The sequence below is a fragment of the Pseudomonas sp. HMSC067G02 genome (assembly GCF_001813485.1).
GTDB classification, from domain to species: domain Bacteria; phylum Pseudomonadota; class Gammaproteobacteria; order Pseudomonadales; family Pseudomonadaceae; genus Pseudomonas; species Pseudomonas aeruginosa.
On sequence record NZ_KV812657.1, the window covers coordinates 1 to 53,792 of the forward strand.

General features: G+C 66.5%; 60 protein-coding genes and 2 pseudogenes (1 of these 62 running past the window's edge). 30 read left to right on the forward strand and 32 right to left on the reverse strand.

Annotated features, from left to right (window positions below):
* The 11 genes and pseudogenes from HMPREF2914_RS32345 to edd form a co-directional block, all read right to left on the reverse strand.
* Positions 1-169, reverse strand: a pseudogene (locus HMPREF2914_RS32345) (porin); the annotation flags it as partial.
* Between the two features lie 43 nt (positions 170-212).
* Complete coding sequence (locus HMPREF2914_RS10445; RefSeq protein ID WP_019485242.1) at positions 213-1,373, reverse strand: ABC transporter ATP-binding protein; 1,161 nt, start codon at positions 1,371-1,373, stop codon at positions 213-215.
* A gap of 32 nt (positions 1,374-1,405) precedes the next feature.
* Positions 1,406-2,251, reverse strand: coding sequence for a carbohydrate ABC transporter permease (locus tag HMPREF2914_RS10450; RefSeq protein WP_003111072.1), 846 nt, complete (start codon positions 2,249-2,251; stop codon positions 1,406-1,408).
* On the reverse strand, positions 2,244-3,176 hold the full coding sequence (locus HMPREF2914_RS10455) for a carbohydrate ABC transporter permease (protein ID WP_003091471.1): 933 nt from the start codon (positions 3,174-3,176) through the stop codon (positions 2,244-2,246). The genes HMPREF2914_RS10450 and HMPREF2914_RS10455 overlap by 8 nt, the downstream gene beginning before the upstream one ends.
* 100 nt (positions 3,177-3,276) lie before the next feature.
* Positions 3,277-4,539, reverse strand: a complete 1,263-nt coding sequence (locus tag HMPREF2914_RS10460) for an ABC transporter substrate-binding protein (protein WP_003091472.1) — start codon at positions 4,537-4,539, stop codon at positions 3,277-3,279.
* Between the two features lie 186 nt (positions 4,540-4,725).
* Positions 4,726-4,821: a DUF559 domain-containing protein gene (locus HMPREF2914_RS33150; RefSeq protein WP_347815602.1), complete on the reverse strand. Its 96-nt coding sequence runs from the start codon at positions 4,819-4,821 to the stop codon at positions 4,726-4,728.
* Positions 4,822-4,892: 71 nt separating this feature from the next.
* A pseudogene (locus HMPREF2914_RS33155) lies at positions 4,893-5,006 on the reverse strand (DUF559 domain-containing protein); the annotation flags it as partial.
* Between the two features lie 57 nt (positions 5,007-5,063).
* Positions 5,064-6,485: a two-component system sensor histidine kinase GtrS gene (gtrS, locus tag HMPREF2914_RS10465; RefSeq protein ID WP_003130488.1), complete on the reverse strand. Its 1,422-nt coding sequence runs from the start codon at positions 6,483-6,485 to the stop codon at positions 5,064-5,066.
* Positions 6,486-6,508: 23 nt separating this feature from the next.
* The gene (gene gltR / locus HMPREF2914_RS10470; RefSeq protein WP_003091475.1) at positions 6,509-7,237 is read right to left on the reverse strand and encodes a two-component system response regulator GltR; all 729 of its coding nucleotides are present in this window, start codon (positions 7,235-7,237) and stop codon (positions 6,509-6,511) included.
* Between the two features lie 34 nt (positions 7,238-7,271).
* Positions 7,272-8,267 carry a glucokinase gene (locus HMPREF2914_RS10475; protein ID WP_003114838.1) on the reverse strand — a complete coding sequence of 332 codons (996 nt, stop codon included), beginning with the start codon at positions 8,265-8,267 and terminating at the stop codon, positions 7,272-7,274.
* A 102-nt stretch (positions 8,268-8,369) separates the two neighbouring features.
* The gene (gene edd / locus HMPREF2914_RS10480; RefSeq protein WP_003091478.1) at positions 8,370-10,196 is read right to left on the reverse strand and encodes a phosphogluconate dehydratase; all 1,827 of its coding nucleotides are present in this window, start codon (positions 10,194-10,196) and stop codon (positions 8,370-8,372) included.
* 129 nt (positions 10,197-10,325) lie between these two features.
* Here edd and gap point away from each other — a divergent pair, with 129 nt between their 5' ends.
* Entirely contained in the window at positions 10,326-11,330 is a 1,005-nt protein-coding gene (gene gap, locus HMPREF2914_RS10485; RefSeq protein ID WP_003111068.1) for a type I glyceraldehyde-3-phosphate dehydrogenase, read from the forward strand.
* Between the two features lie 6 nt (positions 11,331-11,336).
* Here the strand turns inward: gap and HMPREF2914_RS10490 are convergent, their stop codons facing one another.
* The 6 genes from HMPREF2914_RS10490 to HMPREF2914_RS10515 form a co-directional block, all read right to left on the reverse strand.
* Positions 11,337-11,519, reverse strand: coding sequence for a DUF1289 domain-containing protein (locus HMPREF2914_RS10490; protein WP_003091481.1), 183 nt, complete (start codon positions 11,517-11,519; stop codon positions 11,337-11,339).
* A 114-nt stretch (positions 11,520-11,633) separates the two neighbouring features.
* A complete protein-coding gene (locus HMPREF2914_RS10495; RefSeq protein WP_003114836.1) occupies positions 11,634-12,164 on the reverse strand; it encodes a hypothetical protein in 531 nt (176 codons plus the stop codon).
* Between the two features lie 80 nt (positions 12,165-12,244).
* Positions 12,245-13,243 carry an SMC-Scp complex subunit ScpB gene (gene scpB / locus HMPREF2914_RS10500; protein ID WP_023091534.1) on the reverse strand — a complete coding sequence of 333 codons (999 nt, stop codon included), beginning with the start codon at positions 13,241-13,243 and terminating at the stop codon, positions 12,245-12,247.
* Between the two features lie 144 nt (positions 13,244-13,387).
* Positions 13,388-14,140 carry a segregation and condensation protein A gene (locus HMPREF2914_RS10505; RefSeq protein WP_003124353.1) on the reverse strand — a complete coding sequence of 251 codons (753 nt, stop codon included), beginning with the start codon at positions 14,138-14,140 and terminating at the stop codon, positions 13,388-13,390.
* A 172-nt stretch (positions 14,141-14,312) separates the two neighbouring features.
* Positions 14,313-14,942 (reverse strand): L-threonylcarbamoyladenylate synthase, encoded by a 630-nt coding sequence (locus HMPREF2914_RS10510; protein WP_003091486.1) that lies wholly within the window; start codon positions 14,940-14,942, stop codon positions 14,313-14,315.
* Entirely contained in the window at positions 14,939-15,826 is an 888-nt protein-coding gene (locus HMPREF2914_RS10515) for a PHP domain-containing protein (protein WP_023091533.1), read from the reverse strand. The genes HMPREF2914_RS10510 and HMPREF2914_RS10515 overlap by 4 nt, the downstream gene beginning before the upstream one ends.
* A 215-nt stretch (positions 15,827-16,041) precedes the next feature.
* Here HMPREF2914_RS10515 and HMPREF2914_RS10520 point away from each other — a divergent pair, with 215 nt between their 5' ends.
* From HMPREF2914_RS10520 to HMPREF2914_RS10550, 7 genes are all read left to right on the forward strand, one after another.
* Positions 16,042-16,629, forward strand: a complete 588-nt coding sequence (locus HMPREF2914_RS10520; protein ID WP_003091488.1) for a septation protein A — start codon at positions 16,042-16,044, stop codon at positions 16,627-16,629.
* A 1-nt stretch (position 16,630) separates the two neighbouring features.
* The gene (locus HMPREF2914_RS10525) at positions 16,631-16,930 is read left to right on the forward strand and encodes a YciI family protein (RefSeq protein ID WP_003091489.1); all 300 of its coding nucleotides are present in this window, start codon (positions 16,631-16,633) and stop codon (positions 16,928-16,930) included.
* A gap of 175 nt (positions 16,931-17,105) precedes the next feature.
* On the forward strand, positions 17,106-17,474 hold the full coding sequence (locus HMPREF2914_RS10530) for a hypothetical protein (RefSeq protein WP_003111064.1): 369 nt from the start codon (positions 17,106-17,108) through the stop codon (positions 17,472-17,474).
* A 10-nt stretch (positions 17,475-17,484) separates the two neighbouring features.
* A complete protein-coding gene (locus HMPREF2914_RS10535; RefSeq protein ID WP_003091491.1) occupies positions 17,485-18,162 on the forward strand; it encodes a response regulator transcription factor in 678 nt (225 codons plus the stop codon).
* Between the two features lie 128 nt (positions 18,163-18,290).
* Positions 18,291-18,731, forward strand: a complete 441-nt coding sequence (locus HMPREF2914_RS10540; protein ID WP_003091492.1) for a Spy/CpxP family protein refolding chaperone — start codon at positions 18,291-18,293, stop codon at positions 18,729-18,731.
* A gap of 114 nt (positions 18,732-18,845) precedes the next feature.
* Positions 18,846-20,183 (forward strand): sensor histidine kinase, encoded by a 1,338-nt coding sequence (locus HMPREF2914_RS10545; RefSeq protein ID WP_023091532.1) that lies wholly within the window; start codon positions 18,846-18,848, stop codon positions 20,181-20,183.
* Positions 20,184-20,226: 43 nt separating this feature from the next.
* Entirely contained in the window at positions 20,227-20,703 is a 477-nt protein-coding gene (locus tag HMPREF2914_RS10550; RefSeq protein ID WP_003130479.1) for a hypothetical protein, read from the forward strand.
* Here the strand turns inward: HMPREF2914_RS10550 and HMPREF2914_RS10555 are convergent.
* Entirely contained in the window at positions 20,684-21,244 is a 561-nt protein-coding gene (locus tag HMPREF2914_RS10555; RefSeq protein ID WP_003130478.1) for an NAD(P)H nitroreductase, read from the reverse strand. The two genes, HMPREF2914_RS10550 and HMPREF2914_RS10555, sit on opposite strands and share 20 nt — an antisense overlap.
* A gap of 64 nt (positions 21,245-21,308) precedes the next feature.
* The gene (locus HMPREF2914_RS10560) at positions 21,309-21,680 is read right to left on the reverse strand and encodes a YkgJ family cysteine cluster protein (RefSeq protein ID WP_003130476.1); all 372 of its coding nucleotides are present in this window, start codon (positions 21,678-21,680) and stop codon (positions 21,309-21,311) included.
* A 157-nt stretch (positions 21,681-21,837) separates the two neighbouring features.
* Here HMPREF2914_RS10560 and HMPREF2914_RS10565 point away from each other — a divergent pair, with 157 nt between their 5' ends.
* The 5 genes from HMPREF2914_RS10565 to HMPREF2914_RS10585 all read left to right on the forward strand — a co-directional run bounded on the left by HMPREF2914_RS10565 (position 21,838) and on the right by HMPREF2914_RS10585 (position 26,876).
* The gene (locus HMPREF2914_RS10565) at positions 21,838-23,292 is read left to right on the forward strand and encodes a TrkH family potassium uptake protein (RefSeq protein WP_003091497.1); all 1,455 of its coding nucleotides are present in this window, start codon (positions 21,838-21,840) and stop codon (positions 23,290-23,292) included.
* A gap of 66 nt (positions 23,293-23,358) precedes the next feature.
* Positions 23,359-24,504 carry an MlaE family ABC transporter permease gene (locus HMPREF2914_RS10570; protein WP_004363206.1) on the forward strand — a complete coding sequence of 382 codons (1,146 nt, stop codon included), beginning with the start codon at positions 23,359-23,361 and terminating at the stop codon, positions 24,502-24,504.
* A complete protein-coding gene (locus HMPREF2914_RS10575) occupies positions 24,501-25,295 on the forward strand; it encodes an ABC transporter ATP-binding protein (protein WP_003109197.1) in 795 nt (264 codons plus the stop codon). Before HMPREF2914_RS10570 ends, HMPREF2914_RS10575 begins: the two co-directional genes overlap by 4 nt.
* Position 25,296: 1 nt before the next feature.
* Positions 25,297-26,235 (forward strand): MlaD family protein, encoded by a 939-nt coding sequence (locus HMPREF2914_RS10580; RefSeq protein ID WP_003109196.1) that lies wholly within the window; start codon positions 25,297-25,299, stop codon positions 26,233-26,235.
* Positions 26,232-26,876, forward strand: coding sequence for an ABC-type transport auxiliary lipoprotein family protein (locus HMPREF2914_RS10585; RefSeq protein WP_003109195.1), 645 nt, complete (start codon positions 26,232-26,234; stop codon positions 26,874-26,876). Before HMPREF2914_RS10580 ends, HMPREF2914_RS10585 begins: the two co-directional genes overlap by 4 nt.
* Before the next feature lie 22 nt (positions 26,877-26,898).
* On the opposite strand, the gene HMPREF2914_RS10590 is transcribed toward HMPREF2914_RS10585, so the two are convergent.
* Entirely contained in the window at positions 26,899-27,912 is a 1,014-nt protein-coding gene (locus HMPREF2914_RS10590) for an AraC family transcriptional regulator (protein WP_023981138.1), read from the reverse strand.
* 142 nt (positions 27,913-28,054) lie between these two features.
* Between HMPREF2914_RS10590 and HMPREF2914_RS10595 the strand changes: the two genes are divergently transcribed.
* Both HMPREF2914_RS10595 and HMPREF2914_RS10600 read left to right on the forward strand, forming a co-directional pair.
* The gene (locus HMPREF2914_RS10595; protein WP_003091504.1) at positions 28,055-28,372 is read left to right on the forward strand and encodes an Mpo1-like protein; all 318 of its coding nucleotides are present in this window, start codon (positions 28,055-28,057) and stop codon (positions 28,370-28,372) included.
* Positions 28,373-28,590: 218 nt separating this feature from the next.
* Positions 28,591-29,982 carry a protein CyaB gene (locus HMPREF2914_RS10600; RefSeq protein WP_003124349.1) on the forward strand — a complete coding sequence of 464 codons (1,392 nt, stop codon included), beginning with the start codon at positions 28,591-28,593 and terminating at the stop codon, positions 29,980-29,982.
* Here the strand turns inward: HMPREF2914_RS10600 and HMPREF2914_RS10605 are convergent.
* Both HMPREF2914_RS10605 and HMPREF2914_RS10610 read right to left on the reverse strand, forming a co-directional pair.
* Positions 29,972-31,027, reverse strand: a complete 1,056-nt coding sequence (locus HMPREF2914_RS10605) for a glycosyltransferase family 4 protein (protein WP_003109193.1) — start codon at positions 31,025-31,027, stop codon at positions 29,972-29,974. The genes HMPREF2914_RS10600 and HMPREF2914_RS10605 overlap by 11 nt on opposite strands.
* Positions 31,024-31,836 carry a UDP-2,3-diacylglucosamine diphosphatase gene (locus HMPREF2914_RS10610; protein WP_003091510.1) on the reverse strand — a complete coding sequence of 271 codons (813 nt, stop codon included), beginning with the start codon at positions 31,834-31,836 and terminating at the stop codon, positions 31,024-31,026. Before HMPREF2914_RS10610 ends, HMPREF2914_RS10605 begins: the two co-directional genes overlap by 4 nt.
* Positions 31,837-31,982: 146 nt before the next feature.
* Between HMPREF2914_RS10610 and HMPREF2914_RS10615 the strand changes: the two genes are divergently transcribed.
* From HMPREF2914_RS10615 to HMPREF2914_RS10625, 3 genes are all read left to right on the forward strand, one after another.
* Positions 31,983-32,747 carry a helix-turn-helix domain-containing protein gene (locus tag HMPREF2914_RS10615; protein ID WP_003091511.1) on the forward strand — a complete coding sequence of 255 codons (765 nt, stop codon included), beginning with the start codon at positions 31,983-31,985 and terminating at the stop codon, positions 32,745-32,747.
* Positions 32,748-32,811: 64 nt separating this feature from the next.
* Positions 32,812-33,147: a tRNA-binding protein gene (locus tag HMPREF2914_RS10620; protein WP_003109191.1), complete on the forward strand. Its 336-nt coding sequence runs from the start codon at positions 32,812-32,814 to the stop codon at positions 33,145-33,147.
* A 9-nt stretch (positions 33,148-33,156) separates the two neighbouring features.
* Positions 33,157-34,050, forward strand: a complete 894-nt coding sequence (locus HMPREF2914_RS10625) for a DMT family transporter (protein ID WP_003130462.1) — start codon at positions 33,157-33,159, stop codon at positions 34,048-34,050.
* Between the two features lie 76 nt (positions 34,051-34,126).
* On the opposite strand, the gene HMPREF2914_RS10630 is transcribed toward HMPREF2914_RS10625, so the two are convergent.
* Positions 34,127-35,080, reverse strand: a complete 954-nt coding sequence (locus HMPREF2914_RS10630; protein ID WP_009313729.1) for a LysR family transcriptional regulator — start codon at positions 35,078-35,080, stop codon at positions 34,127-34,129.
* A gap of 101 nt (positions 35,081-35,181) precedes the next feature.
* Between HMPREF2914_RS10630 and HMPREF2914_RS10635 the strand changes: the two genes are divergently transcribed.
* The 5 genes from HMPREF2914_RS10635 (at position 35,182) to HMPREF2914_RS10655 (ending at position 38,740) form a co-directional block, all read left to right on the forward strand.
* Positions 35,182-35,736 carry an NAD(P)H-dependent oxidoreductase gene (locus tag HMPREF2914_RS10635; protein WP_003091518.1) on the forward strand — a complete coding sequence of 185 codons (555 nt, stop codon included), beginning with the start codon at positions 35,182-35,184 and terminating at the stop codon, positions 35,734-35,736.
* 75 nt (positions 35,737-35,811) lie between these two features.
* On the forward strand, positions 35,812-36,429 hold the full coding sequence (locus tag HMPREF2914_RS10640; RefSeq protein WP_003091520.1) for a glutathione binding-like protein: 618 nt from the start codon (positions 35,812-35,814) through the stop codon (positions 36,427-36,429).
* A gap of 145 nt (positions 36,430-36,574) precedes the next feature.
* Positions 36,575-37,414, forward strand: coding sequence for an SDR family oxidoreductase (locus HMPREF2914_RS10645; protein WP_023091530.1), 840 nt, complete (start codon positions 36,575-36,577; stop codon positions 37,412-37,414).
* 111 nt (positions 37,415-37,525) lie between these two features.
* A complete protein-coding gene (locus HMPREF2914_RS10650; RefSeq protein WP_023091529.1) occupies positions 37,526-37,912 on the forward strand; it encodes a glycine cleavage system protein H in 387 nt (128 codons plus the stop codon).
* Positions 37,913-37,996: 84 nt separating this feature from the next.
* Positions 37,997-38,740, forward strand: coding sequence for a DsbA family protein (locus tag HMPREF2914_RS10655; RefSeq protein ID WP_023091528.1), 744 nt, complete (start codon positions 37,997-37,999; stop codon positions 38,738-38,740).
* Positions 38,741-38,993: 253 nt separating this feature from the next.
* Here the strand turns inward: HMPREF2914_RS10655 and azoR3 are convergent, their stop codons facing one another.
* Positions 38,994-39,635 (reverse strand): FMN-dependent NADH-azoreductase AzoR3, encoded by a 642-nt coding sequence (gene azoR3, locus HMPREF2914_RS10660; RefSeq protein WP_019371592.1) that lies wholly within the window; start codon positions 39,633-39,635, stop codon positions 38,994-38,996.
* A 146-nt stretch (positions 39,636-39,781) separates the two neighbouring features.
* Positions 39,782-40,099, reverse strand: coding sequence for a hypothetical protein (locus HMPREF2914_RS10665; RefSeq protein ID WP_023087142.1), 318 nt, complete (start codon positions 40,097-40,099; stop codon positions 39,782-39,784).
* Positions 40,100-40,298: 199 nt separating this feature from the next.
* On the opposite strand from HMPREF2914_RS10665, the gene HMPREF2914_RS10670 reads away from it, so the two are divergent.
* From HMPREF2914_RS10670 to HMPREF2914_RS10690, 5 genes are all read left to right on the forward strand, one after another.
* A complete protein-coding gene (locus HMPREF2914_RS10670; protein WP_003091534.1) occupies positions 40,299-41,228 on the forward strand; it encodes a PA3225 family LysR-type transcriptional regulator in 930 nt (309 codons plus the stop codon).
* Positions 41,229-41,234: 6 nt separating this feature from the next.
* Positions 41,235-42,062 (forward strand): alpha/beta fold hydrolase, encoded by an 828-nt coding sequence (locus tag HMPREF2914_RS10675; protein ID WP_003114813.1) that lies wholly within the window; start codon positions 41,235-41,237, stop codon positions 42,060-42,062.
* Entirely contained in the window at positions 42,044-42,607 is a 564-nt protein-coding gene (gene ppiA / locus HMPREF2914_RS10680; RefSeq protein WP_003114812.1) for a peptidylprolyl isomerase PpiA, read from the forward strand. Before HMPREF2914_RS10675 ends, ppiA begins: the two co-directional genes overlap by 19 nt.
* Positions 42,608-42,669: 62 nt before the next feature.
* Positions 42,670-44,502 (forward strand): ABC transporter ATP-binding protein, encoded by a 1,833-nt coding sequence (locus HMPREF2914_RS10685; protein WP_003109184.1) that lies wholly within the window; start codon positions 42,670-42,672, stop codon positions 44,500-44,502.
* Between the two features lie 281 nt (positions 44,503-44,783).
* Positions 44,784-45,050, forward strand: coding sequence for a DUF2790 domain-containing protein (locus HMPREF2914_RS10690; protein WP_003091540.1), 267 nt, complete (start codon positions 44,784-44,786; stop codon positions 45,048-45,050).
* 32 nt (positions 45,051-45,082) lie between these two features.
* On the opposite strand, the gene HMPREF2914_RS10695 is transcribed toward HMPREF2914_RS10690, so the two are convergent.
* The 7 genes from HMPREF2914_RS10695 to HMPREF2914_RS10725 all read right to left on the reverse strand — a co-directional run bounded on the left by HMPREF2914_RS10695 (position 45,083) and on the right by HMPREF2914_RS10725 (position 52,340).
* Positions 45,083-46,207: a GNAT family N-acetyltransferase gene (locus tag HMPREF2914_RS10695; protein ID WP_003114811.1), complete on the reverse strand. Its 1,125-nt coding sequence runs from the start codon at positions 46,205-46,207 to the stop codon at positions 45,083-45,085.
* Between the two features lie 315 nt (positions 46,208-46,522).
* Entirely contained in the window at positions 46,523-46,681 is a 159-nt protein-coding gene (locus HMPREF2914_RS10700; RefSeq protein WP_003109182.1) for a DUF3309 family protein, read from the reverse strand.
* Between the two features lie 108 nt (positions 46,682-46,789).
* Positions 46,790-47,416 (reverse strand): 3'-5' exonuclease, encoded by a 627-nt coding sequence (locus tag HMPREF2914_RS10705; RefSeq protein ID WP_003114810.1) that lies wholly within the window; start codon positions 47,414-47,416, stop codon positions 46,790-46,792.
* The gene (locus HMPREF2914_RS10710; RefSeq protein ID WP_003116398.1) at positions 47,413-49,212 is read right to left on the reverse strand and encodes a CBS domain-containing protein; all 1,800 of its coding nucleotides are present in this window, start codon (positions 49,210-49,212) and stop codon (positions 47,413-47,415) included. Before HMPREF2914_RS10710 ends, HMPREF2914_RS10705 begins: the two co-directional genes overlap by 4 nt.
* Positions 49,213-49,301: 89 nt before the next feature.
* Positions 49,302-50,957: a cation acetate symporter gene (locus HMPREF2914_RS10715; protein WP_003091546.1), complete on the reverse strand. Its 1,656-nt coding sequence runs from the start codon at positions 50,955-50,957 to the stop codon at positions 49,302-49,304.
* A complete protein-coding gene (locus tag HMPREF2914_RS10720; protein ID WP_003091547.1) occupies positions 50,954-51,265 on the reverse strand; it encodes a DUF485 domain-containing protein in 312 nt (103 codons plus the stop codon). The genes HMPREF2914_RS10715 and HMPREF2914_RS10720 overlap by 4 nt, the downstream gene beginning before the upstream one ends.
* Positions 51,266-51,482: 217 nt before the next feature.
* Positions 51,483-52,340: a glycine betaine ABC transporter substrate-binding protein gene (locus HMPREF2914_RS10725; RefSeq protein ID WP_021265067.1), complete on the reverse strand. Its 858-nt coding sequence runs from the start codon at positions 52,338-52,340 to the stop codon at positions 51,483-51,485.
* 293 nt (positions 52,341-52,633) lie between these two features.
* Here HMPREF2914_RS10725 and HMPREF2914_RS10730 point away from each other — a divergent pair, with 293 nt between their 5' ends.
* Together HMPREF2914_RS10730 and HMPREF2914_RS10735 are read left to right on the forward strand one after the other, a co-directional pair.
* Complete coding sequence (locus HMPREF2914_RS10730) at positions 52,634-52,855, forward strand: DUF2061 domain-containing protein (protein ID WP_003091551.1); 222 nt, start codon at positions 52,634-52,636, stop codon at positions 52,853-52,855.
* A gap of 141 nt (positions 52,856-52,996) precedes the next feature.
* Positions 52,997-53,792: the 5' portion of an alpha/beta fold hydrolase family protein gene (locus tag HMPREF2914_RS10735; RefSeq protein ID WP_003114807.1), read on the forward strand. It continues 566 nt past the right edge of the window; the window shows 796 of its 1,362 coding nt (coding positions 1-796); the start codon lies at positions 52,997-52,999; its stop codon lies beyond the right edge, outside the window.

Sequence of the window (53,792 nt, forward strand, 5' to 3'; positions counted from 1 at the left end):
CCTTCTCCAGCAGCTCGGTGCGCTTGCCGCCCCAATCGCCGAGCATCCATTTCGAGTTCGGGGAGAACGCCTCGGCGGCGTGCGCCGCGCTCCCCAAGCCCAGCGCTCCAAGGGCAAACAGGCAGCCAACGGTCCTGGCGGCCGGTCTGGTTTTCTTGTTCTTGTACATTTCCAGCGTCCTCGTGGTTGTGGTCTAGGCAGTACGAAAGGATTCAGGAGTTCTTCTGGCGATTGCCGTTCAAGGCGGTGACCTTCTCCGCCGCCACGCCCGCCGTGCGCACGGCCACGCGCTCGCCGCTCTGCGCGTCGAACAGCAGGACCCGCGCGGGATCGAAGCGCAGGCTCATGCCGCTGCCCGCGGCCGGCGCGACGTCCGGCGCCAGGCGGCAACAGACCTTGACCTGGTTGACGGTGACGAAGACCAGGGTGTCCGGCCCGGTCGGTTCGAGCACCTCGACCTCGGTACGCAGGTCATGGGCAGCGCTGCCATCGCCCAGGGCGATCTGCTCGGGCCGTACGCCGAGGATCAGCTCGCCCCCCTCCTCCAGGCCAGGCTCCAGGCTCAGCGGCAGTTCGATACGGTCCTGGCCGCTATCGAGCAGGCCGGTCCAGCGTCCGTCCCGGCGCTGCAGGCGCAACGGAATGAAATTCATCGGCGGCGAACCGATGAAGCTGGCGACGAACAGGTTGGCCGGGTCGTTGTAGATCTGCTGCGGCGTGCCGAACTGCTGGATGACGCCGTCCTTCATCACCGCCACCTTGTCGCCGAGGGTCATGGCCTCGATCTGGTCGTGGGTGACATACACGGTCGTGGTCTTCAGCCGCTGGTGCATCAGCTTCAGCTCGGTGCGCATTTCCACCCGCAGCTTGGCATCGAGGTTGGACAGCGGCTCGTCGAACAGGTAGACCTTGGGCCGCCGCGCCAGCGCCCGGCCCATGGCCACCCGCTGCTGCTGGCCGCCGGAGAGCTGCGACGGCTTGCGTTCGAGCAGGTGCTCGATCTGCAACAGCCTGGCCACCCGCGCCACCTCCTCGTCGATGGCGGCCTGGGGCATCTTGCGGATCTTCAGGCCGAAGGCGATGTTCTCGCGCACGCTCATGGTCGGATACAGGGCGTAGGACTGGAAGACCATGGCGATGTCGCGGTCCTTGGGGCTCATGCCGCTGATGTCCTGGCCGTCCACCAGGATCGCACCGCCGGTGATGCTCTCCAGTCCGGCGATGCAGTTCATCAGGGTCGACTTGCCGCAGCCCGAGGGCCCGACGAGGATCAGGAATTCGCCGGAGTCGATCTTCAGCCGGATGTCCCTGAGGGTATCGGCCAGGCCGCTGCCGTAGCTCTTGTGCAGGTTGCGCAGTTCGAGGGTTGCCATGTTTCGTTCGTCTCCGGGGTCAGCGACCCGTCTCAGCCTTTCACGGCGCCGGCGGTGAGGCCGCGCACGAAGTACTTGCCGGCCAGTACGTAGACCACCAGCGTGGGCAGCGCGGCGATCATCGCCGCGGCCATGTCGACGTTGTATTCCTTGACCCCGGTGGTGATGTTCACCAGGTTGTTCAGGGCCACGGTGATCGGTTGCGAATCGCCGCTGGCGAACACCACGCCGAACAGGAAGTCGTTCCAGATCTGGGTGAACTGCCAGATCAGGCAGACCATCACGATGGGCGTGGACATCGGCAGCAGGATGCGCAGGAAGATGGTGAAGAAACCGGCGCCGTCCAGGCGCGCGGCCTTGACCAGGGCATCCGGGATCGCCACGAAATAGTTGCGGAAGAACAGCGTGGTGAAGGCCAGGCCGTAGATCACGTGGACCAGCACCAGGCCACTGGTGGTATTGGCCAGGCCGAGCTTGCCGAGGGTGAAGGACATCGGCAGGAGGATCACCTGGAACGGCAGGAAGCAGCCGAACAACAGCGCGCCGAAGAACAGCTGGGAACCGCGGAAGCGCCACATCGACAGCACGTAGCCGTTCAACGCGCCGATGAAGGTGGAGATCAGCACGCCGGGCACGGTGATCAGCACCGAGTTCCAGAAGAACGCGCCGACGCTGTCCCAGGCCTTGAGCCAGCCGATGACGGTGAAGGTGTCGGGCAGCGACAGCAGGTTACCGGTGCGGATGTCGTCCGGCGTCTTGAAGCTGGTCAGCAGCATCACCAGCAGCGGCACCAGGTAAAGCGCGCAGGCGCCCCAGAGGGTCAGGTGCACGGCCAGGCGGCTGACGCTGAAGGTCGGGTTCAGGGACGCGTCACGCATGGCGCTTGCCTCGCAGTTCGGAATACAGGTAAGGCACCACGATCGCCAGCACCGCGCCGAGCATCAGCATCGCGCTCGCCGCGCCGAGCCCCATCTGGCCACGGGTGAAGGTATGCGCATACATGAACATCGCCGGCAGGTCGGAGGAATAACCCGGCCCGCCGGCGGTCATCGCCGCCACCAGGTCGAAGCTCTTGATCGCGATATGGGCGAGGATCATCAGCGCGCTGAAGAACACCGGGCGCAGGCTCGGCAGGACGATGCGCAGGTAGATGGTCGGCAGGCTCGCACCGTCGACCTGGGCGGCGCGCACGATGGCCGGGTCGACCCCGCGCAGGCCGGCGAGGAACAGCGCCATGACGAAGCCGGAGGCCTGCCACACGGCGGCGATCACCAGGCAGTAGACGACCCGCTCCGGGTCCACCAGCCAGTCGAAGCGGAAACCTTCCCAGCCCCAGTCGCGGAGCAGCTTGTCCAGGCCCAGGCCCGGATTGAGCAGCCACTTCCAGGCGGTGCCGGTGACGATCATCGATAACGCCATGGGATACAGGTAGAGGGTGCGGATGAAGCCTTCACGGCGGATGCGCTGGTCCAGCAGCACTGCGAGGAACACTCCGAGCACCAGGCAGATGGCGATGAACGAGCCGCCGAAGAGCAGCAGGTTCTTGCTCGCCACCCACCAGCGGTCGTTGTCCCACAGGCGCTGGTACTGGCTCAGCCCGGCCCACTTGTAGCTGGGCATGAAGCGCGAGTTGGTGAAGGACAGCAGCAGCGTCCAACCGATGTAGCCATACATGCAGAACAGCACCACGACCACGCTTGGCGCCAGCACCAGCTTCGGCAGCCAGCCTTGCAGGCGATCGAGCGGCGAGACGCGACGAGGCGCTACCGGAGCCGTGGGATAGACAGGGGAATTGGTCGCCATGCGTTTTCTCGCGTGCGAAGGAACCCACCCGTGCCGCTCGGCGGCACGGAGCCAGTCGGGAGGATCGAGCGGAGCCCAGGCCGGGCTCCGCGCCAGGGACTTACTGCGCCGCCGCCTCGATGGCGGCCGCCAGTTGCTGGGCGGCCTTCTGCGGGTCCGCGGCGGGGTCGTTGAAGAAGTTGGTCACCACGTCGAAGATCGCCCCCTGCACGTAGCTGGAAGCGGCCATGCTGTGGGCCATGCTCGGCACCAGGTTGCCGTCCTGGGAAGCCTGCTTGAAGTCCTTCATCGACTGCTGGGCGCAACTGTCGAACGGCGCCATGTCGGCGTCCAGGCGAACCGGGATGGAGCCCTTGTTGAGGTTGAAGTCCTTCTGGAAGGACGGATCGAGCACGCTGCGCGCCAGGTCTTCCTGGGCCTTGCGGTTCTCCGCGTTGCTCAGCTTGAACATCACCAGCGAGTCGATGTTGTAGTCGAAGGCCTTCTGCGTGCCGGGGAACGGCAGGCACTGGTAGTCCTTGCCCGGCACCTTGCCGGCGGCGGTGAATTCGCTCTTCGCCCAGTCGCCCATGATCTGCATCCCGGCCTTGCCGTTGATCACCATCGCCGTGGCGGCGCTCCATTCGCGACCGGCGGCGTCGGCATCGACGTAGCCGCGGAGCTTCTTCAGCGCGGCGAACACCTCGACCATCTGCGCTCCGGTGAGGGTCGCCTTGTCCTGTTCGACGAAGGCCTTGCGATAGCCTTCCGGACCCATCTTGCTCAGCACCAGGTTCTCGAACACGGTGCCGTCCTGCCACGGTTGGCTGCCATGGGCCAGCGGCGTGAAACCGGCGGCCTTGAGCTTGTCGGCGGCGACGAACAGTTCGTCGAGGGTGGTCGGCGGGGTGGCGCCGGCCTTCTTGAACACTTCCGGGTTGATGTAGAGCCAGTTGACCCGGTGTACGTTGATCGGCACAGCTACGTAGTCGCCGTCGTACTTCATGATCTGCGCCACCTGCTTCGGCAGCAGGCTGTCCCACTTGCCTTCGGCGGCCACCGCGTTGAGGTCGGCGAGCAGGCCCAGTTCGCCCCACTCCTGGATATCCGGCCCCTTGATCTGCGCCGCGGCCGGCGGATTGCCGGACACCGCGCGGGTCTTCAGCACGGTCATCGCCGCCTCGCCGCCACCGCCGGCCACGGCGAAGTCCTTCCAGGTGTGGCCCTTGGCTTCGACCAGCTTCTTCAGGGTTTCGGCGGCGCGCTTCTCGCCGGCGGAGGTCCACCAGTGCAGCACTTCGACTTCGCCGGCCTGGGCCAGCAGCGGGGAGAGACAGAGGGAGGAAAGACAGATGACGGCAGAGAGGCGACGGATCGCATTCATGAGGAAAACCTTCTTCTTGTTATTCGGAGCAAGTCTGCGCTTGCAATGCTTCGAGTCTATTCAAGCGTTCTGCGTCGCGGGTAACGAAGCGATCCGGGTTTGTCACGGAGTGGTTACATTGGGATTGAGGCAGAGCAGGAAAATCTGGACTTGAACTCGGCAAGGCGGTTTCGCGACAGAAACCTCCTACAACACGAGAATGACCTCCAGCACCACCTCCCTGCGCGCCAGCACGTTGTCGTTCCAGAACCGCAGTACCCTGAACCCCGGCTCTCCAGCCAGGCATCGGCCGGCGAACCCACATGCTGCCCGCCATCCAGTTCGATCACCAGCATCCGCTCATGACAGACGAAATCGACGATGTACGGCCCGAGAACCTTCTGCCGACGAAACTTCAGCCCGAGCAATCGATGCCCGCGCAAACACCGCCATAGCGCCCGCTCCGCCTCTGTCTGCGGCTGCCGCAGAACACGGGAGAACCTCGTGCCTACCTGCCTCGTTCAAGGGCCCGCCAAGCCAGCCCATCACTCCAGCCCCAGGCGCGGCAAGCGCAGGCTGACCCGCAGGCCGCCCTCGCGACGGTTCTGCAAACTGACTTCGCCGCCATGGGTGTGCGCGATGTTGCGCGCGATGCCCAGGCCCAGCCCGTAACCCTGCCCTCGCGGAGACAGGCGGAAGCGCGGCTCGAAGATCTGTTCCAGGCGCTGCTCGGGCACGCCGGGGCCGTCGTCGTCGACGTGCAGCACCACCGCTTCCGGCCCGTCCTCCAGGCTCAGGCGGGCGCGTTCGCCGTATTTCAGCGCATTGTCCAGCAGGTTGCCGATACAGCGCTTGAGCGCCAGGGGCTTGCCCGGATAAGGCTCCGCGGCGCGACCGACGACCTCCACCCGGCCATCGGCCAGGTAGGGCTCGGCGATGTGCTGGAGCAACAGGTTGAGGTCGACCGGCTCGACGTTCTCGTGGATATCGGTGTCCTTCACGCACTGCAGCGCGCCCTTCACCAGCAGTTCCAGCTCGTCCAGGTCGCGCCCGAACTTCTCCTGCAAGCGCTCGTCCTCGAGGAGTTCTACCCGCAGGCGCAGGCGGGTGATCGGCGTGCGCAAGTCATGGGAGATGGCGCTGAACAACTGTCCGCGCTCGTTCAGGTAGCGGTCGATGCGCTCGTGCATGGTGTTGAAGGCGCGCGCCACCTCCACCAGTTCGCTGGCGCCGCGTTCCTCCAGCGCTGCCGACGGACTGCCCAGGGCCAGGTCGCGGGCGGCGCGCGCCAGGCGCTTGAGCGGACGGCTCTGCCAATGCATCAGCAAACCGGTGAAAAGCAGCAGCAACAGGCTGGTGAAAACGATCGAGAGCACCTGCTGCGGTTGCAGTCCCTCGGGTTCCAGGCTGACGTACGGCGCCGGCATCAGGCTGGCGATGTACAGCCACTCGCTGTCGCCGATGCGGATCTGGGTCACCAGCACCGGCGGGTTCACCGGCTCCAGGGTCAGCGCGTAGTGCGCCCAGGAACGCGGCAGCTCGTCGAGCTTCAGCGCGCCGTTGAACAGGCGCAGCTCGTCGGGACTGACGAATTCGACCTGCAGCTCGACCTCCTTGCCCAGGCGTTGATGCAACACGTCCTGGACGATCTCCAGCACCGCCTGCTTGTTCGGCGTGTCCGGCAGGGCACGCATCTCCAGCGGCCGGTCGTTCAGCGAGACGAAGAAGCGCGTACCGCCCATGCTGCGCAACTGGTCGAGCACCAGCGGACGGTAGCCGAGCGGCAGGGAACGGAAGTAGCTGACGCTGGCCGCCATCGAGTAGGCCAGGCTGCGCGAGCTGGTGAGCAGGCCCTCGCGCTGGCTGGAGCGCAGGTGCGACAGCCAGAACAGGCTGGAAAGCCCTTGCGCGACCAGCACCGCGAGCAGGGTCAGGAGCAGCATGCGCCCGAGCAGCGAGCGCGGCACCGGCGACCAGCGCCGCCGTTCGCTCATGGCTGCAGGTGCGGCCGCACCTGCGCCGCCAGCAGGTAGCCACTGCCGCGCACGGTCTGGATCAGCCGCGGCGCCTTGCCGGTGTCGCGCAGGCGCTGGCGCAGGCGGCTGACCGCCATGTCGACGATGCGCTCAAGCGGCAGCACCTCGCGGCCGCGGGTGGCATTGGCGATGGTGTCGCGGTCGAGGATCTGCTGCGGATGGTCGAGGAACAGCTTGAGCAGGGCGAAATCCGCGCCGCTGAGGAAGAACTCCTCGCCGTCCTCGTGGAACAGTCGGTGGCTGACCGTGTCCAGCCGCCAGTCCTCGAAAGCCAGTACGTCGCCACCGCGCACCTGGGTGAACTGCGCGCGGCGCAGCAGGGCCTTGATCCGCGCCAGCAGCTCGCGCGGGCTGAACGGCTTGCCCAGGTAGTCGTCGGCACCCAGTTCCAGGCCGATCACCCGGTCGGCCTCGTCGGAACTGGCGGTGAGCATGATGATCGGCATGCAGGCCAGGCGCTGGTGGGAGCGAATCCAGCGACAGAGGCTGAAGCCGTCCTCGTCCGGCAGCATCACGTCGAGGATCGCCAGGCTCGCCTCCTCCTCGCACAGCGCCTGGCGGAAGTCGGCGCCCCGCGAGACGCTGCGGACCTGGAAGCCGGCGCGGCTCAGGTAGGTCTCCAGCAATTCGCGGATCTCCTGGTCATCGTCCACCAGCAGGATCGATCGTCCGTTCGCGCTCACGAGGCTCCTCCTTATGCGGTTGCTCGACGCCGACTCAGCCCTCGGCGTCCAGGGCCTGCTGCAGGGCGACGCCGGCGCCGAGCAGGCCCGGATGTTCGGCGGTCATGACCCACACCGGTACGTCCTGCAGGTAAGCGCCACTGGTCTTGCCACGGCTGGCGAAGGCCTCGGCGAAACCGCTGGCGATGAAGCGCTCGAGGAAACGCGGGACGATGCCGCCGGTAATGTAGACGCCACCGAGCGCGCCGACGGTGAGCACCGCGTTGCCGGCGACCCGCGCCAGCCACAGGAAGAAGTGCTCCAGCACGGCGTCCGCCTGGGCGTCGCCGGCCATGGCCAGGGCACCGACTTCCGCCGCACTGCTCGCGCGGACGGCGACCCCGTCCAGGGCACAGCTGATTTCATAGAGGGCGAGCAGGCCGTTGCCGGACAGTGCGCGCTCGGCGGAGACGTGTCCGTAGCGCGCCTGCAGGCCCTGCCAGAGCGCGAAGTCGCGCGGCGAAGTGACCGGCAGGTCGACATGCCCGCCCTCGCAGGGCAGCACTTCCCAACGTCCCCCGCCCAGCGGCAGCAGGCTGCCGACGCCAAGGCCGGTGCCGGGACCGATGATCAGCCGGGCGCGATCCGCCTGGGCGCTGCCGGCCCGGACCTGCACCAGCTCGTCCGCGCCCAGCCGCGAGGCGGCCCAGGCCATGGTGCTGAAGTCGTTGACCAGCAGCAGGTGATCCAGCCCCAGCTCCTCGCGGAACGCGGCGCGATTGATCACCCAGTGGTTGTTGGTGAAACGGAAATCGGCCGCCCCAACCGGACCGGCGCAGGCCAGGCAGACCGAGTCGATGTTCGCCACCGATTCGCCGATCCGCGCCAGGTAGTCGCGCACGGCCAGTTCAGGCCGTGGGTAGTCGGCGCAGGCGAGCACCTCGATGGATTCCAGGCGCTGCCCGCGCCAGAGCGCGAAACGCGCATTGGTGCCGCCAATATCGCCGACCAGGCCGAGGCCGCCGGCGCTTCTCTTGTTGTCGTTATTCATCGTCGTTGAACCGCAATGCCCCGCGCCAGGGCGGGACGGTCGGCAGATGTTGCCGGAGAGACAGCCGCCAGCCAAGCGCCGGCGGACATCGACCTATCAGAATCAGCGCCAGCCGTTGAGGCTCTCGGTAAAGCTGCAGGCGCCCTCTTCCGCGCTGCTCATGGCGTTGCGCATGAAGGCGAACAGCTCGCGGCCGCAACCGAGATTGCCGTCCTGCGGCGCCGGCTCCAGGCTGCGCGCCTGCCATTCGGCGTCGTCGACCAGCACCCGCAACTCGCCGTTCACCCCATCCACCCGTACCCGGTCGCCGTCGCGCAGGCGCGCCAGGGGACCGCCGGCGATGGCTTCCGGACTCACATGGATGGCCGCGGGCACCTTGCCCGACGCCCCGGACATGCGCCCGTCGGTGACCAGCGCCACCTTGAAGCCACGATCCTGCAGGACCCCGAGGAACGGCGTGAGCTTGTGCAGCTCCGGCATGCCGTTCGCCCGCGGGCCCTGGAAACGCACCACGGCGACCAGGTCGCGCTCCAGCTCGCCGGCCTTGAAGGCCGCGGCCAGGCTGGCCTGGTCGTGGAAGATCCGTACCGGCGCCTCGACCACCTGGTGTTCCGGCGCCACCGCCGAGACCTTCATCACGCCGCGACCGAGGTTGCCCTCCATCAGGCGCAAGCCGCCTTCGGCGGAGAACGGCTTGTCCAGCGGACGCAGGATGGCTTCGTCGAGACTCCGTTCCGGCCCTTCGCGCCAGACCAGCCGGCCATCCTCGAGGAACGGCTCGCGGGTGTAGCGGCGCAGGCCGGGGCCGGCGACGGTCTGTACGTCCTCGTGAAGCAGCCCGCCGTCGAGCAGCTGGCGGATCAGGAAGGACATGCCGCCGGCCGCCTGGAAGTGGTTGATGTCGGCCTGGCCGTTCGGATAGATGCGCGCCAGGGTCGGCACCACATGGGACAGCTCGGACATGTCCTGCCAGGTCAACTGGATGCCCGCCGCCTGGGCGATCGCCAGCAGGTGCAGGGTGTGGTTGGTCGAGCCGCCGGTGGCGAGCAGCGCCACCACCGAGTTGACGATGGCCTTCTCGTCGACGATCTCCGCCATCGGCACGTAGTTGCCGTTCTCAGGGGTCAGCCGGCTGGCCTGGCGCGCCGCTTCGCGGGTGAGTTCGTCGCGCAGCGGGGTGTTCGGGTTGACGAAGGAGGCACCGGGCAAGTGCAGGCCCATCACCTCCACCAGCAACTGGTTGGTATTGGCGGTGCCATAGAAGGTGCAGGTGCCGGGTGCATGGTAGGAGGCCATTTCCGAGGCCAGCAGCTCTTCGCGAGTGGCCTTGCCCTCGGCGAACAGTTGGCGCACCGCGGCCTTTTCCTTGTTGGAGATGCCGGTCGGCATCGGCCCGGCCGGGACGAACACGGTGGGCAGGTGGCCGAAGCGCAGCGAGCCGATCAGCAGGCCCGGCACGATCTTGTCGCAGACGCCCAGGCACAGCGCCGCATCGAACATGTTGTGAGACAGCGCGATGGCGGTGGACATGGCGATCACGTCGCGGCTGGCCAGCGACAGTTCCATGCCCGGCTCGCCCTGGGTCACCCCGTCGCACATGGCCGGCACGCCGCCGGCGAACTGGCCGACCGAACCGATCTCGTGCAGCGCCTGTTTTATAAGCCCCGGAAAGCGCTCGAACGGCTGGTGCGCCGAGAGCATGTCGTTGTAGGCGGAAACGATGGCCACGTTGGCCTGGTTCATCAGCCGCAGGGTCTGCTTGTCGCTTTCGCCACAGGCCGCGACCCCGTGGGCGAGGTTGCCGCACGGCAGGGTGCCGCGGTGCGGCCCCTTGCTGGCCGCCGCCCTGACCATCTCGAGGTAGCGTTGGCGAGTGGCCGCGCTACGGGCCTGGATGCGGCGGGTGACTTCGAGCACACGAGGGTGCATGGCAGATTCTCCTACAGACTATCAATTGTTGTTTTTACAACATAATCATCGGTTGAAGGATGTTTACTTTTCTTTCTGGACGAAATGTAATGGTTTTTACCACAACAATAGAAAAGAGACGACCTCATTATGACTATCCGCCTGGCCATCAACGGCTTCGGTCGCATCGGCCGAAACGTTCTTCGCGCCCTGTATACCGGCCACTACCGCGAACAGTTGCAGGTAGTGGCGATCAATGACCTCGGCGACGCCGCGGTCAACGCCCACCTGTTCCAGTACGACAGCGTCCATGGACGCTTTCCCGGCGAGGTCGAGCACGATGCCGAAAGCCTGCGGGTGATGGGCGACCGCATCGCCGTCAGCGCCATCCGCAACCCGGCGGAACTGCCCTGGAAGAGCCTCGGCGTGGACATCGTGCTCGAGTGCACGGGGCTCTTCACCAGCCGCGACAAAGCCGCCGCCCACCTGCAGGCCGGCGCCGGCAAGGTGCTGATCTCGGCGCCCGGCAAGGACGTCGACGCCACCGTGGTCTACGGCGTCAACCACGAGGTGCTGCGCGCCTCCCATCGGATCGTCTCGAACGCCTCCTGCACCACCAACTGCCTGGCACCGGTGGCCCAGGTGCTGCATCGCGAGCTGGGCATCGAGCACGGCCTGATGACCACCATCCATGCCTACACCAACGACCAGAACCTCTCCGACGTGTACCACCCGGACCTGTACCGCGCACGTTCGGCGACCCAGTCGATGATCCCCACCAAGACCGGCGCCGCCGAGGCGGTCGGCCAGGTCCTGCCGGAACTCGCCGGCAAGCTTACCGGGCTGGCGGTGCGGGTGCCGGTGATCAACGTGTCGCTGGTCGATCTCACCGTGCAGGTGGCCCGGGATACCAGCGTAGACGAGGTCAACCGCCTGCTGCGCGAAGCCAGCGAGGGCTCTCCGGTGCTCGGTTACAACACCCAGCCGCTGGTGTCGGTGGATTTCAACCACGACCCGCGCTCGTCGATCTTCGACGCCAACCACACCAAGGTAAGCGGCCGGCTGGTCAAGGCGATGGCCTGGTACGACAACGAGTGGGGCTTCTCCAACCGCATGCTGGACAGCGCCCTGGCGCTGGCCGCCGCCCGCGACTGACGCGCCTCAGCGGAACTTGCGCCGACCGCGCGCCTGCAACGCCAGCAGGCGCAGGTCGGCCTCGGCGAGGATCAGTCGCTGCTCGGCCTTGTCCGCGCGCTTCCAGGCACGGATTTCCTGGCGCGTACGCCCGCAGCCACGGCACACGTCGGCATCGAACTCACAGATATTGATGCAAGGACTTTTCAAGCGTTCCCCCTTTTTCGGCGCGGACCGCAACCGGTCCTCGCCCGTCACTTCACGACAGGCGGCGGGCCGGCGTCCAGGAGGAAATGACTATCGGGCCGATCGAGCGGCCCGCGGTCACTCGGCCTCGGCGTCGCGCAGACTTTCGTAGGCAGGCGCGGCATAGATGCCGGCCTCGACGCAGAGCGCCATGACCCGCGGCAGGTCCTGGGTATAGACCAGCACCGCCTGCAACTCGTCGTCCAGCGGCTCGCTGAAATCCACCAGCACGTAGCCGCCCTTTTCCGGATACATGCTGCTCAGTTGCACCTGGATACGGTTGAGGGCGACCAGCGGCTCGGTCTTGAGCAACTGCTTCGGCTTGATGTTGAACGCCACGTCCTTGCCGAAGGAGGCGACGATCCGGGCGAACAGCTCGGCATAGGTATCGGCCTGGAACAGCACGATATCCGGCAGGCTACCGACCACCACCCACTCGCCGAGCGGGATCGGGAAGCTGTCGTCGTAGTTGATGTCCGGGTTGGCGGCGAGGAACCCTGCCGGATCGGCGTAGGCCTGGGCCGCCTCGTCGGCGATCCGCCGGATCTCCTCGGCGCCCATGCAGCCGGTGCTGATGAGGGTGATCAGTTCGTTCAGGGTCTCTTTCATGGGGAGTTCCAGGGTCGATGAAACGGAGCGGGCCGGCCTCGCCGGCGCGGCCGGATGAATTCTACAGGGTGGAACGACGGTCAGCGGCGCGGCCAGTCATCGTCGGCGTCCAGTGCCTCGCGCTCCTCGCGCATGGCCTCCGCCAGGGCGCGCTCTTCGTCATCGGGATCGGCGCCCGCGACAACCTCCGCGACGGCAGGCTCGACGGCTTGTTCCGCGGCCACGGGAATCGGCCCAGCCGCTGGCTCGGCGGACTCGTCGCCCTGCACCGAGGGCTCCGGAGGGTCGAGCAGGTCGTCGAAGTCGGTCTTCAAGCCCTGCTCCATCTCGTCCAGTTCCAGCAGCAGGCTGCGGAAGCTGGTTTCCTCGCGCGGTTTCTCCGGCTCGCCGGCCTCCCCCTCGATCTCCTCGAGGCTTTCCCCGGCCTCGGCGATGGCGCGATCGGCCAGGGCCTGGATCGAGGCGGGAATCGCATCCTCGTCGAGTTCGTCGCGCGGTGGCTGCGCCGCGGGCGCCACTTCGACCGGCGGTTCCGGCTCGGGCTCCATCTCGCGCAGCGCCGACAGCGGCGGCAGCTCGTCGAGGCTCTTCAGGTTGAAATAATCGAGGAACGCCTTGGTAGTCGCCAGCATCGCCGGGCGCCCCGGCACCTCGCGGTAGCCAACGATGCGGATCCACTCCCGCTCCATCAGCGTCTTGACGATCTGGGTGTTCACCGCCACGCCGCGGATCTCCTCGATCTCGCCACGGGTGATCGGCTGGCGGTAGGCGATCAGCACCAGGGTTTCCAGGAGTGCGCGCGAATAGCGCTGCGGACGCTCCTCCCAGAGGCGGCCGACCCACGGCGAGAAACGCTCGCGAATCTGCAGGCGATACCCGGACGCGACTTCCTTCAGCTCGAAGGAACGCCCCGCGCAGGACAGCGCCAGGATCGCCAGGGCGTCGCGGAACTGCCCCGGTTCCGGCCGCTCGGCCTCGTCGAACAGCTCGGCCAGGCGCTCCAGCGACAGCGGCTTGCCGGCCGCGAGGAGGATGCCTTCGAGCAGGGTGGCGAGTTCGTGGGGATCGGACAGGTTCATCGTCGCAACGGATACCGGAGCCAGGAAGAGGGAAAGATAGCGGAATCGGGCATGCAGCTTAACAGGCCACGGCAGGCAGCGAAGCCGGAAGCTCGGAAAAGCTGACCGTCCGCAGGGTGACGAACGGCCAGCGGCGCGGCGCGATCACTCGAAATCGTCTTCCAGGGCTTCCTCCAGGGTTTCGCCTTCCTCCGCTTCGCGGGCTATCCGCAGGCGCACATGGATGGCGCCGAAAGCCTCGTTCTGCACCAGTTCCACCATCTGCTCCTTGACCAATTCGAGGATCGCCATGAAGGTGACCACCACGCCGAGCTTGCCCTCCTCCAGGGTGAACAACTGGATGAACGGCACGAAGGCACCGCCTTTCAGGCGCTCCAGCACTTCGCTCATGCGTTCGCGGGTGGACAGTACCTCGCGGGTCACCTGGTGGCTCTCGAACAGGTCGGCGCGGCGCAGCATCTCGCCCATCACCAGCATCAGCTCCTGCAGCGCCAGCTCCGGCAGCAGCTTGCGCGCCCGCGCCTCGGGAGCAGCCACCGCCGGCACCAGCACGTCGCGGCCGACCCGGGGCAGTTCGTCGAGGTCTTCGGCGGCCTTCTTGAACCGTTCGTACTCCTGCAGGCGGCGGATCAGCTCGGCCCGCGGATCTTCCTCTTCCTCCTCGGCTTCCGCCGAGCGCGGCAGCAACATGCGCGACTTGATCTCCGCCAGCATCGCCGCCATCACCAGGTACTCGGCCGCCAGCTCCAGGCGCACCGCCTTCATCAGCTCGACATAGCCCATGTACTGGCGGGTGATTTCCGCCACCGGGATATCCAGGATGTCGATGTTCTGCTTGCGGATCAGGTACAGCAGCAGGTCGAGCGGGCCCTCGAAGGCCTCGAGGAAAACCTCCAGCGCGTCCGGCGGGATATAGAGGTCCTGCGGCAGCTCGGTGACCGCCTCGCCGTAGACCAGCGCCAGTTGCAGCGGCACCCGCTCGGCGGCGGGTTCGGCTGGAGGGGTGTCGGCGTTGGCCGGGTTATCGTCCTGCATCGGTAGGCTCGTGGTGGGCGGATTCGGGCGGCGCTCAGGCCGGCTGCATGAACGGCGCCGGATCGCCGCAACCCACGCGGATCACTTCGGGATCGGTGTCGGTCAGGCTTATCACGGTGGAGGCCTCGCCGCCGCCATAGCCCCCGTCCACGATCAGGTCGACCTGGTGTTCCAATACCTGGCGCATTTCATAGGGATCGTTCAGCGGCTCGCCGCTGCCGGGCATGATCAGGCTCACGCTCATCAGCGGTTCGCCTAGCTCCTCCAGCAGCGCCCGGGCGATCGGACAGTTCGGCACGCGCAGGCCGATGGTGCGGCGCTTGGGGTGCAGGAGCATGCGCGGCACCTCGCGGGTGGCGCTGAGGATGAAGGTGTAGGGACCGGGGGTGTGCGCCTTGAGCAGGCGGAACAGACCGGTGTCGACCTTGGCATAGACCCCCAGCTCGGAAAGGTCGCGGCAGACCAGGGTGAAGTTGTGCTTGTCGTCCAGTTGGCGGATGCGGCGGATGCGATCCACCGCGGTCTTTTCGCCGATGCGGCAGCCCAGGGCATAGGACGAGTCGGTGGGATAGACGATCACCCCACCCTGGCGGACGATTTCCACCGCCTGCTTGACCAGCCGTGGCTGGGGATTTTCCGGATGGATCTGGAAGAACTGGCTCATTCGGCCCCCTTGGCTTCGGAATGACGTTCGGTATCGCGAAAATGCCTGGCGAAACGCGGCCACATGGCCGGAAGGTCCTCTGGAACCGCACGGTACATGCCCAGTTCGGACCAGTCGCCCGGCGCGTGGAAATCGCTGCCGGCGGTGACCATCAGGCCGAACTCGCGGGCCAGGATCGACAGGGTACCGACCTGTTCGGCCGGCTGCACGCCATTGACCACCTCGATGGCGTGTCCGCCGGCCTGGAGAAAGTCGGCGACCAGGCGCCGGCGCTTGGTCCGGGTGAAATCATAATGGTACGGGTGCGCCAGGCTGATCCAGGCGCGCGCCTCGCGCAGGCAGCCGACCACTTCCTCCAGGGTCGGCCAGTGCTGCTTGACGTCTCCCAGCTTGCCGGCCCCCAGCCACTTGCGGAACGCGTCGGCGCGATCCTTGACCCAGCCGCCCTGGACCAGGAACTCGGCGAAATGCGGCCGCGCCGGCGCGTTGCCGCTATCGCCCAGGGCCCGCTGGATCGCCCGCGCGCCCTCCAGCGCCCCGTGCATACCCTTGGCCGCCAGCCGTCGGTCGATTTCCTCGGCGCGCGCCCAGCGGCCGCGGTGCAGGGCTTCGGTGGCCTGGCGCAGGGGAGCGGCGTCGAGGTCGAAACCGTAGCCCAGCACATGGATGGTGGCGCCACCCCAGGTGCAGGACAGCTCGACGCCGTTGACCAGTTCGATACCGACTCGAGCGGCCGCCTGGTGGGCTTCCGGCAGGCCTTCCAGGGTGTCGTGGTCGGTCAGCGCCAGCAGCCCGACGCCTTTCTCGTGGGCCCGCTGCACCAGGGCGGCGGGCGCGAGAACGCCATCGGAGGCGGTACTGTGGCAATGCAGATCGACACGCATGGCTGAATCCTGATTCCAGTGAAGAATGGTGATGAAGCAACGCCGATTCGCTGCCTCGCGGTATCGAGACGTACCGTTCATGGGTCCGGGGAGCCTGCTCCACCTGGCGAATGCGCCTGCGGCACAGGCCTGACGCATTCGGAAAGACAGGATGACTGTTTCAGAACATCCAGAGGTTGCTATTATGCCGCTTCAACCGTGTCCTGACTGCCACCATGAAGCAATTCATCGATTTCATCCCACTGATCCTGTTCTTCATCGTCTACAAGATAGACCCTCAGAACGTCGAGTTCGCCGGGTTCAATCTGAGTGGCATCTACGGCGCGACCGCGACCCTGATCCTCGCCTCGGTGATCGTCTACGGCGCCCTCTGGCTCAAGCACCGCCACCTGGAAAAGAGCCAGTGGTTCACCCTCGGCGCCTGCCTGGTCCTCGGCGGCCTGACCCTGGCCTTCCACGAGGACACCTTCCTCAAATGGAAGGCGCCGCTGGTCAACTGGCTGTTCGCCCTGGCCTTCGCCGGCAGTCACTTCATCGGCGACAAGCCGATGATCCAGCGCATCATGGGCCATGCCATCCAGTTGCCGCAGGGCCTCTGGGTGCGCCTGAACATCGCCTGGGTGGTGTTCTTCCTGGTGTGCGGCTTCGCCAACCTGTACGTGGTCTTCACCTATCCGAACTTCTGGGTGGACTTCAAGGTGTTCGGCAGCCTCGGCATGACCTTGCTGTTCCTGATTGGCCAGGGCCTGTTCCTGGCTCGCCACCTGCACGACGCCGATACCGGCGAAAAGCCCAAGGACTGACATGCTCTACGCGATCATCGCCCGTGACATCCCCGCTTCCCAGGAACGCCGCCTGGCCAGCCGCCCGGCCCACCTGGCCCGCCTCGAACAGCTGAAGGAAGAAGGCCGCCTGGTACTCGCCGGCCCGCACCCGGCGATCGACAGCAACGACCCGGGCGCCGCCGGCTTCACCGGCAGCCTGATCGTCGCCGAATTCGATTCCCTGGCCGCGGCGCAGAGCTGGGCCGAGGCCGACCCCTACCGGGCCGCCGGGGTGTATGCCGAGGTGGTGGTCAAGCCGTTCAAGAAAGTCCTGCCCTGAGGCAGTCGCCGGGTACCGGCGGCCGGCCCGGTCGCCCTCCCGGCAAACGTTTTCGCACCGGACGCCGCTTTCCGGTGCCCGCCGCAGCGCAACCAGGCCGGTCCGGCGCTTTCGCCGAGCCGGAAGGGCGAACCGGAAGACAGTGCAATCCGTCGCTTCATCGGTACAAGGAGTCATGATGCGTCCATCCACTGCCCATTGCCTGCTGCTGAGCCTGAGCCTGGGAGCTTCCCTGGCCCAGGCCGAGGAACCCGCGCCAGCACCGATTCCAGCCGCGCAGCCTTCCATTGCGCAGGCTACCGCCGAACTGGAGCGCCGCCTGGTGGAAACGGAACGCCAGCGCGACGAACTGGTCAGTCGTATGCGCCAGGAGAACCGCCAGCTGCGCGAGCAGTTGCAGGCGGCCCAGGCGCAGCGGCAACCGCCGCTGCTCACAGAAGAGCAGACCTGGTATGTCGCCGGCGCCGCCACCGCCCTGCTCGCGTTCGTCCTCGGCGCCCTGAGCCGCGGCCGCCGGCGACAGCGACGCGAATGGATCAATTGAGCGACACCCGATGAGCGAACTGCTGTTGATCGACGATGACCGGGAGCTCTGCGAGCTGCTCGGTACCTGGCTGGTCCAGGAAGGTTTCTCCGTGCGTGCCAGCCACGACGGCGCCCAGGCCCGTCGCGCCCTCGCCGAGCAGACGCCGGATGCCGTGGTGCTCGACGTGATGCTGCCGGACGGCAGCGGCCTGGAACTGCTCAAGCAACTGCGCGGCGACCATCCCGACCTGCCGGTGCTGATGCTGTCCGCCCGCGGCGAGCCGCTGGACCGCATCCTCGGCCTGGAACTGGGCGCCGACGACTACCTGGCCAAGCCCTGCGACCCGCGCGAACTCACCGCACGGCTGCGCGCCGTGCTGCGGCGAACCCACCCGGCGCAGCCCAGCGCGCAGATGCAACTGGGCGACCTGTCGCTGAACCTGACGCGCGGCGTGGCACAGATCGACGGCCAGGAGATCAGCCTGACCCTTTCCGAAAGCCGCATCCTCGAAGCGCTCCTGCGCCAGCCCGGCGAACCGCTGGACAAGCAGGCCCTGGCGCAACTGGCGCTGGGCCGCAAGCTGACCCTCTACGACCGCAGCCTGGACATGCACGTCAGCAACCTGCGCAAGAAGCTCGGCAGCCACCCCGACGGCAGCCCGCGCATCCTCGCCCTGCGCGGCCGCGGCTACTACTACAGCCACTGAGCGGGTTTCGTCAGCCCGCCGACACAGGGTCTTTACCCAAGCTTTACCCAGGGCTGACCGCGCTTGACCTTGACCTCCCTAGACTGGGCTCATCCGGTAAATGGCCGGACCCAGAAAGGAGAAACACCATGCGCAAGACGCTAACCGCCCTGTTCATCGCCGCCGCCCTGCCGACCTTCGCCATGGCCGCGCCCGCCGCCAACGACCTGCCGCCCCCGCCGATGGAAGGCGGCCACATGATGGGCCAGCACGGTCCCCGGCATGGCGGCCCGATGAAGGAACTGAACCTGACCCGCGAACAGCGCCAGCAGATGGGCAAACTGATGGGCGAACAGATGAAGGCCCGCCACGAGATCACCCAGCGCTACCTGGCCAAGCTGCCGGCGGCCGAGCAGAAGGCCCTGAAGGACGAACTCAAGGCCAGCCACGAGAAGACCCAGAAGGACATCCGCGCCCTGCTCACCCCCGAGCAGCAGAAGAAGTTCGACGAACTGCAGAAGAAGCGCGAGCAGCGCAAGGCAGAGTGGGCCGAATTCCAGCAATGGAAGGCCGACAAGAAGTCCAACTGACGTCCGAGCCACCGCTACCGGGTCCTCCGGTAGCGGTCTTCCGACCAGCCGGAATCGCATATCCTAGGGGTTTACCCACGCGGCCGGCCCGACATGCGATTCAACAGGAAAACCATGCGTTCACTCTTCTGGCGAATCCTCGCCGCCTTCTGGCTGGCCCTGCTGCTGGTAGCCGGGCTTTCCATCCTGCTGGGTCGCGCGCTGAACCAGGACACCTGGATCATCGCCCGCCATCCCGGCCTGAAGGATCTCGCCGAGCAGTGGACCGCCCTCTACGAAGAACAGGGCAGCTACGCGGCCCAGGGCTTGCTGGAGCAACGCCGCCGCGACTACGGGATTTCCATCCAGGTGCTCGACGAAAGCGGCCAGCGCCTGGTCGATGGCACCTACCTGCCGCGCCCCCGCCACCGCCCGCCGCGCACCAGCGACCGCAACCTGCCGCGCTTCCCCTGGCGCCAACTGAGCCAGGAATACGTCAGCCCGCAGAGCAACCATACCTATCTGTTCATCTACCGCATCCCGCACCCGGAGCTGGAGGCCTGGCACCGCGGCAGCCTGCTCTGGCCGCTCAGCGCGCTGGGCATCGCACTGGTGGTGCTGACCCTGTTCAGCCTGCTGCTAACGCTGTCCATCACCCGTCCGCTGAACCGTCTGCGGCGCGCCGTGCACGACCTCGGCCAGACCACCTACCAGAAGGACAGCCTGGCCCGCCTGGCGCGGCGCGGCGATGAACTGGGCACCCTGGCGCGTGATTTCAACCGCATGGGCGAACGCCTGCAAAGCCTGATCGGCAGCCAGCGACAGTTGCTCCGCGACGTGTCCCACGAACTGCGCTCGCCGCTGGCGCGCCTGCGCATCGCCCTGGCCCTGGCCGAGCGCGCCGAACCGCAAGCGCGGGCGCAGATGTGGCCGCGCCTGGAACAGGAATGCGACCGCCTGGAAGCACTGATCGGCGAGATCCTCGCCCTCGCCCGGCTCGACGCCGAACCCGGCGCGAGCCAACGGATCGCCCTGCTGCCGCTGCTCCAGCGGCTGCGCGAAGACGCCCTGCTGCTGGCTCCGGAACAGGATATCCGCCTGGAAGTGGCGCCTGACCTGAGCATCGACGGCTGGCCGGACATGTTCGAACGCGCGGTGGACAACCTGCTGCGCAACGCCGTGCGCTTCAACCCCGTCGGCCAACCCCTGGAGGTGCGTGCCAGCAGCGCCGGCGACTACCTGCGCCTGAGCGTCCGCGACCATGGGCCAGGCATCGCCGTCGAACTGCAGGAGCAGTTGGGCGAACCGTTCTTCCGCGCACCCAACCAGAGCAGCCCGGGACACGGCCTGGGCCTGGCCATCGCCCGCCGCGCCATCGAGCGCCACGGCGGGCACCTGCGCCTGGGCAACCATCCCGACGGCGGCTTCATCGCCACCCTCAGCCTGCCGCTACGGCGCAAGGCGACCGAATGACGCCGCGCCCCGATGCGCGACACTTCCCCCAGGAGCATCCGGCATGACTCTCCCCGCTTCGTTGTTCCTCGATGAACTCCCGCTCGCCCAGGCCATCGCGCCGCCGGAGCTTCCCGGCGACGAGCCGCAATCGCTGGTCCTGGCGGTCGAGCTGGGACAGGTCGCCCAGCAACTGCGGCAACGCTGGGCGCGCCTCGACCTGAACCTGCCGGAGCGCGGCACCTGGCCGCTGGAAAGCTGGCGCCCGGCCTTGCACGAGGCGCTCTACGGCCTGCTCGGCGGCGCCGCGCAGGCCCGCCCGTGGCAGCGCATCACGCTGAATCCGGCGCTGGACGCGCGCCACGGCCGGCTGCGCCTGGACATCCTCGGCCAGGCGGAAGAAGGCCGGCGCTGGCTGCCGGCGGCCGTGGAAGCCGCCCGACGACTGGCCGGCTGGCAGGGCGGACGACTGCTCTGGCACGCTCAGGGCGCGTATTGGTGCGTACGCCTGCTGTTGCCGCTCAGCCCGGCCAGGCGCTGACGAAGGCCGTCGGGTCGAGTTCCGTCGGCGTGCGCAACTCGCCCATCGGCGTACCCAGGTAGACGAAGCCGATGATCCGCTCCTGCTCGCCGAGCCCCAGGCCGGCGTGCACCACCGGATCGGTGGCCATCTCGCCGGTCCGCCACATCGCCCCCAATCCCTGGGCATAGGCGCCCAGCACCAGGCCGTGGGCAGCGCATCCGGCGGCCAGCAGTTGCTCGCCATGCGGCACCTTCGGGTGATCCTGCAGGCAGGCCACCGCCACGACCAGCAGCGGTGCCCGCAGCGGCATGTTGCGGGCCTTGGCCAGCGCTTCCTCGGCGGCGTCCGGCTGGCGGCTCGCCAGGGCGCGGGCGTAGAGGTCGCCCAGGGCCCGGCGGCCTTCGCCTTCTACCACGATGAAGCGCCAGGGCCGCAGTTGCCCGTGGTCCGGGGCACGCAAGGCGACCCGGAACAGCCGGTCGAGCTGCTCCGGCGAGGGCGCGGGATCGCTCAGGCGGGCGTGGGAAACGCGAGTGAGCAAGGCGTCGAGAGCCTCCATGGGCGAACTCCTGTCAGAAACGAAATCGCCATTGTAGACGCAATCGCCAGGCTCACGCCCGCTCTCAGGCGACCCGGCCCGGCGCCAGGTGCGGCTGCAGCGGCGGGGTCAGCGGTGGCAGGCCGTAGGCGGCGCGCGCGGCATCGCAGGCCGGGTTGGGCTGGCCGTTGACCCAGGCCGCCTCGAACTCGCGGCAGGTACTCGAGCGCTGCTCGTAGACGGTGCAGCGAACACCGCAACCGACCTCGCCGAGCAGCCCGACGCAGCGCGCCGGCTTGTTCTCGGTACCGCTCATGGCGACCATCTGCGGGCTGATGCGGACGGTCAGTTCGTCGGGTACGACGCCGCCTGCGGAACGGCACTCGCCCCAATAGAAAGACACACGAAAATGCGCACAGCAGGCGCCGCAGGTAAGACACGGATTGTCAGTCGACATGGTTGGCAGAACACCAGAGAAACCGGCGAGCGCCGGCGGGCGAAGCGAGATTCTAGCGATTTCGCGGCTGCTGTGAAGAGGGGCGCAGCGGCAGATTTACTCTCCGCGGACGGCTGGTAGAATGACCGGTCCGCCACCGCCCAGAGCCCCACGATCCATGGCCTTGCCGACCCTACGCATCCTCGGTTTCATCATCGGCATCTTCCTGATCACTCTGGCCGCCAGCATGCTGGTCCCGATCCTGACCATGCTCGCCTTCGACCGTACCGAAGGCATCCAGGCGTTCATCTGGTCCAGCGTCGCCACCTTCGTCACCGGCCTCGGCCTAGTCCTGCCGGGGCGTCCCGAGCATGTCCACCTGCGCCCGCGGGACATGTACATGCTCACCGTATCGAGCTGGGTGCTGGTATGCATCTTCGCCGCCCTGCCGTTCGTCCTGCAGCAGCACATCAGCTACACCGATGCCTTCTTCGAAAGCATGTCGGGGATCACCGCCACCGGCTCCACCGTGCTCAGCGGGCTGGACGACATGTCCCCGGGCATCCTCATCTGGCGCTCGCTGCTGCACTGGCTGGGCGGCATCGGCTTCATCGCCATGGCCGTGGCGATCCTGCCGATGCTGCGGATCGGCGGCATGCGCCTGTTCCAGACCGAATCCTCGGACCGCTCGGAAAAGGTCCTGCCACGCTCGCACATGGTCGCCAAGTACATCGTCGCCACCTATGTCGGCATCACCCTGCTCGGCAGCCTGGCCTTCTGGGGCGCCGGCATGAGCCCGTTCGACGCGGTCAACCACGCCATGTCGGCGATTTCCACCGGCGGTTTCTCCACCTCCGACCAATCCCTGGCCAAGTGGAAGCAGCCGGCGGTGCACTGGACCGCGGTAGTGGTGATGATCCTCGGCAGCCTGCCGTTCGCGCTCTACGTCGCCACCCTGCGCGGACACCGCAAGGCGCTGATCAAGGACCAGCAGGTCCGCGGCCTGCTCGGCCTGCTGCTGGTGACCTGGCTGCTGATGGGCACCTGGTACGCGGTAACCTCCAAGCTGCCCTGGATGGATGCCTTCCGCATCGTCGCGGTGAATGTCACCTCGGTAGTCACCACCACCGGCTTCGCCCTCGGCGACTACAGCATGTGGGGGCACTTCTCGATCATGCTGTTCTTCTACCTCGGCTTCATCGGCGGTTGCTCCGGCTCTACCGCCGGCGGCATCAAGATCTTCCGCTTCCAGGTCGCCTACACCCTGCTCAAGGCCAACCTCTACCAGTTGATCCACCCGCGCGCGGTGCTCAAGCAGAACTACAACGGCCATCGCCTGGACGAGGAAATCGTCCGCTCGATCCTGACCTTCTCGTTCTTCTTCGCCATCGTCGTCTGCCTGCTCGCCCTCTGCCTGTCGCTGATCGGCCTGGACTGGATGACCGCCCTCACCGGCGCCGCCAGCACCGTGGCCGGCGTAGGCCCGGGGATGGGCCCCATCATCGGCCCCTCGGGCAACTTCGCCAGCCTGCCGGACGCCGCCAAGTGGCTGCTGGCCGCCGGCATGCTGCTCGGCCGCCTGGAGATCATCACCGTGCTGGTCCTGCTGACCCCGGCGTTCTGGCGCCACTGAGCGCTCACGGGCCTGTCTGCAATGGCTCTACTCAGGGACTGAAAAGCCAGTGTAAGCTTCTGCACCATGACGACACAGCCGCAACCCGGCCACGTGAGCCTGGATAGCTCCACCCAGCCCGCCCGCGTCAGAGCCATAGGTGATTGGACGCTCGCCCACTACACGGCTCTGGAGCGCGAGGTGACGCGCCTGCGCAGCGAAGTGGCGGGCAACGCCAGCTTCGACCTGAGCCAGTTGGGCGCCCTGGATACCGCCGGCGCCGCCCTGCTCGCCGAATTGCTCGGCGCCGAGCGCCTGGCCGACCTCGCCGAGCTGGAGCCCGGCCTGCCGCGCGAGCGCCAGGCCCTGCTGAAGACCGTCGGCCACGCCCTGCACGACTTCTGCGAACCGGAAAAACCCAAGCCGCCGACCACCGCCATCGAACTGCTGGCTCGCATCGGCTGTGCCATGGAGACCTTCTGGCTGCACCTCAAGGCACTCCTCGGCTTCATCGGCCTGACCCTGGAGACCCTGCTCCGCAGCCTGGTCCGCCCGGCCAGTTGGCGGGTCACGCCGCTGGTGGCGAACATCGAGAAGAGCGGCCTGGACGCGGTGCCGATCATCGCCCTGCTGACCTTCCTGGTCGGCGCGGTGATCGCCTTCCTCGGCGCCACGGTGCTGGCCAACTTCGGCGCGACCATCTACACGGTCAACCTGGTGGTGTTCTCCTTCCTCCGCGAGTTCGCCGTGCTGCTCACCGCGATCCTCATGGCCGGCCGTACCGCCAGCGCCTTCACCGCGCAGATCGGTTCGATGAAGGCCAACGAGGAGATCGACGCGATCCGCGCCCTCGGCCTCAACCCCATCGAGCTGCTGGTGCTGCCGCGGGTGCTGGCGCTGCTGGTATCGCTGCCGATGCTGACCTTCGTCGGCATGCTCTGCGGCATCGTCGGCGGCATGACCGTCTGCGCCTGGACCCTGGACATCCCGCCGGCGATGTTCCTGTCGATCATGGAGGACGGAATCGGCGTACAGCATTTCCTGGTCGGTATCAGCAAGGCCCCGCTGTTTGCCTTCCTGATCGCCGTGATCGGCTGCCTGGAAGGCTTCAAGGTCAGCGGCAGCGCCCAGTCGGTGGGCGAGCACACCACCACCAGCGTGGTCCACTCGATCTTCGTGGTGATCCTGCTCGACGCCCTCGCCGCGCTGTTCTTCATGGAGATGGGCTGGTGAGCCAGGATAACCCGCAGGCGATCATCCAGGTCCGCGACCTGTGCAACCGTTTCGGCGCCCAGGCGGTCCACGAGCACCTCGACCTCGACGTCCGTCGCGGCGAGATCCTCGGCGTGGTCGGCGGCTCCGGCACCGGCAAGTCGGTGCTGCTGCGCAGTATCGTCGGCCTGCGCCGGCCGACCTCCGGCAGCGTGCGGGTGTTCGGCGAAGACCTGCTGCAACTGCCGGAGGAGCGCCGCTCCCTGGTCGAACGGCGCTTCGGCGTGCTGTTCCAGCAGGGCGCGCTGTTTTCCTCGCTTACCGTGGTGGAGAACGTCGCCCTGCCGCTGATCGAGAACGCCGGCCTGCCGCGCGCCGACGCCGAGCACCTGGCCCAGGTCAAGCTGGCCCTGGCCGGGCTACCGGCCAACGCCGGCGACAAGTATCCGGCCTCGCTTTCCGGCGGCATGATCAAGCGCGCCGCCCTGGCCCGCGCCCTAGCGCTGGACCCGGACATCCTGTTCCTCGACGAGCCCACCGCCGGCCTCGACCCGATCGGCGCGGCGGCCTTCGACAACCTGATCCGTACCCTGCGCGACGCCCTCGGCCTGACGGTGTTCCTGGTCACCCATGACCTGGACACCCTGTACACCATCTGCGACCGGGTCGCCGTGCTGTCGCAGAAGAAGGTCCTGGTGGTCGATACCCTGGAACGGGTCGCCGCCACCGACGACCCCTGGGTCCGCGAATACTTCCACGGGCCGCGCGGGCGCGCCGCCCACCAAGCCGCCGCCGTGCCGGAGAATCACTGAGATGGAAACCCGAGCCCACCATGTGTTGATCGGCCTGTTCAGCGTGATCGTGATCGGCGCCGCCCTGCTCTTCGGCCTGTGGCTGGCCAAGTCCGGCTCGGAGGGCAAGTTCAACTACTACGACATCGTCTTCAACGAAGCGGTCAGCGGCCTTTCCCAGGGCAGCTCGGTGCAGTACAGCGGGATCAAGGTCGGCGACGTGGCCTTCCTCCGCCTCGATCCGCAGGACCCGCGCAAGGTCTGGGCACGCATCCGCGTGGTGGCCAGCGCGCCGATCAAGCAGGACACCACCGCCAAGCTGGCGCTCACCGGGATCACCGGCACCTCGATCATCCAGCTCAGCAGCGGCACGCCCGCCAGCCCGATGCTGGAGGGCAAGGACGGGAAGATCCCGGTGATCGTCGCCACGCCCTCGCCGCTGACCCAGTTGCTGAGCAACGGCGAAGACCTGATGGGCAACATCAACCAGCTCATCGCGCGCTTCAGCAACCTGCTCTCCGAGGAAAACACAGCGCGCATCAGCCGTACCCTCGACCATCTCGACCAGGCCACCGGCGCGCTCTCCGCCGAGCGCGAGAACGTCAGCGCGGTGATGCAGCAGTTGGCCCAGGCGAGCAGGCAGGCCAACGCCGCGCTGGCCCAGGCCAGCGAGTTGATGCGCAGCGCCAACGGCCTGCTCAACGAGCAAGGCAAAGGGATGATGGAAAACGCCAACAAGACCATGGCTTCGCTGGAGCGCACCAGCGCCACCCTCGACCAGTTGATCAGCGAGAATCGCCACTCGCTGGACGGCGGCATCCAGGGACTCGCCGAGCTGGGCCCAGCGGTCAGCGAACTGCGCGATACCCTGGCGGCACTGCGCGGAATCAGCCGGCGCCTGGAAGAGAACCCGGCGAACTACCTGCTGGGCCGGGAAAAAACCAAGGAGTTCACCCCATGAGGCTCGCCCTTCGCCCGCTGCGTCGCCTGTCCCTGGCCGCCGGCCTGGCCGCGCTCGCCACCCTCGGCGCCTGCTCGATCCTGCCGGAAGCGCAGGTCCTCCAGGTCTACCTGCTACCGGTGCACAACCCTCCGGCCAGCGCCGCCGCGCGGCCGGTCGACTGGTCGCTGCGGATCGCCCGGCCGCGTACCAGCCTGGTGCTGGAGAGCCCGCGCATCGCAGTGCGCCCGCACGGCGACGAAATCAGCGTGTACCAGGGCGCGCGCTGGAGCGATCCGGCACCGTCGCTGCTGCGTGACCGTCTGATGCAGGCGTTCCAGGCCGACGGCCGGGTCCGCGGCCTGAGCAGCGACGACAGCAACCTGCAGGCCGATTTCGAACTGGGCGGCGACCTTCGCGCCTTCCAGACCGAGTACCCGAACGGCCAGGCCAGCGCGCTGATCCGCTACGACGCGCGCCTGGTGCGTACCGACGACAAGCGCGTGGTCGCCAGCCGGCGTTTCGAGGTCAGCCAGCCGGTGGATGGCAAGAAGGTCGCGGCGGTGGTCAGCGCCTTCGGCAAGGCCGGCGATACGCTGTCGGCCCAGGTTCTCGACTGGACCCTACGCCAGGCCTCGGCGCAACCCGCCGTGCAGCCCTGAAGCGTCCCGCCTGGCCTAGCGACTAGCCCGGGCGCTCCTGGCGGCGCGCCCGGTATTCGTTGGGCGTGCAGCCGAACCAGCGGCGGAATGCCCGGAAGAAATTGCTCGGATCGGCGAAACCCAGCAGGTAGGCGACTTCCAGCAAGGTCAGGCCGGGCTGCTGGAGATACTGATCGGCCATATCCCGACGTGTGTCGTCGAGCAGTTGCTGGTAGCTGGTGCCCTCTTCCTGGAGGCGTCGTTGCAAGGTGCGCTGCGACAGGTGCAGCGCCTGGGCCACCCGTTCGCGCTTGGGTTCTCCCTGCGGCAACAGCCGGCACAGGGCCTGCCGGGCCAGATGGGTGATGCGGCTGGTGCTGAAACGCGCCAGGTATTCGCCGGCGAAGCGATCGTGCAACTGGGCCAGCGCCTCGTTGGCCGAGGGTAGTGGCGTCTCGAGGTCGACGCGGGAAAACACCAGCGCGAACTCCTCGGCGTGAAAGCGCAGTGGCGCGCGGAACAGCTCGGCATAGGGTGCCAGCGGCTCGCGGGGCGCGCCGGGCAGTTCCACCGCCAGCGGGTCCAGCGGCCGGCCGGTGATCCAGCGGACCATGTCCACCAGGTAGGCCAGCGAGCATTCGGCACTCTGCGGCGGCGCCGGCAGGCGATCGCCATGCACCGTGACGCCGAGTCGATAGCCCTGCGGCGTGCGGCGGAAAGTCAGGTCGGAGGCTTCCGCGATGATCCGCTGGTAGCGTTCCAGGCGCGCGAAGCCTTCCGCCAGGTTGCGGCTCGACATCAGCGCATAGCCGACGACGTGGAAAGCCGGGCGCCGGACCCGGGCGATGTTCAGGGCGATCGCCGGGTTGCCGCTGAGCGCCACCGCACGCTGCCACAGACGGCTCATCGCATCCTGCGGGAAGCGCGCGTCGGGGTCCTGCAAGGCCTGGTAGTCGAGGCCCAGCTCGGCGAACAGCTGGCGTCCGTCGAGGCCTTCCAGCTCCAGGGCGAGGACGATGCCCTGGACCCAGCTGGACAAGGTTGTACGTTCCGGCATCGGTCTCTTCTTGTTCTGGCGGGAGGCACGCCGACCGTCGACCGGCCTGGCGGCCCAAGGATACTAAACTGGCCCTGTATGTCATCCGCGACATCGTGCGGCCCGCACTACACTGCGCGGACACAACGAGAGGAGGCATTCCATGAGCAGCCCTGACGACGAGCGTTTCCACAGTTTCGCCGAGTTCTACCCCTACTACCTGCAGGAACACAGCAATGCGGTGTGCCGCCGCCTGCACTACGTCGGCAGCCTGCTGGTGCTGGCGGTGCTGTTCCTCGCCGTGGCCAGCCAGCAGTGGCTATGGCTGCTGGCGCTGCCGCTGGTCGGCTATGGCTTCGCCTGGGTCGGCCACTTCGTCTTCGAGAAGAACCGCCCGGCCACCTTCAAGTACCCGCTGTGGTCGTTCATGGGCGACTGGGTGATGCTCAAGGACGCCTTCACCGGCCGCATCCGCTTCTGACCCGTCCCGCGCGGCCGGCCGCCCGGGCCGGTCGCTCCGCCGGGACGACCGTCGGTCCCGGATCGGTGCGCTTTCCTGAACTATCGCTCAGCTGTCACTGGCCGCCGCGCAAACGCTTGGTTAAGATTCCGCCAGCAACCTGGCCAACCGCCATTCCTCAGGCGGAAAGCTCACGAAGCCGAGCCAGGACGAAAATACACAGGGATCCTCTCCAGCGCATGAAGCCTACCCTCCCCGACCGCTCGCCGACGAGCCGGTCCGTCGCGTCCATGCGTGAATACTATTCGCGCGTGCTGGCCTATATCGCCTGTGGCGCCAGCATCGCGGCGGGAACCTACACCCAGTATTTCAGCTACGGCATCCTCTGGATGGTGCCCTATGCGCTGCTCTACCCGCACCTGGCGTACCACCTCGGCCAGCGCTTCCGCCAGCACGACCCGCGCAAGGTGACCCGCGCCCTGCTCGCGGTGGACGCCGTGCACTGTGGCCTGGGCATGGCGCTGCTCGGCTTCTCCGTGGTGCCCAGCCTGATGTTCCTGCTGGTGCTGAGCTTCACCGCGCTGGTCATCGGCGGCCTGCGCCTGCTCGGCATGGCCTTGCTGGTATCGGCCAGCAGCGCCCTGCTGGTCGCCGTGCTCGTCGCCCCGCCGCTGCTGGGCAATACCCCGGTCGAGGTGGCCGCGGTCAGCATCCTGTTCTGCGGACTGTACATCTGCATCACCGCCTTCTTCGGCCACCAGCAGGGCCTGCGCCTGGCCCAGGTGCGCCAGGAGATCGCCCGCGAGCAGGAAAAGGCCGCGCGGCTCGCGCGCAACCTGGCCAAGTACCTGTCGCCGCAGGTCTGGGAAATGATCTTCAGCGGCAAGAAGAGCGTGCGCCTGGAAACCCAGCGCAAGAAGCTCACCGTGTTCTTCTCCGACATCCGCGGCTTCACCGAGCTATCCGAGGAACTGGAAGCCGAGGCCCTGACCGACCTGCTCAACAACTACCTCAACGAAATGTCGAAGATCGCCCTCAAGTACGGCGGCACCATCGACAAGTTCGTCGGCGACTGCGTCATGGTGTTCTTCGGCGACCCCAGCACTCAGGGCGCGAAGAAGGACGCGGTGGCTGCGGTATCGATGGGCATCGCCATGCGCAAGCACATGAAGGTGCTGCGCCAGCAGTGGCGGGCCCAGGGCATCACCAAGCCGCTGGAAATCCGCATGGGCATCAACACCGGCTATTGCACTGTGGGTAACTTCGGCGCCGACACGCGCATGGACTACACCATCATCGGCCGCGAGGTGAACCTCGCCAGCCGCCTGGAAAGCGCCTCGGAAGCCGGCGAAATCCTCATTTCCCACGAGACCTACTCGCTGATCAAGGACGTGATCATGTGCCGCGACAAGGGCCAGATCGCGGTCAAGGGCTTCAGCCGCCCAGTGCAGATCTACCAGGTGGTGGACTCGCGCCGCGACCTCGGCGCCGCGCCCAGCTACGTCGAGCACGAATTGCCCGGCTTCTCCATGTACCTGGACACCAACAACATCCAGAACTACGACAAGGAACGGGTCATCCAGGCCCTGCAACAGGCCGCCGAGCGCCTACGCGACAAGGTCATCCTCTGAGTTCGTCGAGCGCCGCCGGCAGTTCGTCGCGCCATTCCGGCGCAGTCCGCGGGCCGCTCGCCTGCAGCGCCAGGAACTCCTCCGCCGAAACCCGCCAGGACTGCTCCCGCGCCCAGCGCCCGCAGGCCTGGCGATCCAGCGCCAGCGCCTGGCGGCAGGCTTCGCCAAGATCCTCGTGCATGACCCCGGTCACGCCCTGCTGCAATACATCCAGCGGCCCCGGCACGGCGAAGGCCGCCACCGGCACGCCGCAGGCCAGTGCTTCGAGCATCACCAGGCCATAGGTATCGGTCAGCGAGGGAAACACCAGCACCGAGGCCGCCCGGTAGGCGTCGGCCAGCGCGCGGCCATGGCGGTAGCCGAGAAAACGCGCCTGTGGATAGCGCTGCTCCAGCGCCGCCCGCTGCGGGCCGTCGCCCACCAGCCATTTTTCGCCCGGCAGTTCGAGATCGAGGAACGCCTCCAGGTTCTTTTCCGTCGCCAGCCGCCCGACATACAGGAACACCGGCGGCCGCGCTTCCGCCGCGGGTGTCTCGGCGGGATGGAACAGTTCGGTATCGACGCCCTTGCGCCACAGCCGCAGGTGCTGGAAGCGCCAGGCGCAGAACTCGTCGCGCAGGCGCGGGGTGCTCACCAGCACCGCCCGGCTCGGCCGATGGAAGGCGCGCAGGAAGGCATAGCCCCAGGACAGCGGCAGCCACGGACAGCGGTCACGCAGGTATTCGGGAAAGCGCGTATGGATCGCCGAGGTGAAGTCCAGGCCGCGCTTGCCCAGCCAGCGCCGCGCGGCCCAGCCGAGCGGCCCCTCGGTGGCCAGGTGCACGGCATCCGGGGCGAAGGCCTCGATCAGCCCGCCGAGGCGCCAGAGATTCCAGGCCAGGGGGATTTCCGGATAGCTGGGACAGGGCAGGCAGCGGAAGTCGGCGGGCGACAGCACCCGTACCTGGTGGCCCAGCAGTTCCAGCTCGCGCTGCAGGGCCAGCAGGCTGGTGACGACTCCGTTGACTTGCGGTAACCAGGCGTCGCTGACGATCAATAGCCTCATGCCGCCGGCTCGACCGCCGCGGCCTGCGCCGCCAGCCGCGCCTGCTCCTCGGCCAGGCGGTAGAGCTGGATGCTGCCGTCCCAATGTTCGATCAGCGCCGTGCAGGATTCTACCCAGTCGCCGCAGTTGAGGTAGTCGACGCCCTCGATGCGGCGGATCTCGGCATGGTGGATGTGCCCGCAGACCACCCCGTCGAGCCCGCGCTTGTGACACTCGTGGGCGATGGCTTCCTCGAAGTCGCTGATGAAGTTCACCGCGGTCTTGACCTTGTGCTTGAGGTACGCCGACAGCGACCAGTAGCCGTAGCCCCAGCGCCGCCGCCAGTGGTTCAGCCAACGGTTGAGGAGCAGGGTGAACTCGTAGGCGGAGTCGCCGAGGAACGCCAGCCAGCGGTGGTAGCGGGTAATCACGTCGAACTGGTCGCCGTGTATCACCAGCAGCTTGCGGCCGTCGGCGGTACTGTGCACCGCCTCGTCGACCAGGCGGATGTTGCCGAGGATCAGGCTCGAATAGCGGCGCAGGAATTCATCATGGTTGCCGGTGACGTAGATCACCTCGGTGCCGCGCTTGCTCAGGGTGAGCAGGCGGCGGATCACGTTGGTGTGCGCCTGCGGCCAGTAGATGCCGCCGCGCAGCTTCCAGCCGTCGATGATGTCGCCCACCAGGTAGATGCGATCGGCGTGGTAGCGCTTGAGGAACGCCGCCAGGTGTTCGGCCTGGCAATCCCGCGTCCCCAGGTGGACATCCGAGATCCACAGGGTCCGAACCCGCTGCTTGCGGTTCGAGGTGAAGCGTTGCGCGGTGCTCATCGGCGGGTCTCCGACGGTGTTTTTCCGATCTTGGACGGCGCCGGTGAAACGACTGTGACAGGCCGGCGACCGTTGCGTGACAGGGCGCGACTGTCTGTCGCCGGCGCCAGCGGGTAGACTGGGCGCCTGCCTCCGGGAGCTTCGCCATGGGTTCGATCCTTTCCCTGCGCCACTACAGCCACGACCAGATCGTCCACAGCCATGACCATGCCCAATTGGTCCTGGGCCTCAGCGGCTGCCTCGAGTTCGAGGTCGAGGGGCGCGGCAGCCGCGTGTTGCGGCAGACCTTCGCGGTGGTGCCGGCGCAAGCCCGGCATGCCTGCTCGAGTCCCGCCGGCAGCCGCTGCCTGGTCCTCGACCTGCCCTGCGACGGCAGCCTGCTGCTGGGCCTGGGCGAACACGCCGAAGCCGGTCGGCGGCTGTTCGAGCGACCGCAGGCGCTGTCGCTGACGCCCGCCCAGGGCCAACTGGTGAACTGGCTGGCCAGCGGCCCGATCAACGACCCGGTGATCGCCCACCAAGGCGCCGGCCTGCTCCTCGCCAGCCTGGCCAGCGAGCGCCAGCCGCCGCGCCAGCAGCCCCGCCTGCCACTGGCCAGCCTGGACGCCTACCTCGACCGCCATGCCGCCCATCCGCTACAGGTAGCCGACCTGGCGCGGCTGGCCGGTCTTTCGGTGGCGCGCTTCCACAGCCTGTTCCTCGCCGAGACCGGACAGACGCCCATGGACTACGCGCGCAGCCGACGCCTGCACCAGGCCCACGAACTGTTGTTGGAGAGCAGCCTGGCGGTGGGCGAGATCGCCGCCCGGGTCGGCTACGCCTCGCAGAGCGCCTTCACCGCGGCGCTGGTCCGCGAGTTCGGCGTCACCCCGCGACAACTGCGTCGCGAGTCCCGCGACAAAACCGGCTAGCCGCACGACAGACAAATCCGTCACGACTCCTTACTCTCTGCCCATCGACAGAACAGGAGTCAGCATGGACATCATCGAATGGCAGGATTTCGAACGCGTCGAACTGCGCGTCGGCACCATCCTCAGCGCCGCTCCCAACCCCAAGGCACGCAAACCCGCCTATGTCCTCGAGGTCGACCTCGGACCGCTCGGCCTGCGCACCTCCAGCGCGCAACTGACCGCACACTACCAGGCCGAGCAACTGGTCGGACGCCAGGTCCTCTGCGTCTGCAACTTCGCTCCGAAGCAGATCGCCGGAGTGCGCTCGGAGGTCCTGGTCACTGGGGTCTACGATAGCGAGGACAAGGTGGTCCTGGCCGGCTTCGACAAGCCCCTGCCCAACGGTGCGCGCCTGGCCTGAAGGATCCCCATGAATCGACGTTCCGCCCTCGCCGCCCTGCACGGCGGCGCCCTCCTCTTCGGCCTGACCGGGGTGTTCGGCAAGCTGGCCAGCGCCTCCCCCGGGGTGATCGTGTTCGGTCGCGCGCTGTTCGCGGTGCTCGCCCTCGGCCTCTTCGCCCGCCTCGCGGGCCAGGCCTGGCGCGCCCTGGGATCCGCGCAATGGCTGCGCCTGGCGCTCTGCGGCCTGCTCCTGGCCGGGCACTGGGTGAGTTTCTTCATCGCCGTGAAGACCGCCGGCGTGGCCATCGCCACCCTCGGCTTCGCCAGCTTCCCGGCCTTCACGGTAATCCTCGAAGGGCTGCTCTTCCGCGAGCGCATTCATCTCGCGGAAGGACTGCTGGTGGTCCTGGTCAGCCTTGGCCTGGTGCTGGTCACGCCGAACTTCGACCTCGCCAGCGGCGCCACCCTCGGCCTGCTCTGGGCGATCCTTTCCGGCCTGCTGTTCGCCCTGCTGTCGCTGGCCAACCGCAGCAACAGCGGGCAGGTCGGCCCGGTGCAGGCGGCGCTCTGGCAGAACCTGGTAGTCGCCCTGTGCCTGCTGCCGTTCGCGGTCGGCGAACTACCGGCGCTACCCGCTCTCGACTGGCTCTGGCTGGCCCTGCTGGGCGTGTTCTGCACCGGCCTGGCGCACAGCCTGTTCGTGGCCAGCCTGGCGGTGGTCAAGGCCCGCACCGCGGCGCTGGTATTCGCCCTGGAGCCGGTCTACGGGATCGCCTTCGCCTGGCTGTTGTTCCATGAGACACCGGGGCCGCGGATGTTCCTCGGCGGCGCCCTGATCGTCCTCGCCATCGTGCTGTCGGCGCGACTCGGCGCCAGGAACCGGCCGGTCCCGGACAACGGCTTGTCCGCTAACCGGGGCTGAACCCGCCGAGCCTTGCATCCGGGTCACGCACACCGGATAGCGGAAGGTACGAGCTGCCCCGGAATGGCGGCGGGCCTCAGGTTCGTTGCGCGAGGCCGGACTCGAGCGCCAGCGCGATGGGCGTGAGCTGTATCTCGGGGTTCTCCGCGAACAGCTCCATGACCCAGTTCACAAAGCAGCGCACACGAACCGACAGGTGCCTGGAGCCCGGGTAGATGACATGCACCGGCGCCGCAGAAAAGTGCCATTGCGGCAGTACCGGAACAAGTTTCCCTGCGCGTACGAATCCAGCCACCGCGAATGGGGCGCCAGGGCAGATGCCGCTGCCCGCCACGCAGGCCGAAATAGCCACGTCGGGTTCGTCGAACTGCATTCCATCGCCGGACTGCACCACGAAACGCTCCGGGCCGGACTCCAGCTCCCACATGAACGGGTTGCGCTCCCTGCCGCTGAACCAGCTCAACCGCCTGAACTGCGATAGATCGTCCGGACTGTCTACACCGCCTATGGAGGCCAGGTACTCGGGCGAGGCATACAAGCCCATCTGGATGTCGCAAAGATGCCTGGCGATCATGCTGGAATCCTTGAGCGCACCTCCCCGGATCGTGCAATCGATGCCGTCCTCCAGCAGATTGCTGATCCGGTCCGAACTACTCAGCCGCAGCTGGATCCTCGGGTAGCGCGCCTGGAAGTCGTGCAGCCTTGGAGCGATCACCCATCGGGCGATGGTGATCAGGGAGTCCACTCTGAGCCGGCCGATGGGCGTCGCCGTCCCGCCCCTGAGCGTGGCCTCCAGTTCGTCTATCTGCTGCAGCAGGACCTGGCATTTGTCGAAGTACGCGCTGCCATCGTGCGTAAGGCTCAGGGCACGGGTCGTACGATTGAGCAAGCGCACGCCTAGATGCTTTTCAAGATCGCTGACGCGCTGCGAAACGCGAGCTTTCGGCAGGCCCAGGGCATCGGCCGCGCGTGTGAAGCTGCCGGCGTCCACCACCTTCACGAAGGTGGCCATGGCGGTGAGTTTGTCCATAGATTGTTCGCGATTATTGAACCAAGAGTAACTTTGGATAATATTTTTCTTATTCTCAATCCCAATTATGGTTCCTTCCGTCCACCCACCAGGGAACCATCATGTCAAAAGCAGTCGTTGTTTATTTCTCCGGATATGGCCATACCAAGCGCGTAGCACAAGCGGCGGCGGAAGGCGCACAGGCTTCGCTGATCGAGATCGATAGCGAGGGCAACATTCCCGAGGCAGCCTGGGACCTGCTCGACCAGGCGCAATCCATCCTCTTCGGCGCGCCCACGTACATGGGCTCGGTGCCTTGGCAATTCAAGAAGTTCGCGGACGCCACTTCCAAGAAGTGGTTTGTTCGGCAGTGGCAGGACAAGGTCTTCGGCGGCTTCACCAACAGCGCAAGCCTGAACGGCGACAAGCAGGTTTCCCTGATCCTCATGCACACGCTGGCGTCCCAGCACGGCGGCATCTGGGTCAGCCTGGGCCTGGCTCCCGCCAACACCTCGGCCTCGAGCCGCGCGGATATCAACAACCTCGGCGCCTCGGTCGGCGCGCTGGTGCAGTCGCCGTCCGACGCGGATGCCCAGGCCATTCCCAGCGGCGATCTCGAGACCGTGAAGCTCTACGCCGCTCGCGTCGCCAGGATCGGACAACAGCTGCATGCCTGAGCCAGGCGCCGATGAATCACCGGCGCACCCTGCGCGCGTCGCTTGAACCTGCAACTACCTCGAAGGATATCGATCATGAAACTGTACTACTCCCCCGGCTCTTGCTCGCTGGCCATCCACATCGTGCTTCGCGAGGCCAACGTGCCTCACGAACTGGCCAAGGTCGACCTGTGGCAGCACAAGACCGCCTCGGGCGGCGATTACTTCCAGATAAACCCGAAGGGCACGGCGCCCGCCCTCGAGTTCGAAGGCGGCTTGCTGACCGAAGGCGCCGCCATCAGCCAATACCTCGCGGATCGCTACGCCCCAACGTTGGTGCCAGCCAACGGAACGCTGGAACGCAGCCGTTTGCACGAGATACTGAATTACCTCTCTTCGGATTACCACAAGTCCTTCACCCCGCTGTTCTACCTGTCCCCTTCGGACGACCCCACGGCCGCGCAGCGCCCAGTGATAGCCAAAGTGGCCTACCTGAACAACCTCCTCGCGGACGGCCGCCCATACATCCTGGGTGACGAGTTCACCGTCGCGGACGCACATCTCTTCGCCCTTACGCGCTGGTGCCCCCAATTCGGCATTTCGCTGGCCCCATTCCCAGCATTGATGGATTTCATGGCCAGGATTGCAGCCCGTCCGGCAGTCAGGGCCGCGCTACAGGCCGAAGGACTGGAGGAACACCCCGACCAGTGCTGAGCCCTCGCTAGGTACCGGTTCTACGCGGACTGACGCCAGCGCTAGCGCAGACGAGACCCGTGGCTGGGTTTCGCAGCCGACGTCAGCCCCCCTGGACTTTCCTGAACGCGTCCCGCTGCTCGAGGCGGACATCCTGGAGATCGATATGTCGAAGAAAATTCTTGTTCTAGGTGCGACGGGAACAGTCGGCAAGCCGTTAGTCGAAGGCCTGCTGGCCAAGGGAGAGGCCGTCAAGGCCGCTTCCCGCGCAAATCGGAAAATGGATGGAGTCGAGAGTACGCCCTTCGATTTCGGCAAACCGGAAACCATCGCCACCGCCCTGGAGGGTGTGGATCGCACTTACATGCTCCTGCCCGCCGGCTACCTGAACGTACGCGATCTGCTCCTGCCGTTCGTCGAAGCCGCCGCAAGCCGCAAGGTGAAAATAGTCTTCCAGAGCGCCTTTGGCGTGGATGCGAATGACGCCAACCCCATGCGCCAAATGGAAATCCTGCTGGAGAAATCCGGCACGCCCCATGTGATCTTGCGGCCGAACTGGTTCTCCGACAATTTCCATCACTTCTGGAAAGCCGGCCTCGACCAGGGGCAGATCGCCTTGCCAGCCGGTGATAGCAGGACCAGTTTCATCGATGTGCGCGATATTGCGGCCAGCGCCATCGCCGCGCTCACCTCAACCGCTTTCGACGGCAAAGCATTCAACCTCACCGGTCCCGAAGCGCTCAGTTATGCCGATGCCGCGGCGATCCTGTCCGAAGTGACCGGCAAGCCCGTGCGATACGCCGCGACATCGGACAAGGCGTTCATCGACATGCTGGAGAACAACGGTGTGCCCGCCGCCAATGCGGCGCACATGGCCTCGATCTTCCACCCGGTGCGCCAAGGCTGGATGAGCGTAGTGACCGACGATGTCATGAAGCTCACCGGCAAGAGACCGCGGACACTGCGGGAATACGCACAAGACAAGGTCGCCGCCCTGACGGCCTAGGGCCGGGCCGCGACGCCTTGGGCCTCGAAAGTCGCTGGCGCCGACCAGAAACGCCTGGGGGCACCAGCATAACCTCTGTTTTTCCAGGTTGAACGGGAGACGACCGTGTCCATGCAATTTTCCAAAGACCATTACTGGGTTCGCCTCGCCGACACCCTCGATGGCCACGCTATCGACAGCGTTGTCGTCGGCGTCACCCCACGGGCACTGGACGGCCTGGGCAACCTGATTTCGGTGATCCTGCCCAACGTCGGCGAGACGTTGGCGCAGGGAGCCGCCGCGGCCGAGATCGAGTCGGACAAAGCGGTGACGAACCTGTACACCCCCGTCTCCGGCGAAATCATCGCCGTCAACGCAGCCTTGCGCGACACCCCGACGCTTGCCAACACCGCCCCGTTGGGCGCCGGCTGGTTCTTCAGGGTCAAACTCAGCAACCCGGGGCAACTGGATGCGCTGCTCGACGAGAAGGCTTATGCCGAACTGTTCTGGGCCCCGTGACGACCGATTGGCTGGCCGGCACTGCGCTGGCGGCGCGATAGCCGCGGCAGACCTCCATACAGCCTCAACCTGTGGACTCCAACCATGACACTCATGAACTGCGATCCGGCCACCGGCAGTTGCCGGATTCCCGACGCTGCTCCCACCCTCCCCCAAGGGGCGAAGCAGGCCCCTGGCGGCGAAGTCACGCTCAGGTACATCGGCGACCCCATGTGCTCCTGGTGCTGGGGTATTTCCTCCACGCTCGAAGAACTCGCACGGTACTGCGAACAGAAGGGTATCGGCTTCACCCTCACCATGGGCGGCCTGCGCGCGGGCGGGGGCGACGCATGGGGGCCGGAGTTCCGGGAGTTTCTACGCCGGGAATGGACCCATATCGCCAAGGTCACCGGTCAACCATTCGGTTTTTCCCTGCTGTCGGCAAAGCATTTCGACTATGACACGGAGCCTGCCTGCCGAGCCGTTGTGGTCGCCGAGCAAATGCTCGACCAGAAGCGGCCTGTCGCCTCCGCGACCCTGGCATTTTTCTCTGCCGTGCAGCGCAAGTTCTATGTCGAAGGCGAGGACCCCAAGAACGTGGACTTTTATAGATCCATTTGCGAAGACGCTTCGCTATCGTTCGAAGACTTCCGCGCGCATTTCGCCACTGCCGCTGCCCGGCAAGCCGTCTATCGGCAATTCGCCCAGTGCGGAGAGTGGGGCGTACGCGCATTCCCCACCCTTCTGCTTGACCTGGCTGGTGATCTGAAGCAACTGAGTTCAGGCGCCACCACAGCGGCAAGCGTGATCGAACGGATCGAACATCTGCTGGGCGCGCGCACCGACTGAACATCCGGGCCGGCGAGGCGGGTGGCGCAATGCACGGCCCGCCAACAGCATTCTGCGGGCAGGGTTCACCGTCCTCCTTGCAACAGTCCCCGCTGCCCCCTGGCGCCGTTCACCCGTGTCGATGCGACAACGCCAGCGCGAAAGCCCCTGCCAGACTGTCTGCGCTCCGGAATCCGGGGCCTGGAACCATCGCGAAATAAAAAAAACCGGTCGAACACGCGGGGGAAGGGGTTCGACCGGGTGCTGCGTCCAATCACCGGAGCGTTGGCAGAGGGACGCAAAGGGAAGTGTTCGTTTCCAGCGCCTGCCGCATCCGCTCACGGGCTCGCGCCAGGCCTTTCTCACGGAATTCCGGGCCCATGTTCATGCCCTCCGCGTGGATGAAGGTGACGTCGTGGATGCCGACGAAGCCCAGCACCTGGCGCAGATAGGGTTCCTGGTGATCGAGACCACCGCCGGCGTAGATCCCGCCGCGGGCGGTGAGAACGAAGGCGCGCTTGCCCTGTAGCAGGCCTTCCGGCCCCTGCTCGGCGTAACGGAAGGTCAGGCCGGCGCGCAGCACATGGTCGAACCAGCTCTTCAGGCTGCTGGGAATGGCGAAGTTGTACATCGGTGCCGCCAGCACCAGCACGTCCGCCATCCGCAACTCCTCGGTCAGGCGATTGGAACGCTCGAGGGCGCGCCTTTCCGCAGCGCTATGGCCATCACAGGGGGTGGTCCAGGCTCCCAGCAATAATTCATCGAGGTGCGGCAGCGGCTCGCGCGCCAGGTCGCGGACCTGGAAGCGATCAGCGGGATGCGCGATTTTCCAGTGGGAGATGAATTCCGCCGTCAGCAGGCGGGAAACCGAGCCCCGTTGGCGGGCACTGCTCTCGATAACCAGGACACGGGACATGACTCGACCTCCACCCACTGCGCTACAACGATGGAGGTGAGGGTAGAGAATGATTAATCGATTAAAAAGTTGAAAAAACCGCTGTTAAATATCGACCAGGTTGATTTATAAACAGGCACCACCTAGTCTTTCGGTGAGAGAACGCTCTATTTCGCGATCTTGCAGGTCAGCTTGATCCGCAACTTGATGATGTCGCGGCCGAATTGCGCGGCGAAGTTGCTGTTCTGCCCGGGCTGGATCACGCCCTTGCGCACTTTCGGGGTCTCCGGGCCGTTGCGGAACACCGCCGTGCACTCTGCCGCCTGGCCTCCCAGGTTGGTGAGAAGGATCGCGCCCATATCGCGCCCGATGTCCTGGGTGCTGTAGGAGACCTCGGTGCCGTTGAGTTGCGGGTCGACCTCGATCGGATAGGCGAAAGCGGACAGGGGCAGCAGCGATAGTGCGAAACAGCAAAGCCTTTTCATGGCCGGACTCCCGGTAGCGACAGATGGAAAAATGGCAACACCCTGAAAACCACGGCATCCCGTACGTCAAGAGAATGGACAGCTACCCCGTACAGGACGCCGACGACACGATAAGCGAAGTCGCCCCTCCGGCGCACTCGTCATCGCCTGCCGGCCGCGGAAACGCCGGCGAGGCATCCCTGCATTCGAGGAGGCGGAAATGAAAGCGCCACGCGTAACCCTGGACCAATGGCGGACCCTGCAGGCGGTGGTCGACCACGGCGGCTTCGCCCAGGCCGCGGAAGCCCTGCACCGCTCGCAATCGTCGATCAGCTATACCGTGGCGCGCATGCAGGAACAGCTCGGCGTGCCGCTGCTGCGCATCGACGGACGCAAGGCGGTGCTGACCGAGGCCGGCGAAGTATTGCTGCGCCGTTCGCGGCAACTGGTCAAGCAGGCCGGGCAACTGGAGGAACTGGCGCACCACATGGAACAGGGCTGGGAACCCGAGGTGCGCCTGGTGGTGGACGCCGCCTACCCCACCGCGCGGATCGTCCGCTCGCTGTCCGCCTTCATGCCGCAGAGCCGCGGCTGTCGCGTGCTGCTGCGCGAGGAAGTGCTCTCCGGCGTCGAGGAAGCGCTGATCCAGGGCGCCGCCGACCTGGCGATCAGCGGCCTGATCATTCCCGGCCACCTCGGCGCCGACCTCAGCGTGGTCGAGTTCGTCGCCGTGGCCCACCCCGACCATCCGCTGCACCGCCTGCAACGCGAACTGACCCACCAGGACCTGGAAACCCAGATGCAGGTGGTGATCCGCGACAGCGGCCGGCTACAGCCGCGCGACCACGGCTGGCTGGGCGCCGAACAGCGCTGGACGGTGGGCAGCCTGGCTACCGCGGCGACCTTCGTCGGCAACGGCCTGGGCTTCGCCTGGCTGCCGCGACACATCATCGAGCGCGAACTGCAGAGTGGCCAGCTCAAGCCGCTGCCGCTGAGCCAGGGCGGCGTGCGGCAGAGCCGCTTCTACCTCTACACCAACAAGGAAAAGCCGCTCGGCCCGGCCAGCCAGATCCTCATGGAAATGCTCAAGTCGTTCGCCAACGTACCACTCAACGCGCCCTTCGCGGCGCCCGAACCGGCCGCCGAGTGAACGCAGATGCCTGACTTCCAGCACCGCGACTGCACCCTCGTCTACGACGACCACCCCGGTCCCACCGAGCGCGCGCCGGTCCTGCTGCTGCACGGTCTCGGTTCGAGCGCCCGCGACTGGGAATACCAGTTGCCGGCCCTGCTGGGCCGCTACCGCCTGCTGGTCCCGGACCTGCGCGGCCACGGCCGCTCCGGCAAGCCGCGCGGCGGCTACAGCATGGCCGGCTTCGCCGAGGACTGCGCGGCGCTGCTCGACCGGCTCGGCTGCGGCCCGGTACACCTGGTCGGCATCAGCATGGGCGGGATGATCGGCTTCCAGTTGGCCTGCGACCGACCCGACCTGCTGCGCAGCCTGACCATCGTCAACAGCACTCCGGAAGTCATCCCGCGCAAGCCTCGCGAACATCTGGAGGTGGCCAAGCGCAAGCTCCTCTCGCGCCTGCTCAGCCTGCGGACCATCGGCCGCGCCCTCGGCCGGCTGTTGTTTCCCAAGGCGGAACAGGCCGGGCTGCGAGAGAAGATCGAGGCGCGCTGGGCGGAGAACGACAAGCGCGCCTACCTGGCCAGCCTCGACGCGATCATCGGCTGGGGCGTGCAGGAACGATTGGCCGAGATCGCCTGTCCGACCCTGGTGATCAGCGCGGATCGCGACTACACGCCGGTATCGCTGAAGCAGGCCTATTGCGAGCGGATCGCCGACGCCCGCCTGGTGGTGGTGGAGGACTCCCGCCACGCCACGCCGATGGACCAACCCGAGATTTTCAACACCACCCTGCTCGGCTTCCTCGCCGATATCGATAAAACCAAGGAACAACCATGCTCAAACGTCTCCTGATCGCCGCCTGCACCCTGCTCTTCGCCGGTTCCCTGCTGGCCGCCACGCCTGCCGCCAAGCCGCACGTCCTGATCGCCACCAGCCTCGGCGAGATCGAGGTAGAACTCGATCCGGCCAAGGCGCCGATCAGCGTGAAGAACTTCCTCGAGTACGTCGACAGCGGCTACTACGACGGCACCCTGTTCCACCGCGTGATCCCGGGCTTCATGGTGCAGACCGGCGGCTTCAGCGCCGGCATGCAGGAGAAGAAGACCCGTGCACCGATCAAGAACGAGGCCGACAACGGCCTGCTCAACGAGCGCGGCACCCTCGCCATGGCCCGTACCGGAGTGGTCGATTCGGCCACCAGCCAGTTCTTCATCAACCTGACCGACAACGACTTCCTCAACCATGGTGCCCGCGACTTCGGCTATGCCGTGTTCGGCAAGGTGGTGCGTGGCATGGGCGTGGTCGACCAGATCGCCAAGGTTCCCACCACCCGCCGCAACGGCTTCGCCGACGTGCCGAGCGACGACGTGGTGATCCTGTCCGCCAAACGCCTCTGAGTCCAGCCGCAGGGGCTTGATCCGGCGGGCCCAGGACGGGCCCGCTCCAGAAGAGAGCCATCATGCTTTATCGTCGTTTCGAACGTCTGATCGACCCGTTCCGCAGTGCTTCCGAACGCATGCCGCCCAGCGAAGTGCTGCGTTTCTATGTCTACTTCCTGCGCCAGGTCTGGCCGGTGTTCCTGGCCCTGCTGGTGGTCGGCCTGATCGTCGCGCTGATCGAGGTGGCGCTGTTCAGCTACCTCGGCCGCATCGTCGATCTCGCCCAGAGCACGCCCAGCGCGGAGTTCTTCCGCGTGCACGCCAACGAACTGATCTGGATGGCGGTGGTGGCGCTGGTCCTGCGCCCGCTGTTCAACGCCCTGCACGACATGCTGGTGCACCAGAGCATCAACCCGAGCATGACCAACCTGATCCGCTGGCAGAACCACCGCTACGTGCTCAAGCAGAGCCTCGGCTTCTTCCAGAACGATTTCGCCGGGCGCATCGCCCAGCGCATCATGCAGACCGGCAACTCGTTGCGCGATTCGGCGGTGCAGGTGGTGGACGCCCTCTGGCACGTGCTGATCTATACCGTCAGCGCCCTGGTGCTGTTCGCCGAGGCCGACTGGCGCCTGATGATCCCTCTGGTGCTGTGGGTGTTCGCCTACGTCGGCGCCCTCGCCTACTTCGTTCCCCAGGTCAAGCGCCGCTCGGTGGAGGCCTCGGATTCGCGCTCGAAGCTGATGGGGCGGATCGTCGACGGCTACACCAACATCACCACGCTGAAGCTGTTCGCCCACACCCGCCAGGAAGAGGACTACGCCCGCGAAGCGATCGGCGACCAGACCCTCAAGTCGCAACGCGCCGGGCGCGTAGTGACCTCCATGGACGTGACCATCACGGTGATGAACGGCGTGCTGATCACCGGCACCACCGGCCTGGCCCTGTGGCTGTGGAGCCAGGAGCTGATCTCGGTGGGCGCCATCGCCCTGGCCACCGGGCTGGTGATCCGCATCAACAACATGTCCGGCTGGATCATGTGGGTGGTCGGCGGCATCTTCGAGAACATCGGCCAGGTCCAGGATGGCATGCAGACCATCGCCCTGCCGCGCAAGGTGGTCGACCGCGAGGACGCCCAGCCGCTGCGGGTAGAGCGCGGCGAGGTGGAGTTCGAGCACATCGCCTTCCACTACGGCAAGGGCAGCGGCGTGATCCAGGGTCTCGACCTGAAGGTCCGGCCCGGCGAGAAGATCGGCCTGGTCGGACCTTCCGGCGCCGGCAAGTCGACCCTGGTCAACCTGCTGCTGCGCCTGTACGACCTGGAGAGCGGACGCATCCTGGTCGATGGCCAGGACATCGCCGGGGTGACCCAGGAAAGCCTGCGCGCGCAGATCGGCATGGTCACCCAGGACACCTCGCTGTTGCACCGCTCGATCCGCGACAACCTGCTCTACGGCCGCCCCGGCGCCAGCGACGCGGAACTCATGGAAGCGGTGCGCAAGGCTCGCGCCGACGAGTTCATCCCGCTGCTCAGCGACGCCGAGGGCCGCCGCGGCTTCGACGCCCATGTCGGCGAACGCGGAGTGAAGCTCTCCGGCGGCCAGCGCCAGCGCATCGCCATCGCCCGGGTGCTGCTCAAGGACGCGCCGATCCTGATCCTCGACGAAGCGACCTCGGCGCTGGACTCGGAAGTCGAATCGGCGATCCAGGAAAGCCTGGAGACCCTGATGCAGGGCAAGACGGTGATCGCCATCGCCCACCGCCTGTCGACCATTGCGCGCATGGACCGCCTGGTGGTGCTGGACAAGGGCCACATCGCCGAAAGCGGCACGCATGCCGAGTTGCTCGCCCATGGCGGCCTCTATGCGCGCCTCTGGCAACACCAGACCGGCGGCTTCGTCGGCGTCGACTGAAGCCTCGGCACCGGGCGGCGGCTCGCGCCGCCCGGCCTGGGTGACCTTGTCAAAGGCTCTGCAACGGGCCTTTTCGCGGCAATCATCACCGCCGTCGATCTCGACTAGCACGCGCTTCGATTTTTTCCGCCAGCGAAACGGTGTTCTTATCGAACCCGTGCCCCGGCTCGATCCCGACGCCTGCCGCATCGTCCCCGTCCACCTGGCGTCGGCCACGGACGACCAAGGATGCCAGTGCTCGGTACCGGGGATTTCGCCCCATCGCTACGGAGAATCACAGAATGAAACTTGCCTCTGTCGTGTCCGCCGTCATCACCAGCCTCGCCCCCATGGCCTTCGCCCAGGACGTGGACAAGGACCCGGGCCGCGGCCTGCCGGTCGAGGAATACCACTACGGCATGCAACTGGACGTGAAGAATGTCCTGCACCGTACCGACAATTCGACCAGGACCGGCGTAGTGCCGGTGACCGTGGTCTACGAGGACCATAGCGGCGAGCTGCACAAGATCCGCTTCCTCGAATGGGGCGGCAGCACCAGCAACGGCTGAGCGGACGCCACGCCCTATCGTTCCGGCCCCCTTCAGGCCTGGCGGTAGGGCAACAGGCCGTGGGCCTCCTCGGCGTAGGCGCGCACACCCGCCCGCTCCTGTTCGAGGAACTGCGCCACGGCATCGCGCAGACCGGGATGCGCCAGGTAGTGCCAGGAGCGCGTCAGCACCGGCTCGAAACCGCGGATCAGCTTGTGTTCGCCCTGGGCGCCGGCGTCGAAGCGCGCCAGGCCGGCGCCGATGGCGAATTCCAGGCCCTGGTAGAAGCAGGTCTCGAAGTGCAGCCGGTCGAACTCGGCCAGGCATCCCCAGTAGCGCCCGTACAGGGTATCTCCAGCGACCAGGCTGAACGCCATCGCCACCGGCTTGCCACGCTGGTGGGCGAAGACCACGCGGATCGCCTCCGGCATGCGCTCGGCCAGCAGGCCGAAGAACTCGCGGCTCAGGTAGGGATCGCGGTCGCGCACCAGGTAGGTGTTGGCGTAGCAGAGATAGACGAAATCCCACTCCAGTTCGGACAACTGGCCGCCTTCCCGCCATTCGAACTCGATGCCCTGTCCGCCGACCTGTTCGCGCTCCTTGCGCAGTTGCTTGCGCTTGCGCGAACTGAGGGCCTCGAGGAAGTCCTGGAAGTCCCGATAGCCGCGGTTGTGCCAGTGGTACTGGCAACCCAGGCGTTCGAGCCAACCGTCACGCGCGGCAAGCAAGGTGTCCGCCCGGGCGTCGGTGAAATTCACATGGATGCTCGACAGACCGCTCGCCTCGGCCTCCTCGCCAAGGGACGCGAGCAGCCCCTGCAACCCTTCGTCCTCGCCCAGCAGGCGCGCACCGGCGACCGGGGTGAAGGGCACCCCTACCAGCAGCTTCGGGTAGTAGCGGATACCGGCCCGCTGGCAGGCGTCGGCCCAGCTCCAGTCGAACACGTATTCGCCGTACGAGTGCGCCTTCACATAGGCCGGCAGCGCCGCGCACAGCCGCCCTTGCGGATCGCGCAGCACGCGATGAGCCGGGCGCCAGCCGGTAGCGGGCGTCACGCTGTGGCTGTCTTCCAGCGCGGACAGGAAAGCATGACGCAGGAATGGCTGGGCGGGAGGCAACAAGGCGTCCCACTCGGCGGCGTCGATATCGGCAAGGGTGGCGAGCGTCTGGATCGGCATGCGCGCCAGTCTGGCGCGAGACGCAAGGCAAGTGAAGCCGGTCGATGGAAAAAAAAGCGCCCGGCGGACCCCGCGATGAAACCGCCCTTCACCAAGCGAAGGCTTCGAACCATCCTACGTAGAGCGCATGACGCCAACGGCGTTATCCGCCGATACCCGTCGCAACGGCGGATAACCGCGATGCGGTTATTCGCCCTACCCCAGGGCGGAGCGAAAGCAGGGAAACCCTCCGCGTAGGGCGCATAACGCCGGAGGCGTTATCCGCCGATACCCGTCGGGACGGCGGACAACCACGACGGCATTCCCGATCGGGCCCTAGATCATGCCCAGCAGCAACAGGACCAACAGCACCACCAGCAATGCGCCGATGATCCCCGAGGGCCCGTAGCCCCAGTTGCGCGAATGAGGAAAGACCGGCAGGCCGCCGATCAGCAGCAGGATCAGGATGATCAGAAGAATCGTACCGAGACTCATGGGCGTCGCTCCTGTTCGGCTCATGGGGCAAAGGGCGGGAGATTCCGCCCTTGTAGTTCTCGACCCCCGCCGAGCAACGAAGATTCAATAAATCCGCGACCTCCAGCCTCAGTGGATGACCTTGGGCGCCGGCCCCTTGAGCAGACGCATGAACATCAGCGCCACCGCCTGGGCGTCGCCGAGGGCGGTGTGGCGACCGCTGACCGGCACATCCAGGGCCCGCGCCAGGGTGTCGAAGCGCAGGTCGATGTGTGCGTCGGGAAAATGCCGGCTGACCTTCCGGTGGTACAGCGACGAAATCTCGATGGAGGGGTTGTGCAACTGTCGGTCGAGGAGCTGGCGCAGGTGCCGGTTCAGCACGGCGACATCGAACGACAGATAGTAGCCCAGCAGCGGTCGGTCGCCGATGAACGCCAGCACCTGGCGTAGGGCCTGCTCCAGCTGCAACTGTCCCTCCAGGTCGGCGCGGCGCAGCTTGTGGATGCGGATCGACTCCGCATCCAGGCTCGGCGGCGGCTCGACGTAGAGTTCCAGGCGCTCGCCCATGACCAGTTTGCCGCGCCGCACCAGCACCGCGCCGATGCTGAGGATGTCGGCACGACGCGGGTCGAGGCTGGTGGTCTCGAGATCGAGGGAGATCACTTCCTCCGCCTCGACCGCCTCGTGCATCCACCAATACAGCCGGCGGCGCCAGCCCGGCCAGCGGCTGTCGGGCAACTTGACCATGGTGTTCATCGGGTCTCCAGGTGGAATTGACGGGCCACGCTCTGCTTGAACTTCTTCACCACATGCAGGCCGTAGCGCAGCATGTCGCGATCGTGGCGGCTCATGCCGCTGACGTCCAGGCCCTGCTGGCGACCGTCGCGTTGGCCGGCCAACTGGCGGGTCAGGCGCAGTTGCAGGAACAGCTCGAAAGACTCGCTCAGGTCGTCCGCCAGGCGTGCTTCGAGGACCTTGTGTCGCTTCAGCGCCTCGATCCGTGCCAGGGTCCCGCGGGTCTCCAGGCCTTCGCGCAGGGCCAGGGTGCGGATGCCGTGGACGATGGGGAAGATCCCGCCGCGCTTGAGATCGAGGCGGGCGTCCTGGGTTTTCAGCTGGCCGAGGAAGGTCAGCGGCGTATCGAATTGCAGGGCCGCCGCCGCGATATCCGCCAGCCAGCGCTCGCCGCCGTCGGCGAAACCGCGCAGTTGCCGACGCAACGGCTCGAACAGCTGCAGGTTGCCGGCCACCGGCCAGGCATCGGCCAGGATCGACAGGCGCAACAGCTGCTCCGGCTTGCCCTCCAGCAGCGTCCCGCGCAGCTCCGCCTGCCAGGCCGCCAGCGGCTTGCACCATTCCGGCCGACTGGCCATCACCCCTCCGGGACAGGGCGGATAACCGAACTCCAGCAAGGCCGCGCTGAAGCGCTGCATCATCGCCAGGGCCTGTTCCTGCGGCAGATCGTCGGCCAGGACCAGGGCATTGTCCTGGTCGGTCTTCAGCAACTGCTCGCCGCGTCCTTCGCTGCCCATCACCAGCAAGCAGCAGCGCCCGCGCAGGGTTGGCGGCAGCAACAATTCGAAAAGCCGTTCGAGCAATTGCTCGTTGAGGGCGCTGACCAGCTGCATGATGAAGCGCAGGCGGATACCGTTGCCGGCCAGGGTAGCGATCAGGGTGTCCAGGGTTTCCGCGCAGCGGCGCAGGTCGCCGAGGTCGTCGGCGCGGGCGATGCGCAGCGCCAGGACGTGGGAATGGGTGGAGAACAGGCTGAGCACCTGGGTCAGGTGCAACAGGCCGATCACCTGACCGTCCTCCGTGACCGCGACCCGCTCGATACGCTGGCGCGTCATGAGGATCATCGCGTCGAACAGGAAATCGCCCAGTTCGACGCTGGCCAGCGGACCATGGGCCAACGGCCCGATAGCCTCCAGCTCGCTGCGCCCGTCGCGGAAGTGCGCGCTCATGAGGTCGGTGCGGGTGACGATGCCGAGCTCGGGCCCGTCCCTCTCCAGCCGCACCAGCAGGGCATCGGCGCCGTGGCTCAATTGCAGGCGCGCGGCGTCGCCGAGGGACAGCGAGGCCTCCACCTCCAGCGCCGGCAGCAAGTGCTCGCGGGCGATGCGGGTAAGGATGAACTCGGCAAGGTTCTGCCCGTCGCGCTGGGCCAACTGGCGCTTGGCCGCCAGGTCGGCCTGGAAGAAGCGGGCGAAACCCGGGTTCTCCCCGCACAACTGGTGGAAGCAACTGGCCGGCAGTTCGTAGACGATGCTTTCCTCGATCGCCAGGTAGCGATGCTTGCTGCTGCCGGAAAACAGCCCGCGGACGTCGAACAGGTCGTCCGCGGCGTACTGGGCGAACACTCGCCCGTCGTCGCCGCGCTCCTCGACCACGCCCTTGAGCAGGACGAACAGCCCGGGGACCGCCGAACCGGCCTCCAGCAAGGTTTCCCCCGGCGCGTAGTAGCCTACGCTGAGGGCCTGCTTGAGGGTCTCGCGCTGATGGGGACGCAACTGGTCGAAGGGCGGCGAGGCGAAGTTGAAACTGTCAGGCATGGCTCATCTCGCTGTAACCGGGACGCTGAAACGAAAGGCGGCGGACCGGAAATCCGGCCGCCGCCTCGGGCTACGTCTTCACGTAGCGCTTAGTGGGCCACCGCGCCAGAGGCGCCCAGGCCGGTCTGGGAACGGATGAACTGCGGGAAGAAGCGCGCCCGCTCCTCGTCGGCCGCCGCCGACTTGTCGGTGATGGAGAAGAACCAGATACCGACGAAGGCGACGATCATCGAGAACAGCGCCGGGTACTCGTACGGGTAGATGGCTTTCTCGTGGCCGAGGATCTGCACCCAGATGGTCGGGCCGAGGACCATCAGGCCCACCGCGGTGATCAGGCCCATCCAGCCGCCGATCATGGCGCCGCGGGTGGTCAGCTTCTTCCAGTACATGGAGAGCAGCAGCACCGGGAAGTTGCAGCTGGCGGCGATGGAGAAGGCCAGGCCGACCATGAAGGCGATGTTCTGCTTCTCGAAGAGGATGCCGAGCACGATGGCGACCACGCCCAGGGCCACGGTGGTCATCTTCGAGACCCGCAGCTCGTCCTTCTCGTTGGCCTTGCCGCCCTTGAACACGCTGGCGTACAGGTCATGGGAGACGGCCGAGGCCCCGGCCAGGGTCAGCCCGGCGACCACCGCGAGGATGGTGGCGAAGGCCACCGCCGAGATGAAGCCGAGGAACAGGCTGCCGCCCACCGCGTCGGCCAGGTGCACCGCCGCCATGTTGTTGCCGCCGATCAGGGCGCCGGTGGCGTCCTTGAAGTCCGGGTTGGTGCTGACCAGCAGGATCGCGCCGAAACCGATGATGAAGGTCAGGATGTAGAAGTAGCCGATGAAACCGGTGGCGTAGAACACGCTCTTGCGCGCTTCCTTGGCGTCGCTGACGGTGAAGAAGCGCATCAGGATGTGCGGCAGCCCGGCGGTGCCGAACATCAGCGCGAAGCCCAGGGAGAATGCCGAGATCGGATCCTTGACCAGGCCGCCCGGACTCATGATCGCCTCGCCCTTCGGATGCACCTTGATGGCTTCGGAGAACAGCGTGCTGACGTCGAAGTTGACGTGCTTGAGCACCATGATCGCCATGAACGAGGCGCCGGAGAGCAGCAGCACGGCCTTGATGATCTGCACCCAGGTGGTCGCCAGCATGCCGCCGAACAGCACGTAGAGCACCATCAGGATGCCCACCAGGACCACCGCGACATGGTAGTTGAGGCCGAACAGCAGCTCGATCAGCTTGCCGGCGCCGACCATCTGCGCGATCAGGTAGAACGCCACCACCACCAGCGAGCCGCAGGCCGAGAGGGTGCGGATCTGCTTCTGCTTGAGACGGTAGGAGGCGACGTCGGCGAAGGTGTATTTGCCCAGGTTGCGCAGGCGCTCGGCGATGAGGAAGAGGATGATCGGCCAGCCGACCAGGAAGCCGATCGAGTAGATCAGGCCGTCGTAGCCGGAAGTGAAGACCAGCGCCGAAATACCCAGGAAGGATGCCGCCGACATGTAGTCGCCGGCGATCGCCAGGCCATTCTGGAAGCCGGTGATGCGGCCGCCTGCGGCATAGTAGTCGGCCGCCGAGCGGTTGCGCTTGGATGCCCAGTAGGTGATGCAGAGGGTCGCGCCGACGAAGGCGACGAACATGACGATGGCCGAGACGTTCAGCGGCTGGCGCTGCACGTCGCCGGTCAGCGCGTCGGCCCAGAGGGCCGGAGCGAAGGCCGCAAGGCCGAGCGCGGCAAGGAGACGAGCGATCATTGCTGCGCCTCCTTGAGGATTTCCTGGTTCAGGCTGTCGAACTCGCCGTTGGCGCGACGCACGTACAGGCCGGTCAGGATGAACGCGGCAAGGATCAGTCCGACACCCATCGGGATACCCCAGGTCACGGACGAATCGGGACTGATACGCGCGCCCAGCAGCTGCGGCTGGAAAGCGATCAGCAGGATGAATATCACGTAGAGGCCAAGCATGATCGAAGAAAGTATCCAGGCGAAACGCTCTCGCTTGGCCACCAACTCCTTGAAGCGCGGATTGGTATCAATCCGCTGGTAGATGCTGTCGTTCATTGTTTTTATCCTCACAGCGGGGTGACGCGGAATGTCGTCGAAATCCACTGTAGGACGCTGGTGCAAGCGCTCCAGACGACTTTAGTCGTAGCGTTTCGCCAGCCGCTCTAGACCGGTATTCCCGGGCCTTCCGGCAGATTCCGGAGCCAGCCTTCGGCAAGGAAAAACGCCGTGCCCGGTTGCCCGGGCACGGCGTTCCCCAATCGAACCAGCCGTGCTACTGCACCCAGTCCTTGACCCGTCCCGGGTTGGCCGCCACCCACTGCTTCGCCGCATCCTCGGGTTTGGCGCCCTCCTGGATCGCCAGCATCACCTGGCCGACCTCGTTGCCATCCTTCCAGCCGAACTTCTTCAGGAACTCCCAGACCGGCTTGGCCTTGGCTTCCAGCGCCGGGTTGGCGACGGTGTCGACATGCTCGGTATCGCCATAGACCTTCTTCGGGTCGTCGAGGAACTTCAGCTTCCACTTGGCGAACATCCAGTGCGGAATCCAGCCGGTCACCACCACCGGCTTCTTCTCGTTCTCGGCACGGGTCAGCTCGGCGATCATGCCGCTGCCGGAACTGGCCACCAGCTTGTAGTCGAGGCCATATTGCTTGATCGCCTCGTCGGTCTTGATCATCACCCCGGCGCCGGCATCGATGCCCACCACGCGGCCGCCGAAAGCGTCCTTCTGCGCCTGGAGGTCGGCGATGCCGTTGGCGCTCACGTATTCGGGGACGATCAGGCCGATGCGTGCGTCCGGGTAGTTGATGGCAAGGTTGACCACCTTGTCCTTCATCTTCTCGTAGTAGGCGCCGTGGGTGCCCGGCAGCCAGGCCGAGAGCATGGCATCGAGCTTGCCGCGCGCCACGCCCTGCCACATGATCCCCGCCGCCACCGGCATCAGCTTCACCTCGTAGCCGAGTTTCTCGCGGATCACCTCGGCGGCCACATGGGTGGTCGCCACGCTGTCCGACCAGCCGTCCACGTAACCGATGGTGATCACCGGCTTGTCCGCCGCGGCCGCCATCCCCACCGCCGCCGACATTGCCAGGCCCGCACTCCAGCACAACAGTCGTCGCATCATTCGCATCAGACGTACCCCTTGTTCTATGCCGACGGGGACGCTCCCCGGCGGTCGCGGCACTCTGCGGTGCCGCCGTCCATCATCGGCGCGCCCGGACGGCGGACTGCTCTGAGAACGACACCCATCGCACCCGATAACGACATGTCCCGAACTGCGCTGCGGCCCGCAACGGATGTGCTCCGCGACGGTGCGATCGAAGCGCTCTATGCCCTCGATTGGACAGGCCGATTTCCGCTTGGCCGAGCGCCTGGATAGGCTTTCGCCAAAGAGGAATGATTCTCGATCAAAGGAGAGCAGCCATGCTCAAGACCCTGACCTTCACCGTCATGCACTTCATCATCGCCTTCAGCGTGGCCTATGCGCTGACCGGCAGCATAGCGGTCGGCGGGCTGGTGGCGGCGGTCGAGCCGCTGTGCAACTCGGTCGGTTTCTACTTCCACGAGAAGATCTGGAAACGCTTCGAGAAAGACGGCGCGCCGCGCCCGGCTAGCGCCCACGGCTGGCTGCACCGCCACGCCTGAAGGGAAATTCGCGAGGCACGGCGAAAGGGGAAAAAAACGATTGGAACACTGGCTGCAATAACCCACTGCACTACTGAGGCTTGCAGTTGTCATAGCGGCAGTATATTCACTCAGTACTTTTCCCTCGAAGGGATTCCCCCGATGCCCCACTTCCTCCGTTTCGCTGCCCTGCTCGGCGGCCTCGCCCTCGGTTGTGCCAATCTGGCGCAGGCCCGGGACGTGGACGCCGCGAGCTACGGCTATCCACTGACCAACCCGTTCGAGGCGACCATCGCCACCACGCCGCCGGAACTGCGTCCCGAGCTTCCGCACAGCGAGGACATCGACCAGAAGGACTACAGCCTGAAATTGCGCCCGGAGCGCGAGTTCGCCCTGCCGGACAACTTCTGGCCGGTGAAGAAACTGCGCTACCGCCTGGCCCGCCAGGATCATGCGGCGCCGCTGATCTTCATCATCGCCGGGACTGGCGCCCACTACGCCAGCAGCTTCCCGGAATACCTGAAGAAGCTCTTCTACCAGGCCGGCTACCACGTGGTGCAGTTGTCCTCGCCGACCAGTTGGGACTTCATGGCCAGCGCCTCGCGCTTCGCCACACCGGGCTTTTCCAGCGACGACGCCGATGACCTGTACCGGGTGATGCAGGCGGTGCGCGCGCAGCAGCGCGACCTGCCGGTGACCGACTATTACCTCACCGGCTATAGCCTGGGGGCGCTGAACGCCGCGTTCGTCAGCCACCTCGACGAAAGCCGCCGGAGCTTCAACTTCAAGAAAGTGCTGCTGCTCAACCCACCGGTGAACCTCTACACCTCGGTGAGCAACCTCGACAAACTGGTGGAAACCCAGGTCAAGGGCATCACTGACTCGCGTACCTTCTACGAGGTGGTGCTGAGCAAGCTGACCCGCTACTTCCGGCAGAAAGGCTACGTCGACATCAACG

Coding starts and splice junctions, on each gene's coding strand:
- HMPREF2914_RS10455 (WP_003091471.1), bottom strand. CDS start 3,176: ATGGCGACCAATTCCCCTGTCTATCCCACGGCTCCGGTAGCGCCTCGT.
- HMPREF2914_RS10650 (WP_023091529.1), top strand. CDS start 37,526: ATGCAATTTTCCAAAGACCATTACTGGGTTCGCCTCGCCGACACCCTC.
- HMPREF2914_RS10460 (WP_003091472.1), bottom strand. CDS start 4,539: ATGAATGCGATCCGTCGCCTCTCTGCCGTCATCTGTCTTTCCTCCCTC.
- azoR3 (WP_019371592.1), bottom strand. CDS start 39,635: ATGTCCCGTGTCCTGGTTATCGAGAGCAGTGCCCGCCAACGGGGCTCG.
- HMPREF2914_RS10695 (WP_003114811.1), bottom strand. CDS start 46,207: ATGCCGATCCAGACGCTCGCCACCCTTGCCGATATCGACGCCGCCGAG.
- HMPREF2914_RS10565 (WP_003091497.1), top strand. CDS start 21,838: ATGGCCTTGCCGACCCTACGCATCCTCGGTTTCATCATCGGCATCTTC.
- HMPREF2914_RS10720 (WP_003091547.1), bottom strand. CDS start 51,265: ATGAACGACAGCATCTACCAGCGGATTGATACCAATCCGCGCTTCAAG.
- HMPREF2914_RS10610 (WP_003091510.1), bottom strand. CDS start 31,836: ATGAGCACCGCGCAACGCTTCACCTCGAACCGCAAGCAGCGGGTTCGG.
- HMPREF2914_RS10625 (WP_003130462.1), top strand. CDS start 33,157: ATGAATCGACGTTCCGCCCTCGCCGCCCTGCACGGCGGCGCCCTCCTC.
- HMPREF2914_RS10555 (WP_003130478.1), bottom strand. CDS start 21,244: ATGGAGGCTCTCGACGCCTTGCTCACTCGCGTTTCCCACGCCCGCCTG.
- HMPREF2914_RS10560 (WP_003130476.1), bottom strand. CDS start 21,680: ATGTCGACTGACAATCCGTGTCTTACCTGCGGCGCCTGCTGTGCGCAT.
- HMPREF2914_RS10655 (WP_023091528.1), top strand. CDS start 37,997: ATGACACTCATGAACTGCGATCCGGCCACCGGCAGTTGCCGGATTCCC.
- HMPREF2914_RS10605 (WP_003109193.1), bottom strand. CDS start 31,027: ATGAGGCTATTGATCGTCAGCGACGCCTGGTTACCGCAAGTCAACGGA.
- HMPREF2914_RS10705 (WP_003114810.1), bottom strand. CDS start 47,416: ATGAACACCATGGTCAAGTTGCCCGACAGCCGCTGGCCGGGCTGGCGC.
- scpB (WP_023091534.1), bottom strand. CDS start 13,243: ATGAACCTGTCCGATCCCCACGAACTCGCCACCCTGCTCGAAGGCATC.
- HMPREF2914_RS10595 (WP_003091504.1), top strand. CDS start 28,055: ATGAGCAGCCCTGACGACGAGCGTTTCCACAGTTTCGCCGAGTTCTAC.
- HMPREF2914_RS10525 (WP_003091489.1), top strand. CDS start 16,631: ATGCTCTACGCGATCATCGCCCGTGACATCCCCGCTTCCCAGGAACGC.
- HMPREF2914_RS10520 (WP_003091488.1), top strand. CDS start 16,042: ATGAAGCAATTCATCGATTTCATCCCACTGATCCTGTTCTTCATCGTC.
- HMPREF2914_RS10475 (WP_003114838.1), bottom strand. CDS start 8,267: ATGAATAACGACAACAAGAGAAGCGCCGGCGGCCTCGGCCTGGTCGGC.
- HMPREF2914_RS10590 (WP_023981138.1), bottom strand. CDS start 27,912: ATGCCGGAACGTACAACCTTGTCCAGCTGGGTCCAGGGCATCGTCCTC.
- HMPREF2914_RS10665 (WP_023087142.1), bottom strand. CDS start 40,099: ATGAAAAGGCTTTGCTGTTTCGCACTATCGCTGCTGCCCCTGTCCGCT.
- HMPREF2914_RS10725 (WP_021265067.1), bottom strand. CDS start 52,340: ATGCGAATGATGCGACGACTGTTGTGCTGGAGTGCGGGCCTGGCAATG.
- HMPREF2914_RS10730 (WP_003091551.1), top strand. CDS start 52,634: ATGCTCAAGACCCTGACCTTCACCGTCATGCACTTCATCATCGCCTTC.
- HMPREF2914_RS10540 (WP_003091492.1), top strand. CDS start 18,291: ATGCGCAAGACGCTAACCGCCCTGTTCATCGCCGCCGCCCTGCCGACC.
- HMPREF2914_RS10685 (WP_003109184.1), top strand. CDS start 42,670: ATGCTTTATCGTCGTTTCGAACGTCTGATCGACCCGTTCCGCAGTGCT.
- HMPREF2914_RS10690 (WP_003091540.1), top strand. CDS start 44,784: ATGAAACTTGCCTCTGTCGTGTCCGCCGTCATCACCAGCCTCGCCCCC.
- HMPREF2914_RS10620 (WP_003109191.1), top strand. CDS start 32,812: ATGGACATCATCGAATGGCAGGATTTCGAACGCGTCGAACTGCGCGTC.
- HMPREF2914_RS10535 (WP_003091491.1), top strand. CDS start 17,485: ATGAGCGAACTGCTGTTGATCGACGATGACCGGGAGCTCTGCGAGCTG.
- HMPREF2914_RS10700 (WP_003109182.1), bottom strand. CDS start 46,681: ATGAGTCTCGGTACGATTCTTCTGATCATCCTGATCCTGCTGCTGATC.
- HMPREF2914_RS10450 (WP_003111072.1), bottom strand. CDS start 2,251: ATGCGTGACGCGTCCCTGAACCCGACCTTCAGCGTCAGCCGCCTGGCC.
- HMPREF2914_RS10550 (WP_003130479.1), top strand. CDS start 20,227: ATGACTCTCCCCGCTTCGTTGTTCCTCGATGAACTCCCGCTCGCCCAG.
- HMPREF2914_RS10585 (WP_003109195.1), top strand. CDS start 26,232: ATGAGGCTCGCCCTTCGCCCGCTGCGTCGCCTGTCCCTGGCCGCCGGC.
- HMPREF2914_RS10545 (WP_023091532.1), top strand. CDS start 18,846: ATGCGTTCACTCTTCTGGCGAATCCTCGCCGCCTTCTGGCTGGCCCTG.
- HMPREF2914_RS10645 (WP_023091530.1), top strand. CDS start 36,575: ATGTCGAAGAAAATTCTTGTTCTAGGTGCGACGGGAACAGTCGGCAAG.
- HMPREF2914_RS10580 (WP_003109196.1), top strand. CDS start 25,297: ATGGAAACCCGAGCCCACCATGTGTTGATCGGCCTGTTCAGCGTGATC.
- HMPREF2914_RS10670 (WP_003091534.1), top strand. CDS start 40,299: ATGAAAGCGCCACGCGTAACCCTGGACCAATGGCGGACCCTGCAGGCG.
- edd (WP_003091478.1), bottom strand. CDS start 10,196: ATGCACCCTCGTGTGCTCGAAGTCACCCGCCGCATCCAGGCCCGTAGC.
- HMPREF2914_RS10495 (WP_003114836.1), bottom strand. CDS start 12,164: ATGAAAGAGACCCTGAACGAACTGATCACCCTCATCAGCACCGGCTGC.
- HMPREF2914_RS10640 (WP_003091520.1), top strand. CDS start 35,812: ATGAAACTGTACTACTCCCCCGGCTCTTGCTCGCTGGCCATCCACATC.
- HMPREF2914_RS10600 (WP_003124349.1), top strand. CDS start 28,591: ATGAAGCCTACCCTCCCCGACCGCTCGCCGACGAGCCGGTCCGTCGCG.
- HMPREF2914_RS10675 (WP_003114813.1), top strand. CDS start 41,235: ATGCCTGACTTCCAGCACCGCGACTGCACCCTCGTCTACGACGACCAC.
- HMPREF2914_RS10710 (WP_003116398.1), bottom strand. CDS start 49,212: ATGCCTGACAGTTTCAACTTCGCCTCGCCGCCCTTCGACCAGTTGCGT.
- HMPREF2914_RS10515 (WP_023091533.1), bottom strand. CDS start 15,826: ATGCGTGTCGATCTGCATTGCCACAGTACCGCCTCCGATGGCGTTCTC.
- gap (WP_003111068.1), top strand. CDS start 10,326: ATGACTATCCGCCTGGCCATCAACGGCTTCGGTCGCATCGGCCGAAAC.
- HMPREF2914_RS10445 (WP_019485242.1), bottom strand. CDS start 1,373: ATGGCAACCCTCGAACTGCGCAACCTGCACAAGAGCTACGGCAGCGGC.
- HMPREF2914_RS10570 (WP_004363206.1), top strand. CDS start 23,359: ATGACGACACAGCCGCAACCCGGCCACGTGAGCCTGGATAGCTCCACC.
- HMPREF2914_RS10510 (WP_003091486.1), bottom strand. CDS start 14,942: ATGAGCCAGTTCTTCCAGATCCATCCGGAAAATCCCCAGCCACGGCTG.
- HMPREF2914_RS10630 (WP_009313729.1), bottom strand. CDS start 35,080: ATGGACAAACTCACCGCCATGGCCACCTTCGTGAAGGTGGTGGACGCC.
- HMPREF2914_RS10715 (WP_003091546.1), bottom strand. CDS start 50,957: ATGATCGCTCGTCTCCTTGCCGCGCTCGGCCTTGCGGCCTTCGCTCCG.
- HMPREF2914_RS10530 (WP_003111064.1), top strand. CDS start 17,106: ATGATGCGTCCATCCACTGCCCATTGCCTGCTGCTGAGCCTGAGCCTG.
- HMPREF2914_RS10615 (WP_003091511.1), top strand. CDS start 31,983: ATGGGTTCGATCCTTTCCCTGCGCCACTACAGCCACGACCAGATCGTC.
- ppiA (WP_003114812.1), top strand. CDS start 42,044: ATGCTCAAACGTCTCCTGATCGCCGCCTGCACCCTGCTCTTCGCCGGT.
- HMPREF2914_RS10635 (WP_003091518.1), top strand. CDS start 35,182: ATGTCAAAAGCAGTCGTTGTTTATTTCTCCGGATATGGCCATACCAAG.